This window comes from Psychrobacter sp. UBA3483 (assembly GCF_002377905.1).
Classification (GTDB): Bacteria; Pseudomonadota; Gammaproteobacteria; order Pseudomonadales; family Moraxellaceae; genus Psychrobacter.
Window position 1 is genome coordinate 1 of record NZ_DFQS01000037.1, and the last position, 57,671, is coordinate 57,671.

At 45.0% G+C, this 57,671-nt stretch carries 45 protein-coding genes and 2 tRNA genes (1 of these 47 running past the window's edge); 27 read left to right on the forward strand and 20 right to left on the reverse strand.

Going from position 1 to position 57,671, the window contains the following annotated elements:
• Positions 1-89: 89 nt before the first annotated feature.
• The 7 genes from B2866_RS06060 to leuS all read right to left on the reverse strand — a co-directional run bounded on the left by B2866_RS06060 (position 90) and on the right by leuS (position 9,289).
• A tRNA-Lys gene (locus B2866_RS06060) sits at positions 90-165 on the reverse strand.
• 156 nt (positions 166-321) lie between these two features.
• A tRNA-Lys gene (locus B2866_RS06065) sits at positions 322-397 on the reverse strand.
• A 389-nt stretch (positions 398-786) separates the two neighbouring features.
• On the reverse strand, positions 787-2,781 hold the full coding sequence (locus B2866_RS06070) for a MacB family efflux pump subunit (protein WP_296191599.1): 1,995 nt from the start codon (positions 2,779-2,781) through the stop codon (positions 787-789).
• Between the two features lie 102 nt (positions 2,782-2,883).
• Positions 2,884-4,284 carry an efflux RND transporter periplasmic adaptor subunit gene (locus B2866_RS06075; RefSeq protein ID WP_296191601.1) on the reverse strand — a complete coding sequence of 467 codons (1,401 nt, stop codon included), beginning with the start codon at positions 4,282-4,284 and terminating at the stop codon, positions 2,884-2,886.
• Between the two features lie 248 nt (positions 4,285-4,532).
• Complete coding sequence (locus B2866_RS06080; protein ID WP_296191603.1) at positions 4,533-5,621, reverse strand: DNA polymerase III subunit delta; 1,089 nt, start codon at positions 5,619-5,621, stop codon at positions 4,533-4,535.
• A 151-nt stretch (positions 5,622-5,772) separates the two neighbouring features.
• Entirely contained in the window at positions 5,773-6,492 is a 720-nt protein-coding gene (locus tag B2866_RS06085) for a hypothetical protein (protein ID WP_296191605.1), read from the reverse strand.
• 97 nt (positions 6,493-6,589) lie between these two features.
• Positions 6,590-9,289 carry a leucine--tRNA ligase gene (gene leuS, locus B2866_RS06090; protein ID WP_409520859.1) on the reverse strand — a complete coding sequence of 900 codons (2,700 nt, stop codon included), beginning with the start codon at positions 9,287-9,289 and terminating at the stop codon, positions 6,590-6,592.
• Positions 9,290-9,516: 227 nt separating this feature from the next.
• Between leuS and B2866_RS06095 the strand changes: the two genes are divergently transcribed.
• Together B2866_RS06095 and B2866_RS06100 are read left to right on the forward strand one after the other, a co-directional pair.
• Positions 9,517-9,888, forward strand: a complete 372-nt coding sequence (locus tag B2866_RS06095; protein WP_193030776.1) for an arsenate reductase — start codon at positions 9,517-9,519, stop codon at positions 9,886-9,888.
• A 97-nt stretch (positions 9,889-9,985) separates the two neighbouring features.
• Complete coding sequence (locus B2866_RS06100; RefSeq protein ID WP_068406558.1) at positions 9,986-10,345, forward strand: hypothetical protein; 360 nt, start codon at positions 9,986-9,988, stop codon at positions 10,343-10,345.
• Between the two features lie 91 nt (positions 10,346-10,436).
• Here B2866_RS06100 and argB read toward each other — a convergent pair whose 3' ends face one another.
• From argB to B2866_RS06125, 5 genes are all read right to left on the reverse strand, one after another.
• A complete protein-coding gene (gene argB, locus B2866_RS06105) occupies positions 10,437-11,348 on the reverse strand; it encodes an acetylglutamate kinase (protein WP_296191609.1) in 912 nt (303 codons plus the stop codon).
• A 120-nt stretch (positions 11,349-11,468) separates the two neighbouring features.
• On the reverse strand, positions 11,469-13,217 hold the full coding sequence (locus B2866_RS06110) for a phosphomannomutase (protein ID WP_296191611.1): 1,749 nt from the start codon (positions 13,215-13,217) through the stop codon (positions 11,469-11,471).
• A gap of 131 nt (positions 13,218-13,348) precedes the next feature.
• On the reverse strand, positions 13,349-13,813 hold the full coding sequence (dut, locus tag B2866_RS06115) for a dUTP diphosphatase (RefSeq protein WP_068406547.1): 465 nt from the start codon (positions 13,811-13,813) through the stop codon (positions 13,349-13,351).
• Between the two features lie 149 nt (positions 13,814-13,962).
• Complete coding sequence (gene mgtE / locus B2866_RS06120) at positions 13,963-15,366, reverse strand: magnesium transporter (protein ID WP_296191614.1); 1,404 nt, start codon at positions 15,364-15,366, stop codon at positions 13,963-13,965.
• A gap of 102 nt (positions 15,367-15,468) precedes the next feature.
• Positions 15,469-17,502, reverse strand: coding sequence for a UvrD-helicase domain-containing protein (locus B2866_RS06125; RefSeq protein WP_296191615.1), 2,034 nt, complete (start codon positions 17,500-17,502; stop codon positions 15,469-15,471).
• Positions 17,503-18,484: 982 nt separating this feature from the next.
• On the opposite strand from B2866_RS06125, the gene ndhC reads away from it, so the two are divergent.
• From ndhC to B2866_RS06195, 14 genes are all read left to right on the forward strand, one after another.
• Positions 18,485-19,096: an NADH-quinone oxidoreductase subunit A gene (gene ndhC / locus B2866_RS06130; RefSeq protein WP_296191617.1), complete on the forward strand. Its 612-nt coding sequence runs from the start codon at positions 18,485-18,487 to the stop codon at positions 19,094-19,096.
• 124 nt (positions 19,097-19,220) lie between these two features.
• Positions 19,221-19,889 carry a NuoB/complex I 20 kDa subunit family protein gene (locus B2866_RS06135; protein WP_296191619.1) on the forward strand — a complete coding sequence of 223 codons (669 nt, stop codon included), beginning with the start codon at positions 19,221-19,223 and terminating at the stop codon, positions 19,887-19,889.
• Positions 19,890-19,995: 106 nt separating this feature from the next.
• The gene (nuoC, locus tag B2866_RS06140) at positions 19,996-21,798 is read left to right on the forward strand and encodes an NADH-quinone oxidoreductase subunit C/D (RefSeq protein ID WP_409520858.1); all 1,803 of its coding nucleotides are present in this window, start codon (positions 19,996-19,998) and stop codon (positions 21,796-21,798) included.
• A gap of 130 nt (positions 21,799-21,928) precedes the next feature.
• Positions 21,929-22,438 carry an NADH-quinone oxidoreductase subunit NuoE gene (gene nuoE, locus B2866_RS06145; protein ID WP_068406529.1) on the forward strand — a complete coding sequence of 170 codons (510 nt, stop codon included), beginning with the start codon at positions 21,929-21,931 and terminating at the stop codon, positions 22,436-22,438.
• Entirely contained in the window at positions 22,435-23,859 is a 1,425-nt protein-coding gene (nuoF, locus tag B2866_RS06150) for an NADH-quinone oxidoreductase subunit NuoF (protein ID WP_068406526.1), read from the forward strand. Before nuoE ends, nuoF begins: the two co-directional genes overlap by 4 nt.
• 10 nt (positions 23,860-23,869) lie before the next feature.
• The gene (gene nuoG / locus B2866_RS06155) at positions 23,870-26,959 is read left to right on the forward strand and encodes an NADH-quinone oxidoreductase subunit NuoG (protein WP_296191623.1); all 3,090 of its coding nucleotides are present in this window, start codon (positions 23,870-23,872) and stop codon (positions 26,957-26,959) included.
• 49 nt (positions 26,960-27,008) lie between these two features.
• Positions 27,009-28,004 (forward strand): NADH-quinone oxidoreductase subunit NuoH, encoded by a 996-nt coding sequence (gene nuoH, locus B2866_RS06160; RefSeq protein ID WP_068406568.1) that lies wholly within the window; start codon positions 27,009-27,011, stop codon positions 28,002-28,004.
• A 55-nt stretch (positions 28,005-28,059) separates the two neighbouring features.
• On the forward strand, positions 28,060-28,608 hold the full coding sequence (gene nuoI, locus B2866_RS06165) for an NADH-quinone oxidoreductase subunit NuoI (protein WP_068406521.1): 549 nt from the start codon (positions 28,060-28,062) through the stop codon (positions 28,606-28,608).
• Entirely contained in the window at positions 28,605-29,372 is a 768-nt protein-coding gene (gene nuoJ, locus B2866_RS06170) for an NADH-quinone oxidoreductase subunit J (protein ID WP_296191626.1), read from the forward strand. The genes nuoI and nuoJ overlap by 4 nt, the downstream gene beginning before the upstream one ends.
• 98 nt (positions 29,373-29,470) lie before the next feature.
• Positions 29,471-29,779: an NADH-quinone oxidoreductase subunit NuoK gene (gene nuoK / locus B2866_RS06175; RefSeq protein ID WP_045445153.1), complete on the forward strand. Its 309-nt coding sequence runs from the start codon at positions 29,471-29,473 to the stop codon at positions 29,777-29,779.
• A gap of 4 nt (positions 29,780-29,783) precedes the next feature.
• Positions 29,784-31,658 (forward strand): NADH-quinone oxidoreductase subunit L, encoded by a 1,875-nt coding sequence (nuoL, locus tag B2866_RS06180; RefSeq protein WP_296191627.1) that lies wholly within the window; start codon positions 29,784-29,786, stop codon positions 31,656-31,658.
• A gap of 1 nt (position 31,659) precedes the next feature.
• The gene (gene nuoM, locus B2866_RS06185; protein ID WP_296191628.1) at positions 31,660-33,288 is read left to right on the forward strand and encodes an NADH-quinone oxidoreductase subunit M; all 1,629 of its coding nucleotides are present in this window, start codon (positions 31,660-31,662) and stop codon (positions 33,286-33,288) included.
• A gap of 3 nt (positions 33,289-33,291) precedes the next feature.
• Positions 33,292-34,770 carry an NADH-quinone oxidoreductase subunit N gene (locus tag B2866_RS06190; RefSeq protein WP_296191629.1) on the forward strand — a complete coding sequence of 493 codons (1,479 nt, stop codon included), beginning with the start codon at positions 33,292-33,294 and terminating at the stop codon, positions 34,768-34,770.
• 195 nt (positions 34,771-34,965) lie between these two features.
• Positions 34,966-35,808 (forward strand): ferredoxin--NADP reductase, encoded by an 843-nt coding sequence (locus B2866_RS06195; RefSeq protein WP_296191630.1) that lies wholly within the window; start codon positions 34,966-34,968, stop codon positions 35,806-35,808.
• Positions 35,809-35,943: 135 nt separating this feature from the next.
• On the opposite strand, the gene B2866_RS06200 is transcribed toward B2866_RS06195, so the two are convergent.
• Positions 35,944-36,714, reverse strand: a complete 771-nt coding sequence (locus tag B2866_RS06200) for a hypothetical protein (RefSeq protein ID WP_409520860.1) — start codon at positions 36,712-36,714, stop codon at positions 35,944-35,946.
• Between the two features lie 571 nt (positions 36,715-37,285).
• Between B2866_RS06200 and B2866_RS06205 the strand changes: the two genes are divergently transcribed.
• Positions 37,286-38,173 (forward strand): energy transducer TonB, encoded by an 888-nt coding sequence (locus tag B2866_RS06205; RefSeq protein ID WP_296191632.1) that lies wholly within the window; start codon positions 37,286-37,288, stop codon positions 38,171-38,173.
• A gap of 123 nt (positions 38,174-38,296) precedes the next feature.
• Positions 38,297-39,172 (forward strand): mechanosensitive ion channel family protein, encoded by an 876-nt coding sequence (locus B2866_RS06210; protein ID WP_296191633.1) that lies wholly within the window; start codon positions 38,297-38,299, stop codon positions 39,170-39,172.
• 15 nt (positions 39,173-39,187) lie between these two features.
• On the opposite strand, the gene ybeY is transcribed toward B2866_RS06210, so the two are convergent.
• Both ybeY and B2866_RS06220 read right to left on the reverse strand, forming a co-directional pair.
• A complete protein-coding gene (gene ybeY, locus B2866_RS06215; RefSeq protein WP_296191635.1) occupies positions 39,188-39,844 on the reverse strand; it encodes an rRNA maturation RNase YbeY in 657 nt (218 codons plus the stop codon).
• 125 nt (positions 39,845-39,969) lie between these two features.
• Positions 39,970-41,070 (reverse strand): PhoH family protein, encoded by a 1,101-nt coding sequence (locus tag B2866_RS06220; RefSeq protein ID WP_296191638.1) that lies wholly within the window; start codon positions 41,068-41,070, stop codon positions 39,970-39,972.
• Between B2866_RS06220 and B2866_RS06225 the strand changes: the two genes are divergently transcribed.
• Together B2866_RS06225 and B2866_RS06230 are read left to right on the forward strand one after the other, a co-directional pair.
• Positions 41,041-41,295, forward strand: coding sequence for a hypothetical protein (locus tag B2866_RS06225; RefSeq protein ID WP_296191640.1), 255 nt, complete (start codon positions 41,041-41,043; stop codon positions 41,293-41,295). The two genes, B2866_RS06220 and B2866_RS06225, sit on opposite strands and share 30 nt — an antisense overlap.
• 438 nt (positions 41,296-41,733) lie before the next feature.
• Complete coding sequence (locus B2866_RS06230) at positions 41,734-42,981, forward strand: UbiH/UbiF/VisC/COQ6 family ubiquinone biosynthesis hydroxylase (RefSeq protein ID WP_296191733.1); 1,248 nt, start codon at positions 41,734-41,736, stop codon at positions 42,979-42,981.
• Between the two features lie 135 nt (positions 42,982-43,116).
• Here B2866_RS06230 and B2866_RS06235 read toward each other — a convergent pair whose 3' ends face one another.
• Entirely contained in the window at positions 43,117-44,424 is a 1,308-nt protein-coding gene (locus tag B2866_RS06235) for an RNA-guided endonuclease InsQ/TnpB family protein (RefSeq protein ID WP_296191642.1), read from the reverse strand.
• Positions 44,425-44,601: 177 nt separating this feature from the next.
• Between B2866_RS06235 and B2866_RS06240 the strand changes: the two genes are divergently transcribed.
• The 3 genes from B2866_RS06240 to B2866_RS06250 all read left to right on the forward strand — a co-directional run bounded on the left by B2866_RS06240 (position 44,602) and on the right by B2866_RS06250 (position 47,299).
• Complete coding sequence (locus B2866_RS06240; RefSeq protein ID WP_296191644.1) at positions 44,602-45,894, forward strand: FAD-dependent monooxygenase; 1,293 nt, start codon at positions 44,602-44,604, stop codon at positions 45,892-45,894.
• A gap of 17 nt (positions 45,895-45,911) precedes the next feature.
• A complete protein-coding gene (locus B2866_RS06245; protein ID WP_296191646.1) occupies positions 45,912-46,514 on the forward strand; it encodes an OmpA family protein in 603 nt (200 codons plus the stop codon).
• Positions 46,515-46,582: 68 nt separating this feature from the next.
• Positions 46,583-47,299 (forward strand): OmpA family protein, encoded by a 717-nt coding sequence (locus B2866_RS06250; RefSeq protein WP_296191649.1) that lies wholly within the window; start codon positions 46,583-46,585, stop codon positions 47,297-47,299.
• A 36-nt stretch (positions 47,300-47,335) separates the two neighbouring features.
• Here the strand turns inward: B2866_RS06250 and B2866_RS06255 are convergent, their stop codons facing one another.
• The gene (locus B2866_RS06255) at positions 47,336-48,247 is read right to left on the reverse strand and encodes a lysine exporter LysO family protein (RefSeq protein ID WP_296191650.1); all 912 of its coding nucleotides are present in this window, start codon (positions 48,245-48,247) and stop codon (positions 47,336-47,338) included.
• 223 nt (positions 48,248-48,470) lie between these two features.
• Here B2866_RS06255 and B2866_RS06260 point away from each other — a divergent pair, with 223 nt between their 5' ends.
• The 3 genes from B2866_RS06260 to B2866_RS06270 are packed head-to-tail and all read left to right on the forward strand — an operon-like array spanning position 48,471 to position 53,231.
• Positions 48,471-51,227 carry an alpha/beta fold hydrolase gene (locus B2866_RS06260; RefSeq protein WP_296191652.1) on the forward strand — a complete coding sequence of 919 codons (2,757 nt, stop codon included), beginning with the start codon at positions 48,471-48,473 and terminating at the stop codon, positions 51,225-51,227.
• Positions 51,220-52,422 carry a patatin-like phospholipase family protein gene (locus B2866_RS06265; RefSeq protein WP_296191655.1) on the forward strand — a complete coding sequence of 401 codons (1,203 nt, stop codon included), beginning with the start codon at positions 51,220-51,222 and terminating at the stop codon, positions 52,420-52,422. The genes B2866_RS06260 and B2866_RS06265 overlap by 8 nt, the downstream gene beginning before the upstream one ends.
• Positions 52,419-53,231 carry an SDR family NAD(P)-dependent oxidoreductase gene (locus tag B2866_RS06270; protein WP_296191658.1) on the forward strand — a complete coding sequence of 271 codons (813 nt, stop codon included), beginning with the start codon at positions 52,419-52,421 and terminating at the stop codon, positions 53,229-53,231. Before B2866_RS06265 ends, B2866_RS06270 begins: the two co-directional genes overlap by 4 nt.
• A 7-nt stretch (positions 53,232-53,238) precedes the next feature.
• On the opposite strand, the gene B2866_RS06275 is transcribed toward B2866_RS06270, so the two are convergent.
• The 3 genes from B2866_RS06275 to nadA form a co-directional block, all read right to left on the reverse strand.
• A complete protein-coding gene (locus B2866_RS06275; RefSeq protein ID WP_296191661.1) occupies positions 53,239-54,132 on the reverse strand; it encodes a phosphatidate cytidylyltransferase in 894 nt (297 codons plus the stop codon).
• 78 nt (positions 54,133-54,210) lie between these two features.
• Complete coding sequence (gene nadB, locus B2866_RS06280) at positions 54,211-56,109, reverse strand: L-aspartate oxidase (protein ID WP_296191663.1); 1,899 nt, start codon at positions 56,107-56,109, stop codon at positions 54,211-54,213.
• A 1-nt stretch (position 56,110) separates the two neighbouring features.
• Positions 56,111-57,250 carry a quinolinate synthase NadA gene (gene nadA, locus B2866_RS06285; RefSeq protein WP_296191668.1) on the reverse strand — a complete coding sequence of 380 codons (1,140 nt, stop codon included), beginning with the start codon at positions 57,248-57,250 and terminating at the stop codon, positions 56,111-56,113.
• A gap of 318 nt (positions 57,251-57,568) precedes the next feature.
• On the opposite strand from nadA, the gene B2866_RS06290 reads away from it, so the two are divergent.
• Positions 57,569-57,671: the 5' portion of an NUDIX hydrolase gene (locus tag B2866_RS06290; protein ID WP_296191670.1), read on the forward strand. The gene runs 932 nt beyond the window's last position; the window shows 103 of its 1,035 coding nt (coding positions 1-103); its start codon is at positions 57,569-57,571; the stop codon falls past the right edge of the window.

A 57,671-nucleotide genomic window follows, 5' to 3' on the forward strand; every position in this document is an offset into this window, starting at 1 on the left:
ATGAAAAATGTCCATTACACCAAGCTTCACTAAAATAAAAAGCGCATAAAAAAAAGCCCAATCATTAAATGACTGGGCTTTCCTAAATATGGTGGGCCGACCGCGACTCGAACGCGGGACCAATTGATTAAAAGTCAACTGCTCTACCAACTGAGCTATCGGCCCTGAGAAGCGTTAAAAAATTGCATGACAATTTTAGCTTCGCAAGATAAATTTCCTTAAAGGGAAATTTATTAAAACTAGACATCAAAAACAATGTCTTTAAACTTATTACGCCACTACCGGATAGGGTAGCATACATGATAAGGATACTACTAAATATGGTGGGCCGACCGCGACTCGAACGCGGGACCAATTGATTAAAAGTCAACTGCTCTACCAACTGAGCTATCGGCCCTGAAGAGTATATAAAAAAAGCACTGCTTTTTTAGCTCTGCAAGATAAATTTCCTTAAAGGGAAATTTATTAAAACCAGACATCTAAAAAATGTCTTAAGCTTAATTTCTTTATTTATGGATGAACCAATATCAAAAGAGGCAATAAGCTTGTTTACCCGTTTAGATTATTTGTATCTCTAAACGTGAGAGCACATTATATATATAATTATGACAATTACAACCCCGAATGTTAAAAAAAGTGCAAATCGGTGTAAATTAATCTTATTTTCTTAAATTTAAGCATAAACTGACTTTTTTACACCTCAAAATCTTCTAAAAAAGATGTTTCGAGCGCTACTTTTCACGTCAGTTTTTAACGCTATCCTTCAACGTGAGTAATGAAATGATTCTAATCTCTAGACAGTGCTTCTACGGGATCTAATTTGGCAGCGTTACGAGCAGGCAAGAAGCCAAAAACAACCCCAATCAGCGTTGAGCACACAAAGGCGGCGATGATAGACGTCGGTGAGTAGATGACTTGGAAGCTATCTCCGCCGACGCGATTGATGATTTCACCAATGGCAAACGCCAGCCCAATTCCCAATAGTCCGCCTAAAATACAGACCAAAACGGCTTCAATGAGAAACTGCTGCATGATATCGCTTTGACGCGCTCCAACGGCCATCCGTACGCCAATCTCATTGGTGCGCTCGGTCACCGATACCAGCATGATATTCATGACGCCAATACCGCCAACGATTAACGAGATAATAGCGATGGATGATATGAGCAAGGTCATCGTTGCGGTAGTTGCTTCAATGGTTTGGCGAATCGAGTCGGAGTTACGGATGCGAAAATCGTCGGTACCGTGCCGGCTTATCATAAGCTCTGAGATGGCAGCTTCAGCGGCGGCGGAGGAGATATTGTTATCAATCAGCGCGACAAAACTTTCAATATAGGCACTGCCTATCAGCCGCGACATCATAGTAGTGTAGGGCATATAGAGCGTAGGCGAATCGACACTACGACGAAAGCCGCCATCGTTTGGCTCTAAGATGCCAATGACGCGCCCAGGAACGCTGCCTATGAGTAAGACTTCGCCAATCGGATTGGCATTGTCGGGGAAAAAGGTTTTATTGGCATTATCATCGATAATAATGTCTTGGGTACGGCGCAGGATACTTTGTTCATCGAAACCTTGACCTAGAGCTAACTTTTCACCGCTGACATCGAGATAGTCTTTACCAACGCCGCTAATGCTAGCAGCTTCTTGGATATTACGATAACGCACGTTCATATTGCTATTGAGCTGCGGGCTGACACTGACCACATAAGGTTGGTCAGCGACCGCTTGGGCGTCTTGCGGGGTCAGATTGTCATCGTTGTACTGCCGCCTAGGGTCGCCGTAGGGGTAGCCATCAGTGACGGTGATAGTATTGGTACCTAAAGAGCTGATATTGGACAATATCTGCTCTTGTGAGCCCTTACCGAGACCGACGACTGACACCACCGAAGCAATACCAATAATAATCCCTAACATCGTCAATAAGGTGCGCATTTTATGGGCGCGCATGGCCAGCAAGGACATTTTAAACGCTTCAAATAAGCGGTCGATAAAGCTGCTAAACGCGCTTTTACGGTGCTTATCTATGACAGCCGCTGGTTGTGGTTCTGCGTGCTGATAATCGTCATTTTTATAATCAGCGATGATATAACCGTCTTTGATTTCAATGACACGCTCAGCTTGGGCAGCAAGGCTAGGGTCGTGGGTGACCATGATGACGGTATGACCTTGGGCATTTAAATCTTTGAGGATTTGTACGACATCTTCACCCGATTTACTGTCAAGCGCGCCTGTAGGCTCATCGGCTAAGATGATATCGCCGCCATTCATCAGCGCCCTTGCGATAGAAACACGCTGCTGCTGACCGCCTGACAGCTGGCTTGGACGATTATTGACCTTGTCGCCGAGTCCTAAATCTGCCAGTAGCTTTTCGGCACGCTCGCTGCGCGCTTGCCCATCCATCCCTGCATAGACTGCTGGTACCGAAACGTTGTCGCGGGCGTTGATGTCACCCAATAAATGATAGCGCTGAAAAATAAAACCAAAATGCTCACGGCGTAGTTTTGCTAGCTCATCGGCATCTAGGCGGCTGACCGATTGACCAAATATTTTGTAGTCACCCGCCGTCGCTTGATCTAAGCAGCCCAAGATATTCATCAAGGTTGATTTGCCAGAGCCTGATTGGCCAATGATAGCGACCATTTCACCTTGATTGATGGTCAAATTGATATCATGTAAGACGCGAATGGTCTGCTCGCCAGCTTGAAACTCTCTAATCAGTCCTTTGACTTCCATCAAAGGCGTATCAGTGGCATTAGGAGTCGGGTCTTGGTTACTCATTTGCTATCCTGCTTATCTCAAATCAATATCAAAGCACATCTTCTGCTACGTCAGATTTAACGTGTGGTCTTTTATCTTAGACCATTTGCTTAGCGGTTTTGCCTAGAACATTCTGCCACCTGGACGGCCACCTCTACCACCTTTGCCTTTATCAGCACCTTCTTCGCCTAATATGACTTCATCACCTTTATTTAGACCGCTTAAGATTTCCGCATTGACACGGTTATTGATACCGACTTTAACCGTTTGCTCAACGACTTCGCCATCGGCTTTAAGGACACGTACCATCGCCGTCGTTGCACGAGAGTCATTATCTGGGCGAGAGTTATTATCGGCACTTGCGGCAGTATTAGCAGTAGCTGCGCCTTTTTTAGCATTGCTAGAATTGCGAGATTTACCGGTAGGCTGTAGGGCAGCAGAGGGAATAAGTAGCGCGTCTTTTGCTTGGTTGATGACGATATAGACTTGCGCGGTCATATCGATACGAAAGCGGCGCTCGGTATTGGGTACTTCGATATAACCGACGTAGTAGATGGCGGCATCGGTCGAGCTGGTGTCGCTGATTTTCTCAGGGGCAGGTTCAATCGCTTTGAGGGTAGCATCATACTTTTGGTCGGGATTGCCGATGATATTAAAATAGACGGGCAAGCCTGCTTTGACGTTAATGACGTCGGCTTCAGAGATTTGCGCATTGATACGCACGGTCGATAAATCGGCCAAGGTCACAATGGTTGGCGCAGTCTGATTGGCGTTGACCGTCGTCCCTTGCTCAGTGGTCACCGATACCACTGTTCCTGACATCGGCGCACGGATGGTGGTATAGCTTAAATCTTCCTTAGCCGTGCTAACGTTGGTTTGAGATTTACGTAATGCTGCCTGTTGGCTATTGATATTGGCCTCAGTTGTTGCAATCGCCGCTTTTGCGGTATCGATAGCAGCGCGGGCATTGGCAACAGCAGCTTGCGCAGTAGCAACTTTGGTCGCTTGCGTATCATAATCTTGCTGTGATATGGCATCGATAGCCAGTAAGCCTTGTAAGCGTGAGAAATCTGCTTGTGCTTGCTTTAATTCAGCTTGACGGCTGGCAAGATCCGCCTGTGCGCTTTTTAGACTTGCTTGACGACTTAGCGACTCGGCACGCGCGCTTTGTAGCGCCGCTTCACTTTGCTCAAGGCTCGCTTGCTCATTGCTTAAGTTATTCTTTTGTGTCACCTGATCAATCTGCGCAATTAAATCGCCTTTTTTGACTTCATCGCCGACGTCGACAAACAGCCGCGTCACTTCACCAGATACCTGCGCACCAACATCGACGGTATTTAACGCCTTTACTTTACCCGATGCCATGACGTTATTTTCGATATCGCCAATCTCAGCGGTCGCCGTTAGATAGTTGGGTGTGGTATCTTTTGGTTTAAAGGTTTTGTAGGCTAAAGCCCCTAAAGCTACGATGACAAGGGCAATAATGCCCCATTTAATAGCAGACTTTTTGCTCATTTTGCGCATGACAACAATCCAATCACAGTTAAATCAAGTGTAGCTATAGTAGAGGCTTAACGCCCAAAAGGGAATGGCAATTAGTTTGCGAAACGTTAAGAGGAAGAATTGTAGCGGTAATAATTATTAAATTTTAAACAAAAAAATAACCCTAAATAGAGGGTTAAATAAGAAAAAGTGATGAGTTGTTTAATAATAAATGCTTTAGATTATGACGCGGGACAGGAATACGTTTTTTTGATTGCTTGCCTGATAGTTTAATGTGCTTTAAACAGACGTTGCCCTGACAACTCAAGCGCTGCCTGCAATAATAACTCCCATGCAGGCTGGCGAATAAGCCCTTTAATCGCTTGATCACATTTATAAAGCAGGGCAGGCCAAGTGGCCGTTTGAGCTTTTGAGTGGCGGCGACAGGCTTGCTGGTACAAGCTTTGCTTACTACGCCAAATGCCAAGCGCTTGCGGGTCTTGGCCGTCTATTAGCTGCATAATCTGGCGCATGTCTTTACTAATCGCCCATAAAACCAAAGTGGTTGGTTCATCGGTGGCTTTAAGTTGAAATATAATTTTAGCAACTTGGGTGCTATTGCCAGCAAGCATGGCATCGGATAAGTCAAATACACTGAACTGGGCATCACTGACCAATGCCGCTTGTAAGTCATTAATATCTAATGCCACATTTGTCATAGACGCATTAGAGGGGTTGGCGGTATTAGCATTATAGTTAGTGCTGCTATCAACCTCTGCCATCAATTGCGGCGCAAATAAATACGATAGCCGCCATAAGGTTTGATAGGCACTGAGCAGATGATGTTCGGTATGTGACATCAAGAGTTGCCAAGCTTCTTGCGATAAGGTTAAGCCAAACTGCTGGGCTTGTATCTGCAATAACTGCTGACGCTGTTGTTCGTTATATAAATTACAGTCGATAATATGACCATATTGCGCAAACGGTGCAAACCATTTGCTGGTCTGCGCGCGTTTGTCTTGCTTTGGTGTGAGCCATAACAAGCTATGGCTATGCGCCCCTGCCTGCGCATCGATGGCAAAACGTTCGAGCTCGGCAATAACGGCTTTGTCAGGTTTGTGATTGCCCGTCACGATAAGCGCACTCGCATCATCGAATAAAGACTGACTACCAAGCTCTGACAACACTTCTTGCCAGCTCTTTACCGACATCAGCTCGATACGCTTAATAGCATAGTTTTGCGCGCGCCAATGTGGACGCAGCGCATCGATAAGCCATTGACTGAGTAACGGCTCATCACCGTGCGCCAGCCACAAGCCCGTTACTGCAACGGATGGTTGTAGCAGTTTTGGATAAGCTTGTATAAAGGTATCTTGCATAGAGAGAATGACACAAGGTTATGAATAGATGAGTAAAGCTGGTTATATTTAAACGCTTTAAATAGAAAAGCGTTTAAATCAAAGCGTCTAAATATAGGCAGTCTTAATAAGAATATTTTTAAAAATTAATTTTAAAAATAAAAAATTAACATTAAGATTTTGGTACTATCACGGCAGTAGATACTGAACCTTTACCATTTTGCATAGCTGATTTGGTGCTATTAGGCGCAACTTTAGGTAGAGCAATTGCTACATATTGATCGGTAATTCGGCGTGCTAAGCTATCGTAAAGCCAATCACGAATTTGGTCGCCTTGCTGATCATCGGTACTTACCGATGCTTCGTTATACTGGTAGCTACGTTCAACTTGGATAGGGTTGGTCAGTGTTACCGGTTTGCCATTCTCGATGCTTTGATAGCTAACATCAGCTGACATTACCAAGCGAATCTCTGTTAAGACACCAACTAACTCGTAACGCTTAAAGCGGACATTGTTCACGGTGATTGCCGCGATAGGTTCAGCGCCCGCTTTTTGGTTATTGTTAGCCACATCTGCCAAAGTCATGTTATCAATGACTTCGACCCCTAACGCTTTTAAGCGACTAACAAGCGGCAGTTTTAATGGAAATGAGGTGCGATTGTCTTCGATAATCACCGCGGTTTTGTTGACGTCAAACAACATCGGTGCATCATAGCTGCGTAGCTGAAAGCCGCAACCGCTGAGGCTCAAACCTGCGCCCAATACCGCAAACATTGGCAAGGCGGTCAGTAGCGCTGTTGCCAGCTTTTGCGCGCTTGATTTATAAGTCATGGTGCTTTGTCCGTTTGATTTTGCTTGCTGTACCTGCAAAGCTCGGTGCTGATACGACATAATCGCTATCCTTATTTTGATAAGAAGACCCAAGAAAGAGAGTTTGAAAACGCCATGATTGAATTCACAGCGTTTAAAAACCCACTCCTTAAAAGGTCTAGCCTGCCACCACGATATTAACCAGTTTATTCGGTACGACGATTTCTTTTTTAATCTCGCCAGTAAGGAATTTTGCCACGCCTTCAAGCGCTTTTGCTTGCGCTTTTAGCTGCTCAGGATCGCTATTAGGTGCGACATCCATTTTACCGCGCATTTTACCGTTCACCTGCACCACCATGGTAATCATATCTTGTACTAGAGCGCTTGTATCGACTTCTGGGTAGCTTAGGGTAACGGTATCCATTCCTAACTGCTCAAGCAAATGCTCACCGATGTGCGGCGCGTATACCGATAAGATAATCAATAAATCAATCAGTGCTTCGTGCTGTACTTGCAGGTCTTGCTCGCCGTTTGCTTTAAAGTTAGCAAGCTCATTGGCAAGCTCCATCAAGCTAGAAACTGGCGTATTAAGTGCCAAGCGTTTACCCAAATCACTATCAATCTTGCCAATGGTTTCATGGGTTTTACGGCGTAAGGCTTTGGCTTCTTTGCTTAAGTTATCGGTATTTAATGCTTCATTATTAAGCTGCTCAAGGCTTAAATTGGCAGCAGCAAGCGCTTGCATGTGCTCGGTCGCAATACGCCAAACTTTTTTGACAAAATTATAAGGGCCTTTTAGCGCGTCGTCTGACCATTCAAGGGTTTGGTCGGCAGGGGCGGTAAATAGCGTATATAAACGAACGGTATCCGCGCCATATTTATCAATGGTAAGTTGTGGATCAACACCGTTGTTTTTTGACTTCGACATTTTTTCGATTTTACCAATGGTCACCGGTTGACCGTCAGATTTTAAGATGGCTTTAATCGGCTGACCACGCTCGTTAAAGTCAATATCGATGTCTTCGGTGAAGTAATAAGTGGTACTACCATCGGCGTTGACGCGGTAGAAGGTGCCAGCAAGTACCATACCTTGGGTCATCAAATTGGCAAATGGCTCATTGCCTGATACCAAGTTTTCATCGCGCATGAGCTTATGGAAGAAGCGTGCATAAAGCAGATGCATAACCGCATGCTCGACACCGCCGATATATTGGTCGACCGGCAGCCATTTGTTGGCAGCAGATTTGTTAACCATGTTGGTTGTATCGTGCGGACTGGCAAAGCGCGCATAGTACCAGCTTGACTCTACAAAGGTATCAAAGGTATCGGTTTCGCGCTCAGCAGGATTGCCACATTTAGGGCAAGTGGTATTGACAAATTCTGGGATGTTTTTTAACGGATTACCGCGACCATCAGGGACGACGTCCGTTGGTAGGACGACTGGCAAATCTTGCTCTTCAACTGGTACGGTACCGCAATGCTCACAGTTGACCATTGGGATAGGGCAGCCCCAATAGCGCTGGCGAGAAACCCCCCAATCGCGCAGACGGTATTGGATTTTTTTCTTGGCAAGCTGTTGTGGCTCAAGCTTAGCAAGCATCGCTTCAAACGCCTGCTCAAAATCCATACCATCAAATTCGCCTGAGTTGACCAAGGTATTGCGCTCGGTATAAGCGCGATTGTCATTACCTTCTTCAGCGTTATCAAAATAGCCTGCTGGAATATCAATGACTTGTTTAATAGGCAAATTGTATTTAGTCGCAAACTCGTAATCGCGCTCATCATGGGCAGGAACCGCCATTACCGCACCTGAGCCATAGCTCATCAGTACATAGTTGGCAACCCATACGGGCACTTCTTCGCCAGTGAGCGGATGAGTGACATTAAGGCCGGTATCCATGCCGATTTTTTCCGCTTTGGCCAAATCAGCTTCAGCAACCGAGCCTTTTTTACACAGCGCATTAAACTGGGCAATCGCCTCATCTTGTTCAGCGGCATATTGTGCCAATGGATGCTCGGCTGCGACCGCGACATAAGTCACGCCCATCAAGGTATCAGGACGCGTCGTGAACACATCTAAGGTATTGCTTTCGCCAGCCAGCTCATAAGGGAAATGGACTTCCATACCGGCACTACGGCCAATCCAATTGCGCTGCATGGTGATGACTTCTGATGGCCAGTGACCTTCTAGTTGATCTAAATCATCAAGCAGCTCATCGGCATAATCGGTGATGTTAAAGTAATACATCGGGATATCGCGCTTTTCGACTGCCGCGCCACTACGCCAGCCTTTACCGTCAATGACTTGCTCATTGGCTAACACGGTATTGTCGACTGGATCCCAGTTGACGGTGGCAAGTTTTTTATAAACCAAGCCTTTTTTATATAATTGCAAAAATAACCACTGCTCCCACTGGTAATACTCAGGGCTACAAGTGGCAAATTCGCGTGACCAATCAATAGACAAGCCAAGCAATTTAAGCTGCGCGCGCATGCTATCAATATTGGCAAATGTCCATTTGGCAGGCGGCGTTTGATTGGCAATCGCCGCGTTTTCTGCTGGCAGACCAAAACCATCCCAACCCATTGGCTGCATGACCTCATAGCCTTTTAGGCGATAATAACGGCTTAGCACATCAGAGATGGTATAGTTACGCACGTGACCCATATGCAGCTTACCGCTTGGGTAAGGGAACATCGACAGCATATAGCGACTTGGCTTGTCACTTGGCTCATTACTGACTTCAAAACGCTTGTCAGTTGCCCATTTGGCTTGCTGCGCGGCTTCAATAAGTTGCGGCTGATACTGGGCGTTATCGATAGAAGTATTATTGGTATGGGTAGTATTAGCAGTTTCTGCTGTCACGGCGTTGCTCATAGTTGGCTCGGAATAGGTTATTACAGATAAATTGGGTAAAATTTTACAATGCCATAGCATAGCGTAATTTGGCAAAAATTGCGACGATATGATAGAGCGTTTGCTCACCGTAAAGGCGATAAATCTGCAAAGTGAATACGCTTATGACTGTTTTCGTCGTCATAAACCACATGCTGATGTCAGTTAGGTATAATAACCAAAATAATGATCATTGATTTGGAGTTTTTATGACCATCACTATTTACGGCATCAAATCTTGTAGCACCATGAAAAAGGCTTTTACTAAGCTTGATGAGCTAGGCGTTAGCTATGACTTTCACGATTATAAAAAGCAAGGCATTGATAAAGAAAGTGTTCAACGCTGGATAGAAAGTTTAGGCATTGACAAAGTATTGAATAAACGCGGCACGACTTGGCGCAAGCTGACCGACGAGCAAAAGCAAGCGGCCGATAGCGATGTGGATAACGCCATTGATTTGCTGATAGAAAATACCAGTATGATTAAACGTCCGATCGTTGAAGGTCAGCTGGTAGATAAAAATCAGCCAATACTATTATGCGGTTTTGATGAAGATGAGTTTGTGGCAGCTTTTTTATAAATAAGTGCTCATAAAAACGCTATCAGTTTGGCAAATTATAAATTATTATTAGAATTAAGTTTGCTGGCTCATCATATTCACGGACGAGGATAGGATTATGAAAAAATTAATATTGATAGCAGCGTTAGCGTTAGCGCCTTTATTAACTGTCACCGCGCAAGCTGCTGATACGTCAACCAAGATTACCTTTGCTAAAGACAGTTATTGCGGCAATTTTAGTGGCAACCTCAAAAACGGCAAAGTATTTCGTTTATGGTTGCTGCCCGATCAAAAATTAGTGATTCGTAACGTCGGTGACGACCAAATCAGTGTCGCTTATGTCTCAGGGCCAGATGGTCGCTTAAATGGCGATCGCTACGAAAATGAAAACTCTTATATCACCCAGCGTAAAGGCAATCACCATATGAAAGTTTATGGTAATAGTAGCCATAGTAATGTAGAGTTTTGCGCTTATTAAACGATTCTAAATTAAGCAGCTTTGATAAATAAAAAGCCTGAACTTAAATGTTAAGATCGGGCTTTTTTATATTAAAAATTACCACAGCTCGCTAGCTCATTGACGAATCCAAATCGCGGCTAATCAAAGTACCGACGCCTTCGTTGGTGAAAATCTCTAACAGCGTGGCATGCGGCACACGACCATCGACGATAACGGCACTTTTTACGCCGCTACGTACCGCATCAAGCGCACATTGAATCTTAGGAATCATACCGCCTGAAATCGTACCATCTTCAATAAGGCTATCGACTGTCTTTGGCGTTAATCCAGTGACGACTTCACCGTCGCGTCCCAATACCCCTTTGATATTAGTCAGTAGCATGAGCTTTTCAGCTTGCAAGAACTCTGCAACTTTACCCGCGACCAAATCGGCATTGATATTATAAGTATTGCCCTCAGAATCAACCCCAAGCGGGGCGATAACAGGGATAAAATCAGAGGCAATCAGCATGTTAATCACATCTTTATTAACGCTGACCACATCACCGACAAAGCCTAAATCAACGGGAACCGCTATACCATCTGCGCCGATTTTTTCCATCATTAGCTTTTTAGCTAGGATTAAATTGGCGTCTTTACCCGTCAGACCAATCGCGCGTCCACCGTGCTTGTTTATTAAGCTGACGATAGATTTATTGACGCTACCGCCGAGCACCATCTCAACGATATCCATAGTGCTTTTGTCAGTCACGCGCATGCCGTCGATACGATCAGATTGACGACCAAGCTCTTTTAACAAATTATCCACTTGTGGACCACCGCCATGTACGACCACAGGATGCATGCCAACGGTTTTTAATAAGACGATATCACGGGCAAAGGAGCTTTCAAGCGCAGGGTCGGTCATGGCATTGCCGCCGTATTTGACGACGATGAGCTTATCAACAAAGCGTTGAATATAAGGCAGCGCCGTGGTTAATACTTCTGCGGTAATTTTGGCTTCATCCAAATTAAGCGTCATGACAAGCTCCTAAAAGACAGGGTTAAGCGGTGGATTGATTAAGAGTTTCTGTTTCTCTTTGGGGTTCTCTAATAAGACGTTCTCTAATAAAATAAATGGTAAAAATCAGTTAAATACTACCTACTCAGCAACAATAGCCAAAATTTGTCTGGCTAAATGCTCGTTAAATGGGCGGCATAAAGCGGCGAATCTTGTTTGGATATCGGTAAGGTCGGCGATGCTGTCACCAGCAAAGCGCACGGTCAGATTTTGACTGGTATTTGATTGCCGTAATACGCCAAACCCGCGCGCAAAATCCAAACGTACCCCATCGATACAGCTAAGCTTGGTACCCATTGGTAATAACGCTTGCGCCTGCTCTAAAGTGGTAGATTGGCTTTGCTGCGAGCATGTACAAAGTGACGGCGCACAGGCGACCACAGCTTGCGGGTCTAGTTGCTCAATAATGGCAGTCGATGTCGCCTGAACCAATTGCTGTAAATACTGACAAAATCTTGCCAGTTGCTGCACGATGGAGCAATCAGTTACCGCCGACTCTGGTAATGGTAAATAATGGTCAGCGGTACTAACGATAACCGGTAAACCTTTAATAATATCGGCTAGATTGGTTGTGCGAGTTGGCTCGTTGCCTTGAGGTTTTGCCAACCAATGCAGCAATCGCAATGCCGCATACATGGCGTCATCATAAAGTATAAAGCGGCTATCATTAAAAATAAAATGCCCAGATAACTCACCAGCAAAGATTATTTGACTGTCAGAATCTTGCATTTGTTGGCGCATGAGGCTGCTGCCGGTTTTACTGAGCACAGGCGTGGCGCCAATTTCACTGATGAGCTTGGGTAGATGATGACAGCATTTAATATCAAAAAGCACGTGCGCGTATGGTAGCGAAGTCTTTAAGGTTTGCGGGCGCTCAATAACCGCTATTTTTGCTAATAAATACAGCAGATGGTCAGGCGTGACGACTTTGCCCCGATTATCGACCACCATTAACCGATCGCCATCACCATCAAAGGCGATACCGATATCTGCCTGATGCAGCAGTACGCTTTGCTGTAATTGCTTAAGACGCTGCGGCTCAGTCGGGTCCGGATTGCCAGTAGGAAAATCACCGTTTGGTGTGTCATTCAGCATGATGATATTTTGGCAAAAATGGGCAAATAAAGGCTTGGCGATATTGCTGGTGGCGCCATGCATACAATCAATCACCACCACTAAATCAAGTTTGGAGGAGGGTGGTTGACTATCTTTTGCGTTATGGCTATTTGACTGATTGCCATGCTGATAGATTTGCTTAAAAACTTGTGTAATAGCGTCGATATAAGCGCTGGCAACTTGCTTAGTAGGTAAATGCTGCTGTTTATGATAAATAGGCTTAGCAATGTTGCTTAAAGACTGATTTTGAGTACTATTAATAGTTAGCTGCTCATAGAGCACTTGAATGTCTGCACTGCTAGGAGAGATATGATTGACTAACCATTTAACCCCTAAAATATCTTTAGCAGAATGGCTGGCAGTGACGATAATGCCATGCCCTTGATATTGCTCCGCCCAAAAAATCATCATTGGCGTGGTAACAAGACCTAGTTGAATGACTTGAATGCCTTGCTCGGACAACATATCAGCAAGTGTCTGCGCAATGGTATTGCTATCACAGCGCACATCATAGCCAATGACAACGATGGTTTTTTCGTTAGCAATTTGGTTATTACTTTTATTAATATTTTCGTTATTAATGCCTTGCTGGACTTGATAAAGATGCGCAAAAGCGTGCCCCAATGCATGAATAAAGTCAGCAGTAAAATGCTGGCGCGACCCACGAATATCATAAGCACGAAATAAGGAGTGCTGCGCAGCAAAAGATGGCATCGCTTACTCTCCTTATAGTCGTAATAAATGGGCTAGTGGTGAAACAAAAAATCGCTGATTATTTTTATTGCTGCGATTGATGCTAAATAAAAATCCAATGATGCTTAATGTTTAATGCTTATATTCAATACTTACTGACGACCAGAATGGCCAAAACCGCCTGCACCGCGTGCGCTGGTATCGCTAAATTCTGCCACCACTTCAAACTCAGGACGAGCAACCGGTACAACCACATATTGCGCCATACGCTCGGCAGGATTTAGCACAAAATCTTCATTACTGCGATTCCAAATACTAACCATCAGCTCACCTTGATAATCGGCATCAATCAAGCCAACCAAATTACCCAAGACGATACCGTGCTTATGACCGAGACCTGAGCGTGGTAAAATCATGCCCGCAAAATTGGGGTCTTGAATATACACCGCAAGGCCAGTGCCTATTAAATGCGTGGCACCCGCTTTGATCGTCAACGGTTCATCAATGCAAGCACGTAAGTCGATACCTGCGCTACCATCGGTGGCGCGCGTTGGTAGCGAGAACGCTTTATCTTCAATAATTTTAGGGTTTAAAACTTTAACTTGTACAGCTTGCATAACGCACTCACTTAACGATGTAATGGTTGTATAAACGAAACGGGTCACATTTTTTACGTTTAGGTTTTAAATGCTTAATAGCAACTATTATTATGATAAATAGCTGCTGATTGCTTACTTTTGGTTTTCAGATTTTCATAGGCGATTGACTAAAGAATCAGCACGCTTGCCAAACCCAAAAACGACATAAAGCCGACGATATCGGTCACGGTGGTCAAAATAACCGAGGCAGATAGCGCAGGGTCGATATTCATACGTTTAAGCATCAGCGGAATACTAATGCCTGAAACGTTGGCGGCGGTCATATTAATCGCGATAGCAAGACCAATAACGGCGCTGATTTTAATGTCATGAAACCACAATTGGGCAATAATCGCCATGATTATCGCCCATATGATACCGTTTATCGCCCCAACCCACAGCTCTTTATTTAATAACCATAGGCGATTAGAGCCACCAATTTGACCCATGGCCATACCGCGAATAACCACCGTCAGCGTCTGCGAGCCTGCAATTCCGCCCATACTGGCAACCACAGGCATAAGTATCGCTAACGCCACAACCTTTGCTAATACTGCTTCGAACTGTCCAATTACAGCGGCGGCCAATAGTGCAGTAAATAAATTAATACCGAGCCAAATACTACGGCTCTTGGCACTGGTTAAAATAGGCGCAAACAGCTCTTCATCTTGGCTCACACCGGCAAGGTTTTTCATGGTGCTATCGACATCATCTTGGATAATTTCCATGATGTCTTCGCCATTTAACTGACCGACTAGCTCGCCATGACTATTAATCACTGGCGCAAAGCGGATATCTTCTGAACGAAAAATCGCCGCCGCATCTTGAATATCCAAGCGATCATTAACAGTGATGGCACTATGAATCAAATCAGCGACTAAGGTGCTTTGGTGGTTTTTAATCAAGTCCGCCAGACTTAACAGGCCAAGCAGTTGCTGGCTTTGGTCGACGACCAGCAGCTCTTGGCTTTCATCGTCGAGCAAATCAGCATTTTCTCGCAGCCAGTTTTGTACTTCTGCAAGAGTGATATCATCCCGAATCTGAATAAGGTCAGGATCCATATAACTGCCGACTTCCCAGTCTTCATAGGTATCGAGCTTATTAACCTGCACTCGGATGTCTTCATCCAAGGTTGCCATTACCGAGGTACGCACACTTTCGGTAACGGTATCTAAAATCTCGGAGATATCTTGCGCATCAAGGTCTTGGGTAAACAGCGATATCTCTTTTGAAGATACGTTCTCTAATAGCGGCTGGCGGGTATCAAACTCTAGCTCTGCAAGTACTTCACCTTTGATGTCTTCTGGTACCTGCGCCCAAATCAATAAGCGATTTTGGCTAGGAAAGGATTCAAGTAAGCTGGCAATCTCATATTCTGATTGCTTTTCTAGAAACTCAGTAATCGCCGCATACGCTTTTTCTGCTACCAATTCTTGCAAATATAATAACTTATATTCGCCGCTTGCTTCTGCCGGATTATAGTCAGCCTGTCGTGTCATTGGTCGTTCAGGATTCGGCGTCGAGGTGGGCATAAAATTTCCAAGTTTTTAAAAAAGTATAAATACAAAATTATGCTTACCGCTTATTTCAAGCGCGGTAAGCATAAGTCTAAGCGGCTTTTCTAAGAGCTAGGCTTAACGATTACCCAATAATGCCCGAATATTCGCCAAGTATTCATCAGCGACTTTTTCAGGGTCTTTGCTGGCTTTTTTCTTTTTTGCTTTGGCCGGCCAGTCGATATGATCTTCTGGTAGCTCATCTAAAAAGCGTGACTCAGAGGTGACGCGCATTTGCCCGCCTGCACGGCGCTGGGTGGCGAGCGTCAACGTCAGCTCACGGCGAGCGCGGGTAATACCCACGTACATTAAACGCCGTTCTTCCTCAACGGTTTCACTGAGGATAGAGTTGCGGTGCGGTAGCATTTCTTCCTCAAGTCCCATGATATAGACAAAATCAAACTCCAAGCCTTTTGCCGCATGTAAGGTCATGAGGTTCACTTTATTGGTATTCTCTTCTTCTTGCTGCTGCTCGAGCATGTCAAGGAGTACCAATTTACGAATAATAGTATCAATGGTACGGTCTTCATCTTCTTCAGCGCGATTAATCAATGACTGAATACTGGTATAGAGCATGTCGATATTATCGATACGATTTTTTTCTTGTTGCGGCGTTTTGGCGTCGCTACGTACAAAATCAATATAGCCGGTTTCATCAATCATTTGACGGACGATAGGCACAGGGTCGGGATGCTGATCGAGCTCACGGGTATAATGCTCGATAAAATCGCCAAACTCTTTTAAGGTACCATAGGCTTTTGACGGTAAGACGTGAGCAAGTCCAGCGTGGGTACAAGAGGCTAAAAGTGAAATACTATGCTCTTGCGAAAATAAACCAAGCTTTTCAAGGGTAGCAGGGCCCATACCGCGTTTGGGCGTATTGATAATACGCAAAAATGCACTGTCGTCTTCTGGGTTTAAAATCAGACGCAGATAACCCATGATGTCTTTGATTTCACTGCGGGCAAAAAACGACTGACCGCCCGATAATTTATACGGCACTTGCAGCTGACGCAATTGCGCCTCAAGCATCCGCGCCTGAAAGTTACTGCGATAAAGAACGGCATATTGTTCCCATTCATTACCAAAACGCAGTTTATGGGTGACGATCTCCTTTGCCACGCGCTCAGATTCATCATCGTCATTACGGCAATTAATAATGCGAATTTTTTCGCCTTGGCCTTTATCTGACCACAGTTTCTTTTCGAATAAATGCTCGTTATTGGTAATGACGGCGTTGGCAGAGGTCAAAATACGCGTGGTTGAGCGGTAATTTTGCTCAAGCATAACGATTTTTAATTTCGGGAAGTCTTCTTTGAGTAGTGCCATATTTTCAGGTTTTGCGCCGCGCCACGCATAGATAGATTGGTCGTCATCGCCAACAACGGTAAAACGCCCTTGCGGTCCGACCAGATATTTAATCATTTCATACTGGGCGGTATTGGTATCTTGATATTCATCGACCAATAAATAACGAATACGGTTTTGCCATTTATCACGTAGCTCAACATTTTCACGTAAGATTTTGGTTGGCAGTACAATCAAATCATCAAAATCTACCGCGTTATAAGCCCGCAAATTGCGCTCATATAAAGCATAAAGGGTGGCAAAGATCATATCTTCTGGATCGTCTAAGGTTTCCATGGCTTTGTCCGGCTCAATCAAATCATTTTTCCAGTCAGAAATCATTTTTATCGCTTTGCCGACCAGCTCGCGACTTTCAGCGCCGCTTAAATTGTCACGCATCATTAGCTCCATCAGCAGACGTTTACTGTCGTCGCTGTCCATGATGGAAAAATTGCCTTTAAGCGGCGTATGAATCAGCTCATAGCGCAAAAACTGCAACCCAAACTGGTGAAAGGTCGATACCGTCAGCCCGCGGGTTTTTTCACTCGGTAGCAATTTACTGACCCGCGCTTTCATCTCGCGCGCGGCTTTATTGGTAAAGGTCACCGCCGTGATGCGCTCGGCTGGCATGTTGCATTCTTCGATAAGATAGGCAATTTTACGGGTAATCACCGAGGTTTTACCAGAGCCTGCCCCAGCCAATACCAATAAAGGTCCTGAGACATAAAGCATGGCTTCTTGTTGTTTGGGATTAAGTTGACTCATAAAATGACCTGTAAGACAAAAGCAAAAAAGAAGATAAAACGGATTGTAGCATCGTTGACGAAAGGCGTTGTTAAGCAAAATATGATAAAAGACTGCGATGCTTGGGCTACAACGATGATTTTAATCAAACGCTACTTTTATTAAGATGATAATAAGGCAATAAGATAATAATAAAAATCATAACGTCAATGAGAATAGCATTTTTAATAAAGACGATATTTTCGGTAAAGTAGACCCAATAATAAAGGGTAACAAAATGTGTGTTCAAATAACGCCAAAGCGTCAAAATGAGGTGGGCTATTATAAAGCAAAAACCCTGTCTTTGGGTGAGGAGTTGGCAGTGGGTTTTGAGCCAAAAAAGTGTTTGCTTTGCGCAGCTTACACTATATATAGCAGCGTCCACATAAAAATTCAGATTCACACGTAATATAAGGTAACGTCTATAACATAGTTTATGGTAAAAAAAACATATTTTTTTTGCAGATAAAATGACCATTCAATGCAGTTAAAAACTAGCTTTTGATTGCCGATATGCGTATAGTACGTAAATAATTTATGCCAGTTGTCACGTCATTGTTGACCACGTGTATGAGCTATTAAATCAATTAAGTACGCCAATAAATACGATATTGATTTAATACGTTGATCTTACGTTGTTAAAAGATGCGTTGGGCGACCAGCCTTTTATCCGCGTGCATGCCGGAATATCTATAGTTGGTCATGTCTGACATCGTCGTCAATAAGCTTGATAATTGGTTATTACCAGCACAGTAGCTATAATAGTCATCGGTTTATCACAGTCCTTGAGTTGTTTAAATACATTTACTCAAATCAAATGACTTATAAAAGTGACTCAGTAACAGTGGCTTTATAGCGGTTACTTTGTGTTTTCGTCTGCGTTACGCTTATCGCCATTACCACCATCACTTGTGAGTATTCGCGGTGCGCTTGACACTCGATTGGGTGAGGAGCACGTATTATCATGTCTGCTTTTAATTGGTCAGCAATTGCTTTTATTTTAGCCGCCATTGGGCTAGTTGTCTTTATGCTGGTCGTTCCGCGCTTGCTTGGCGGTCGCTCTCAGGGCACACAAAAAGAAGAGATATTTGAAGCGGGTGTTGTCGGAGCTGGCAATGCCCGCATTCGTTTGTCTGCAAAATTCTATTTGGTGGCGATTTTCTTTGTCATCTTCGATTTAGAAGCGCTGTATTTATATGCTTATGCCGTGTCAGTACGTGAGACGGGCTGGCTTGGTTATGCAACCGCTGCGACTTTTATCATTGATCTATTGATTGGTTTGGTATATGCCTTGAGCTTGGGCGCCTTAAACTGGGCACCAGCGGATAAACGTCGTAAACAAGCGCGTTTACATGCGGCGCCAGCAGGTTTCAATTTGGCAGATATTACCAAGTTCGATGGCGTTGATGAGCTAATGGTTGACCCAACACGCAAGATACCGGCGCAGTCTTCAGGACAAATTAATGTCTCAAACAATATTGAGACTAATCGTCGCCATTTACAAAATATCGATCATATTAATACCACGGGTAATGTGACATCAGTGGATTTTGCCACTGCTGCACAACAAGACTAGCTTTAAGTTCATTGCTTTTAGCGCTCTAATTTACCCCTAAATCGTCATTTATTAATAATAGAAGTTATGGTGCTAGTGATGATAAATACTTGTCACGCAGCGCTTAAAATAAAGGTTGTATGTTATGAAATACACATTAACAAAAGCCAACCCTGATGCAGATACCTATCCTGCACAGACCAGTCAAACGGTCAATGACCCTATCGAAGAAGAAGTTAATAAAAACGTCTTTATGGGTCGTCTTGAAGACCTTGTCCATTCAACAGCAAACTGGGGGCGCAAGCACTCACTGTGGCCATTTAACTTTGGTACCTCTTGCTGTTATGTCGAATATGCCACCACCTTAACCGCCGTACACGATTTGTCACGTTTTGGTGCCGAAGTTATCCGCGCCTCGCCCCGTCAGGCAGACGTCATGATTGTCGCTGGTACTTGCTTTGTAAAAATGGCGCCGGTTATTCAGCGCCTTTATGAGCAAATGCTGGAGCCAAAATGGGTCATCTCGATGGGCGCGTGTGCCAACTCGGGCGGTATGTATGATATCTACTCAGTGGTGCAAGGCGTCGATAAAATCATTCCTGTCGATGTCTATGTGCCTGGTTGCCCGCCGCGTCCAGAAGCCTTGATTCAAGGTTTGATGCTGCTGCAAGAGTCGATTACCAAAGAGCGCCGTCCGCTGGGTATTCATGTCAATGAGCAGGGCATTTATCAGCCGCAAATGACGCCTGAGCGTGACCGTAAACAAGCGGACCGTATCGCGGTGAAAAACTTGCGTAGCCCAGACAGTATTTAGTTTATTAGCTCAGTGGTTCATAATTCTTAGAAGTGCGCGTACGCTTATCACAGCTCGGTTATGATTAACATAGCTCGGTTATGATTAATGAAGGAAGACATCATTCATGGTCACGGTAGTTGAAAACATCGATCCTAATAACATGGATCCTAACAACAGGGATAAGATTAAACCTGTCCCAGCAGTTATCAAAGAGCTGGAAGAAAAATATGCTGGTAAGTTTGTCGTCCAGCACACGGTGGATGAGATTCCAACGGTGTGGGTGGCGCGTACCGACTTATTAGACGTCCTATTATACCTGCGTAAATTGCCAAAACCTTACGTTATGCTCTTTGACTTATCCGCGATAGATGAGCGCTTGCGTCAGCATCGTCAAGGTTTGCCGGACAGTGATTTTACGGTGTTTTACCACTTGATGTCGCTTGAGCGGAATAGTGATGTGCGTATCAAAGTCGCGCTTAGCGAAGACGACCTCAATGTACCGAGCGCGACCAAGATTTGGCCAAATGCCAACTGGTATGAGCGCGAAGTCTGGGACATGTTCGGCATTGTCTTTAGCGGCCACCCGCATTTAACCCGTATTTTATTGCCAAAATATTGGGAAGGGCATCCGCTGCGTAAAGAATATCATGCGCGCGCGACGGAATTTACCCCGTATTTCTTAAATAACGCCAAGCAACAATACGAGCAAGAAAATCTACGTTTTGTCCCTGAAGAGTGGGGCATGAAACGCTCGGGCCGTGATGAAGACTTTATGTTCTTGAACATCGGTCCTAACCATCCATCGGCGCACGGTGCATTCCGTTTGGTCTTGCAACTCGATGGCGAAGAAGTGGTCGATTGTATTCCTGATATTGGCTATCATCATCGCGGCGCTGAAAAAATGGCTGAGCGTCAAACGTGGCACTCCTTTATTCCTTATACCGACCGTATTGACTATCTCGGCGGCGTGATGAATGAGCTACCGTATATCATGTCGGTTGAAAAGCTTGCCGGTATCACCATTCCGCCACGCGCTGAAACCATCCGCGTGATGATGAGTGAGTTTTTCCGTATTACCAATAACTTGCTGTTCGTCGGTACCTTTATTCAAGATGCCGGTGGTATGACGCCAGTTTTCTATATGTTTACCGATCGCCAAAAAGCCTATGACGTCATCGAAGCCGTGACCGGCTACCGTATGCACCCAGCGTGGTTCCGTATCGGTGGTACAGCACACGATTTACCGCGCGGTTGGCAGCGTTTGGTTCGTGAGTTCCTAGATTGGATGCCAAAACGTTTGGATGAATACGTCAAGGCGGCACTACAAAACAGTGTGCTAAAAGGTCGTACCCAAGGCGTTGCCCAATACAATACCAAGCAAGCATTGGCATGGGGCGTTACCGGTGCAGGTTTACGTGCCACAGGTTTGGATTTTGATTTGCGTAAAGCGCGTCCGTATATGGGCTACGAGAATTACGACTTTGAGATTCCAGTCGGCTATAACGGTGATGCTTATGATCGCTGTATGGTAAAAATCGAAGAGATGCGCCAGTCGCTACGTATCATCCGTCAATGTATGGATAATATGCCGCAAGGTCCTTATAAGGCGGATCATCCATTGGCCGTACCACCGCCAAAAGACCGTACCTTAAACGATATCGAGACTTTGATTAATCACTTTATCTCGGTTTCCTGGGGTCCTGTGATGCCAGCGGGTGAATGTACAACCATCGTTGAGGCCACTAAAGGACTAAATAGCTATTACATTACCTCAGATAAAGCGACGATGAGCTATCGTACTCGTATCCGTACGCCGACATTTGCGCACCTGCAGCAGATGCCATCGGTGATTAATGGCTCATTGGTATCCGATGCCATTATGTATTTGGCGTCGATTGATATCGTCATGGCCGATTGTGACCGTTAAGTGCTAGATGTTAAATATTAAAAGTAAGACACGTTTCATTAATATGTTATCGCCAGACTGGCACACCAAAACGCTGTTGCTGCACCAAGCGCTATATAAACAGTGGGCTGAGTGAGGAAAGAAGAAGATTATGAGAATTGTTTCCGATAAAATGCCAAAAGTAGATGTGGCAAGTATCTTAACCGCAGAAGAGATTGCGGCTATCCATGAGTTTATGCATCATTATCCTCATCCACGGGCAGCGTCTTTAGATGCCCTAAAAATCGTGCAAAAGCGTAACGGCTGGGTCGATGATGCGCAAGTTAATGCCATCGCTAATATTCTAAATATCCCTGTGACCGACATGGATGGAGTGGCAACTTTCTTTAACCGTATCTATCGTCAGCCGGTCGGTCGTAATGTCATCCTTATTTGTGACTCAGTGGCTTGTTATTTAACGGGCTACGAAGCGCTGGCGGCTGAATTAAAAGCGCAGCTGGGCATCGACTATGGTCAAACCACTGCTGACAACCGCTTTACGCTATTGCCGATTTGCTGTTTGGGCAACTGTGACAAAGGTCCTTCTGTATTGATTAACGAAGACACTTATGGTCCAGTGCAGCCTACCGAAGTCGCCCAATTGTTGGAGCTATACGCATGAGTTTAACCATTTCAGAGCAGATTGCTCGTCGCGGTCAAGGCAAAGCGCCAAGCCAGTTAAATGACCAGCGCATTCCTGTTTATGGCGACAAAGCAACCGCTACCAGTGAAACCAAACCATTAACATGGCGCCTTGCCCATCACGATGCGGTATTGGATTTAGCCACTTATGAATCGCTACGCGGATTTGAAGCCTTAAAGATGGCTTTAAACCAATCACCAGACGATACTTTGAATACCATTAAAGAAGCAGTGGTCAAAGGTCGTGGCGGTGCAGGTTTCCCAGCTGGTATCAAATGGTCGCTGATGGCACCACCGGATGGTGGTCCACGCTACTTAGTCTGTAATGCCGATGAGATGGAGCCGGGCACGTTTAAAGACCGTCTCTTGATGGAGCGTCTACCGCTACAGCTTATCGAAGGTATGCTGATTTCTGCCTATGCGATTGGGGCAACGGCCGGTTATATCTTTATTCGCGGTGAATATATCTTAGCAGCAGAGCGTCTAACGGCGGCGCTTGAAGAATTGCGTGCCAATAATTTGGTCGGCGACAATATCTTAGGCTCAGATTTTAGCTTTGATTTGCACGTTCATACCGGCGCTGGTCGTTATATTTGCGGTGAAGAAACCGCTTTGATTAACTGTCTTGAAGGTCGCCGTGCCAATCCGCGTACCAAACCGCCATTTCCACAAGTGGCAGGTGCATGGGGACGTCCGACCGTCGTTAATAACGTTGAAACTTTGCATAACGTTTCAGCGATTATTTTGCATGGTAGCAAATGGTATCAAGATTTGCCCAAAGCCAAAGGCGTAGTCGAAACTCCAGGCACCAAGCTATTTGGGTGTTCAGGTCTGGTTAATGATCCTGGTCTATGGGAGCTACCATTTGGTTATACGGCGCGTGAAATTATCGAAGATTTTGCTGGCGGTATGCAAGAAGGTAAAAAGCTTAAAGCATGGCTGCCGGGCGGCGCATCGACTGACTTTTTAACCGCTGAGCATTTAGATACCGTCGTCGATTTTGACACCATTCAAAAAGCTGGTAGCCGCATGGGTACAGGGCTAATCATGGTCGTTGATGAAGAACAAGATATGGTGCCATTACTGCGCAATCTTGAGATTTTCTTCCAACGTGAATCATGCGGTTGGTGTACGCCATGTCGTGATGGTCTACCGTGGGGCGTTAAATTGCTCACCGCCATTAACGACGGTCAAGGTCAAATCGGTGACGTTGAAAAATTAGAAGAGTTGACTCGTGACTTATGGATCGGCAAAACCTTCTGCGCGCATGCGCCGGGTGCGATGGAGCCACTGATGAGTGCTATTAAATATTTCCGTCCTGAGTTTGACCAAAAAATTGCGCAGGCGGTTGGTGAAGATGTCATTGAGGCTGCAGCCAATCAACAGCCAGAAGTGAAATAAGGAGAGCGGCATGGCAGTCATACATATTGATGGAACCACTGTCGAAGTAGATAGCAGCGACAACTTGCTCCAAGCATGCTTGTCACTCGGCATTGATGTGCCGTATTTTTGTTATCACCCAGCCTTAGGTTCAGTCGGCTCTTGCCGTCAGTGCGCGGTCAAGCAATACCAAAATAAAGAAGATATGGAAGCGGGTCGCGGTCGCCTGGTGATGTCCTGTATGGTCGCCCCTAGCGATGATATGTACATCTCGGTCACCGATGATGAAGCCAAAGCCTTTCGTAAGTCGATGGTTGAGCTATTGATGGTCAACCACCCACATGACTGTCCAACTTGCGAAGAAGGTGGACATTGTCATTTGCAAGACATGACCTATATGTCAGGTCATAGCCGTCGTCGCTATCGTTTTACCAAACGTACCCACCATAACCAAGAGCTTGGTCCGTTTATCGCCCATGAAATGAACCGCTGTATCGCTTGCTATCGCTGTGTGCGTTTTTATAAAGACTATGCAGGTGGCGAAGATTTGGGTGTTTATGGCTCAAACGAGCGCGTTTATTTTGGTCGTGATAAAGACGGACAGTTCGAAAGCGAGTTCTCAGGTAACCTAACCGAAGTTTGCCCAACGGGTGTGTTTACTGATAAAACTCACTCTGAGCGTTATAACCGTAAATGGGACATGCAATACGCGCCAAGCATTTGTCATGGCTGCTCAGCGGGCTGTAATATCTCAGCGGGCGAGCGTTATGGTGAATTGCGCCGTATCGAAAACCGTTATAACGGTGAAGTAAACCGCTACTTCTTATGTGACCGTGGTCGCTTTGGTTACGGTTATGTCAACCGCGCAGACCGTCCAACGCAACCACTCGAACGTATCAATGACAAGCATGTCAAAATCAATATCGACTATGCGCTTGATGAAACCATCAAACGTATCAAAGGTAAAAAAGTCATCGGTATTGGCTCACCACGTGCCAGTCTTGAGACCAACTTTGCGCTAAAAAATATGGTCGGCTTTGATAGCTTCTCAACCGGTCTAAACCATCAGCAGCAAGCACTGGTCAATAAATGTATCGAAGTCTTAAGCACCGAGGGTATTTATAACCCAGGTATGGCTGATATTGAAAGCCATGATGCGGTATTGGTGCTGGGTGAGGATATTACTCAAACCTCATCGCGTGTGGCGCTATCGATTCGTCAAGCGGCAAAAAACGAAGCGATTAAAATGGCAGCGGCGACCAAAACCCAATCGTGGCTGGCTGAGCCCGTCAAACGTATTGGTCAAGGCGTCCAAAGCCCAGTATATATTATCGATGTTATCCAAACTAAGTTAGAAGATATCAGTAAAGTCAGCGTCGTTGCGACCCCGGAAGATATCACTAAGCTTGGTTTTAAAGTCGCCGATGCGATTGCTAATCTTGCAGATGATTTAGCGCAAATAGCAGATGCACAAAGCGCACAACAAGATGCTGATGATGCGAATACTGATGGTATGCAAGCGCTAGCCCAGCAAATCGCTTATGACTTAATCCAAGCGGATAAACCCTTGGTGGTTTCGGGTACTAGCTTATCGTCGACTGCGTTGATAGAAGCAGCGGCGCAAATCACTCAGGCACTGACCCAAAAACGTGCGGCGATTAAAGCCACTGAACAGCAGCAGGTCGAAGCGCATAATGCTAAGGTCGAAGCTGCTGAAGCACAAGCAGCAACGACGCAGCAAAGCGAAGACAAAGACTTGTCTGCCAAGCCGAACAAACCAGAAACCGGCGTTGATACCGAGTCGCAAGACGATGTCGAGCGTGAGCCTGCAACCAAGCTTGAGCTAAAAGAGGTCAATAAAAACTATCACGCGCAAGCGGGTATTTATTTAGCGGTTCCTGATGCCAATAGTATTGGTGTTTGTATGCTTGGTGGTCAATCGGTCGAAGAGTTATTGGCGACTGATTTTGATGTGGTTATCGTGGCTGAAAACCAGCTAACCGATGCCATTGATGCGCATAAATTAACCCAGCTATTGGCGGACAAAACGGTTATTGCCCTTGACCATCAATTGCTTGATTGGCATAAAGACGTCGATATCGTTTTGCCAGCCGCAAGCTTTGCGGAAGCAGACGGTACGCTTATCTCTGCTGAAGGTCGTGCGCAGCGCTTCTTCCAAGTTTATGATAACGAATATTATCATCCAATGAGCAGTATCAAAGAAGGCTGGCGCTGGTTGCATGCCGTTCATAGCAGCTTAGAAGGTCGCGATGTCGACTGGACGCTGCTTGATGATGTCATCAATGCTCTAATCGCTACCCATCCTAAGCTTGCTGGTATTAAGGATGCGGCTCCTGACGCCGATTACCGCATGACTGGTCTAAAAATTGCCCGTCAGCCGCGTCGCTACTCAGGTCGTACCTCGATGCGTGCGCCGGTATCTGTGCATGAGCCGATGCAGCCAAAAGATTTGGATACCGGCTTAACCTTTTCAATGGAAGGCTATAGCGGTAAGCAAACGCCAAGCTCGATGATTCCTTTTGCCAGTGCGGCCGGTTGGAACTCACCGCAAGCGTGGAATAAATACCAAGATAAAGTTGGTGGCAGCCTTAGAAATGGTGATCCAGGCGTCCGTTTATTTGATCGCTTAGAGCGCCTAGCCACGCGTCAATACGTTGCGCCAGAAGCACTGTCTGCGACGACCACAGATATGCAGCAAGGACAAGCCAAACTGGTGCCAGTTTATAACCTGTATGCCAGCTCGATGATGGCATCACGTAGCCCCGTGGTTGCTGAGCAATTACCGCTAGCCACTTGGCGCGTCGGTATCGACGATGCCAAAGCATGGGGTCTTGCAGCGGGTGATTACCTAGCGATTGAAATTGATAAACAGCAAATCACTTTACCTATTGAGCTCGTTGGTTACTTAGCAGAAGGCTGTATCGGTTATCCGGTTGGGCAGGTGAGTATCATCCATCCTTCTATGCCAGCGTCAGTACGCAAAGTCGATGCGCCAGTGACGATGATGGGCAGTATGGCAACTGATAATGCTGTCACAGCCAACAACAATAACCGCGCCACGCCAATAAACAGCGCGCCGATCACCACACAGGAGGTGTAATTTGCAAGTTACCCGTATTATCCCTGATGTGCCAAGCTTTTTGGCTGGTATGATGACCTTTGATAGCTGGTCGATACTTTTTATGGTCGTGCAGGCACTGGTTATCTTCTTAGTGGTGGTGATTGTTGCGGCATTGATGATTGTTTATGAGCGCCGCATGCTAGCGCTTTGGCAAGACCGTTATGGTCCGAACCGTGTCGGTCCATTTGGCTCATTGCAACTGGTTGCCGATATGCTCAAAATCTTCTTTAAAGAAGATTGGACGCCAAACTTTACCGATAAGTTTATGTTTACCTTGGCGCCAGCGGTTGCCATGTTTACCGCCTTGGCATCTTTTGCCATTATTCCTATTTCGCCAACCCTTGGAGTTGCTGATTGGGATATCGGCATTTTGTTTTTCTTTGCCATGGCAGGTATTGCAGTTTATGCGGTGATGTTCGGTGGTTGGGCGTCTGCCAATAAATTCTCACTACTTGGCGGCTTACGTTCCGCAGCGCAAACCATCAGTTATGAGGTTTTCTTAGGCTTATCATTGATGGGTGTTGTAGCCTTAACAGGCTCATTTAACCTACGTGAAATCGTTGAATCGCAAATTGACGGCTGGTATATCATTCCGCAGTTTTTTGGCTTTTTAACCTTTGTCGTGGCGGGTGTTGCCGTCACCCATAGACATCCATTTGATCAGCCAGAAGCCGAGCAAGAGCTTGCTGAAGGTTATCATGTCGAATATTCTGGCATGAAGTTCGGTATGTTTTTCATCGGTGAATATGTCAACGTCGTGCTGATTTCTGCGTTGATGACCTGCTTGTTTTTTGGCGGTTGGCTTGCGCCGTTTAATTTAGATATTCCTTTTATTCCACCAGCTTTTTGGTTCATGATTAAAACGCTATTCTTTATGACCATGTTTATTTTGGCTCGAGGCTCACTCATGCGTCCGCGCTATGATCAGGTGATGAACTTTGGCTGGAAAATCTGCCTGCCGGTAACTTTGATTAATCTATTGGTAACCGCCGCAGTGATTTTGATTTTTTCCCCAACGTTATAGTCATTACTAGCCATCACTGATGAACTAGGGTAAAGCTGATAAGGATAATAATCCCATGTTTACTACGATAAAAAAGACCGTCATTGGTATGTTTACCATTGTCCGCAGTATGTGGATGGTCAATAGTCATGCAATCAGGCCGCGTGACACCATTCTTTATCCAGAAGAGCCGGTGCCAGTACCGCCACGCTTTCGTGGCCGTATTGTGCTGACGCGTGACCCTGATGGTGATGAGCGCTGCGTTGCTTGTAACTTATGTGCTGTAGCCTGTCCGGTTGCCTGTATCTCTTTGCAAAAAGCAGAGCGTGAAGATGGGCGCTGGTATCCAGAATTTTTCCGCATTAACTTTTCGCGTTGTATCTTTTGCGGTTTGTGTGAAGAAGCCTGTCCGACGACGGCGATTCAGATGACGCCTGATTTTGAGATGGGCGAATATGTCCGTCAAGACTTGGTTTATGAAAAAGAGCATTTGCTGATTTCTGGACCGGGTAAATATCCCGATTATAACTATTATCGCGTGACGGGTATGGCGGTAGCAGATAAACCAAAAGGCGCGGCGCAAAATGAAGCGGCACCGATTGATCTAAGGAGCTTGCTACCATGATGAATATCTTAAACAGTCCTGAATTGGCAGGGTTTTATGCGTTGGCAGCGGTGGCAATATTTGCCAGCTTGCGCGTGGTGACTCTCGCCAATCCAGTGCATGCTATTTTATCGATGATTGTGTCGTTATTGGCCATCTCAGGTATTTTCTTTGTCTTAGGTGCGCCGTTTGCTGGTGCGCTTGAAATTGTTGTTTATGCCGGTGCCATTATGGTGCTGTTTGTATTCGTTATCATGATGCTAAACCTTGGCATGAGTAATGATGAGCGTGAAGAGCGTTGGCTTGATGCTGGCACTTGGGCGGTACCGACGGGGCTTACGATTATCATCGCAGTTGTGCTGTATGCGATGATAGGTCTTAATCATACCGATACGGCAATGATTGGTGGTACGACGATTTCAGCCAAAGCCGTCGGTACGGTGCTATTTACCAAATACGTTATGTTGGTCGAAGTGGCAGCATTGCTACTATTAGCCGCCTTAGTTGCCGCTTATCATTTGGGTAAAGAGTCTATCGATGATGAGATTATCGGTCACGGCGCTCAAGGCTATGATAAAGGACACAGTAACAAAGCAAGCCAAGCATCCAATCCAAATGTCGCCAGTATCAAACATTACGATGAACATGGTATGCCTATCGATACTGATACGCTAAACAAGGCTGAACCATACGAATATAAAGAGGTTGACCCGCTTGACTATGTCGGTATGAATGTCGGTAAGCAGGCGGATATACAAAAAGTCACGCGCAAGGAGTCAGACTGATGGTACTAGCAGCGAGCGTGGCACAGGAGGTTGCAAATGTGCCGTTTGCCCACGAGGTGGCAGGCTTTGTGCAACCTGTTACTGAGGCGCAAAATGTACTGGGTATGATACCCATGAGCCATGGATTGATTTTGGCCGGTATTTTATTTGCAATCGGTCTGTGCGGTGTCATGGTACGGCGTAATTTCTTATTTATGCTGATGAGCCTTGAAATCATGATGAATGCGACGGCTTTGGCATTTGTGGTCGCCGGTAGCCGCTGGGTCGATCCAGATGGACAGATTATGTTTATCTTTATTTTGACACTAGCAGCAGCAGAGGCAGCCATTGGTTTGGCAATATTATTGCGGTTTTACCATCAGCGTGGGCATCTCGATGTCGATAGCGCCAATGAGATGAAAGGATGATGTCATGAGTTTATTACCATTAACCTTTATATTCCCGCTCGTTGGCTTTTTGATTTTAGCCTTTATGCGCGACAAATTAAGCGAGCAGGTGGCAGCGATTGTTGGTGTCGGTAGCATGCTGCTATCAGCGCTATGCACGCTGATGGTCAGCTACACCTTTTTGACCAGTAATCCTGCCGGTACAGTCATCGAGATTCCGCTATGGACATGGTTCCAAGTTGGCGATTTTGCACCAAGTTTTGGCTTAAGCTTTGATGGCTTGGCATTGACGATGACGGGTGTGATTACCGGTATCGGCTTTTTGATTCACCTGTTTGCCGCCTGGTATATGAAAGGTGAAACAGGCTTTGCGCGCTTTTTTAGCTATATGAACTTATTCGTCGCCAGCATGTTGTTGCTGGTATTGGCCGATAACTTGTTCTTACTTTATCTTGGCTGGGAAGGCGTCGGTATCTGTTCGTACCTTTTGATTGGTTTTTATTATCAAGACCGTGCCAATGGTCGGGCAGCGATGAAAGCCTTTACCGTCACCCGCGTTGGTGATGTGTTTTTGGCTTTTGGTTTGTTTTTATTATTTCGCGAATTTGGCACCCTGCATATTCAAGAGATTATTACCCGCGCGCCAGAAATCTTTGATATCAATAATCCAATAATGATTTTGACCACTATTATGCTCGTTGGTGGCGCAATGGGTAAATCAGCGCAGCTGCCCCTACATACCTGGCTTGCTGATGCGATGGCAGGTCCAACACCTGTATCGGCACTGATTCACGCTGCGACCATGGTTACCGCGGGTGTGTATCTGATCGCACGTCTGCATCCGTTATTTCTCCTTACCCCAGGCGTACTCTTGTACTGGGTTGGGGCAGTCGGTGCGTTGACGCTCGTCGTTGCTGGATTTTGTGCGTTGGCACAAACGGATATTAAACGTATCCTTGCTTATTCGACCATGAGCCAGATTGGCTATATGTTCTTGGCACTCGGCGTTGGCGCATGGCAAGGGGCTATTTTCCACTTGATGACGCATGCTTTCTTTAAAGCCTTGCTATTTTTATCATCAGGTGCGGTCATTCTTGCGGTCCATCATGAACAAAACATCTTTAAGATGGGCGGTTTACGCAAAAAGATTCCTTTAGTGTTTTGGTGTTATATCGTCGGTGGCGGTGCGCTTGCTGCGATACCTTGGGTTACCGTTGGTTTCTACTCTAAAGAAGCAATTCTGTGGGAAAGTTATGCCACTGGTCACCAAGTTTTATTCTATATGGGTGTATTCGGTGCCTTCTTAACCGCGCTTTATACCTTCCGTATGATTTGGATTATCTTCTTTGGTGAAGAAAAAACTCCTGCGCATAAACTGTCTGGGGTGTCATATTGGCTACCTTTGACGGTACTATTGGTATTATCAACCGCCGTTGGTGCGTGGATTACGCCGCCATTACAAGGCGTCTTGCCAGAGAGTGTTGGGCACTTGTTAGAAGTAGCGGGTCAAGCGCATGATAAACATACGGCGGAATATATCGCCATGGGTGCCATGCTTGCAGGCCTAATTATCGCGGCATTCTTATATGTCGCCGATAAAGGTCGCATGCTGACCCGCTTTAAGGAGACCTCTATAGGTGCAGCGTTATATCATTGGTGCTATCACGGTATGGGCTTTGATGCGCTATACGATATAGTTTTTGTAAAACCCTTTTTGTTCATCGGCCGCTTATTTAAAGCCGACCCTATCGATAAAACGTGGCTTATTTTGCCGAAACTGGCATCTGCTGGTAACAAGGTATTGTCTGCGACGCAAACAGGGTCACTTCGAGGTTACGCTGCAAGCTTTGGCTTGGGTGTGGCTGTGCTGTTGGTGCTGGTAATGATGACGGTGGTATAAGATGATAGAGTTACAACAAACGTGGATGCTACCAGCATTAATCGCAATTCCTTTTATCGCAGGGTTGCTATGTTGGTTGGTCGAACGCTTTAATAAACGTCTGCCGCGCTGGATTGCTCTAATCGGTATGACGTTAACCTTTGCCTTGTCACTGGTATTGTGGCAATACGGCGATTATAGCGGCATGAGTAGGCAGGTGATTGCGCCTCAGGCAAACGTGCCATGGGTTGCAGAATTTATGGTGCCATGGATACCAAGCTTTGGTATCAGCTTTCATTTGGCACTAGATGGCTTATCGCTGCTGATGGTTGGTTTAACAGGTCTGCTAGGTATTGCGGCAGTTGCCTGTTCGTGGAATGAGATTCAACGCCGCGTTGGTTTCTTCCATCTTAACCTTTTATGGAGCTTGGGCGGCGTGATTGGCGTGTTCTTAGCCATTGACCTGTTCTTATTCTTCTTCTTTTGGGAGATGATGCTGGTTCCGATTTACTTCTTGATCGCTATTTGGGGTCATGATGTGGTTGGCGGCAAGACCAAAGAATACGCGGCAACCAAATTCTTTATTTATACCCAAGCCTCTGGTCTTATCATGCTGGTCGGTATTTTGATATTGGTCATTATCAGCTATGCGCAAAAAGGCATGGTCAGCTTTAATTATAATGACTTACTCGGCACCTCACTTGGTGGCTGGGAATATCCGATCATGCTGTGCTTCTTTCTTGGTTTTGCCGTTAAGTTACCGATTTTCCCTTTTCACGGCTGGCTACCTGACGCCCATGCGCAGGCGCCAACCGCAGGTTCGGTGGATTTGGCAGGGGTTTTAATTAAGACCGCCGCTTATGGTTTGATTCGTTTTGTCATACCGTTATTCCCAGCAGCGTCACAAGATTTTGCTCCGATTGCGATGACCTTGGGTACCATAGGTATCTTTTACGGGGCATGGCTGGCCTTTATGCAAACTGATATGAAGCGCTTACTGGCTTATACCAGTATCTCGCATATGGGTTTTGTGGTCTTAGCCATTTACGCGGGTACCTTAATTAGCTTGCAAGGTTTGATGATTCAAATGCTGGCGCACGGTTTAAGTTCGGCGGCACTGTTTATTATGGCAGGGCAGTTATACGAGCGCTTGCATACGCGCGATTTGACTTTGATGGGCGGTATGTGGGGTCAGTTCCGTTATTATGCACCGATTCTGATGTTCTTTTGTGCCGCTTTACTTGGTATTCCAGGTACCGGTAACTTCATCGGCGAGTTCTTGATTTTATTTGGCGCCTTTGCTGATTATCCCGTGTTTGTGGTGTTTGCGACCTTTAGCTTGGTATTGGCAGGGTTATACTCGCTTATCTTGATTCACCGTGCCATGTTCGGTAGCAATAATATTAAAGAAGTGGCGTTACGAGAGACCGAAACCCATGGTTTGCCTTCACGTCCATTAAAAGATTTGGGTAAGCGCGAGCTGTCGTTGCTACTGATGCTCGCAGCAGGTTTGGTCTGGCTCGGTCTGTATCCACAGCCGTTCCTTGATACTTCAAGTCACGCCATGCAGTGGATTAATAACGCATATATGTACAGTCAAGTGACACAAGTAGACGCATCGCAGCTGCTTGATGCAATGGAGGCACGTTAAGTCATGAATGAATTTACGACGAATGATTTGATGGGGCTGATGCCTTATGCGCCAATCATTGCGGTAGTATTGACAGTATTGGTAGTGATGATTGCCATCACCATTAAGCGCTCACATATGGTAATCGGTACCATTTCGGTGGTTGGTTTAAACATAGGGCTGTTTGCCTTGCTTGGGCAAATGACTGGCATCATCGATAGCGGTACGCTTGTGCCAACGGCTGAGCAGTTATTTGTGATTGATAACTTTGCCCAGTTTAATATGGTGGTCATCTTAATCTGTGCTTTGGCCTGTTTTACGCTGTCTTATGCCTATCTAGCTGATTTAGATGATCATAAAGAAGAGCTGTATTTGCTTATGCTGCTATCGACTGTTGGTGCGCTTTTGATGGTCAGCGCCCAGCATTTAGCCTCATTCTTTATGAGCCTTGAGATGCTGTCGATTCCGTTATACGGCATGCTGGCTTATACCTATATGCGTAAGCGCTCGCTTGAGTCGGGGCTAAAGTATTTGGTGCTCTCAGCCACGGCATCAGCAACGCTGCTGATGGGTATGGCATTTATTTATGCAGAAGTGGGCTCGCTCGCTTTCAAGCCTATCAGTATGACGTTGGTCGATCTCTTTGAGTCGCCACTATTAATCGTCGGTACAGCGATGATGATGTTTGGTATTGCTTTTAAACTGTCTGCTGCGCCATTTCATATATGGACGCCAGATGTGTACGAAGGCGCACCAGCACCTGTCGCTACTTATTTGGCATCGGTCACCAAAGTGGCGATGATGGCACTTGCTGTTCGCTTCTTGATTGATACGTCGCTATTGGCATTGCCATCAGTACAGATGCTGCTCATGGTTATGGCCACCTTGTCGATACTAGTAGGTAACTTATTAGCGGTACGTCAGACTAGCCTTAAGCGTCTGCTTGGTTACTCGTCGATTGCTCATATGGGCTATGTGCTTATCGTGATTGTCAGCATTGGCTCAGCCGCTGATAGTATCTCAAGCATGTATATGGCGATTTATGCCTTTACCTCTATCGGTGCCTTTGGTGTTGTTACCTTGATGTCGAGCCCGTATCGCTTGGCGGGTGAAGCAGATGAATTGACCCATTATAAAGGGCTGTTCTGGCGTCGTCCGGTATTGACCGCGGTGATGACCATTATGATGTTGTCATTGGCAGGTATTCCATTGACCGCAGGCTTTATCACTAAGCTGTTTGCGATTCTTGCCGCCGTTCAAGGTACCAACTGGTTCTTGGCTGGCATGATTATCTTGGGTAGTGCCATTGGTCTGTTTTATTACTTGCGTGTCATGCTCACGCTATTTAAACGTCCGAAACAATTTATTGAATTTGACGTCTCAAAGCAGTGGGGCTTGCGTACGGGCGGTATCATGGTTATCGCCGTCACCGCCATCATTCTCTTCTTTGGTATATTGCCGAATAGTATGATTGAATGGGCAAGTTTGGCTCGTATTTGGTAAGTGTAAAATATGAGCAGAGGTTTTCGATATTGAGAACCGCTGCTTATCGATAATGACGGTTAGAAAACCAAGATGCGCCAGCTTTATGATAAGCTTGGCGCATCTTTTGTTTTAGAGCCTTTAAAAAGTCAAAAACATAGCCATCTATAACCATAAGCAATCATAAATCATAAAAAACGAGGGTGAATCATTATTATGAGTGACAATATTCAAAAAGTAACAGTGCTCAGTAAAACCACGTGGACGCCCAATCTCTTTAGCTTTACCGTCAGTCGTCCTGATAGTTTTAAATTTACCGCAGGGCAATTTGTGCGTTTGGGCGTTAATCCCAGTCAATTAAACTACTATAAGCAATTGAGTAAAGTAGCTGATGCTGAAGAAGACGAAGACCTGAACGAAACATTGGATGAGGATATCTTCCGCGCGTATTCAATCGTCTCTTCACCCTTTGATGAAATCCTAGAATTCTTCTCTATTGTTATCCCTGATGGCGCCTTTACCTCGCAGCTGCAACACCTAGAAGTCGGCGATGAGCTATTACTCAACACCATGCCGTTTGGCTTTTTAACTTTAGCCCGTTATCAAAAACCACTGCCAAAAGACTTATGGTTGCTGGCGACAGGTACAGGTTTAGCGCCTTTTTTATCGATGCTGCAAGACTTAAAAACCTGGGAAGACTACGAGCATATCGTCTTGGCTTATAGCGCGCGCTCGATAGAAGAGCTCGCTTATATTGAGAAGATTGAAAGCTTACAAGAAGATTTTGGCTCGTTGGTGGATAATCCAGCCAAGCTTATCTTTATTCCTATCGTTACCCGCGAGCCTGTCGAGGGCGCATTAACTGAGCGCTTGCCAAAGCTATTATTAGATGGAACGCTACAAGAGCGCGCTGGCATTGATTTGGACGTCGATAGTACACACGTGATGCTATGCGGCAACCCAGAAATGGTCGAAGATACAAAAGAGACATTAAAGAGCTTAGGCTTGGTGATGAATCGCCGCGGCGAGGGCAATATCGCGGTGGAAAACTATTGGTAGGCGGATGATTGCTACAAGTTGATAGAGTCAGTATTCATTAAAAAAACGCCAATGCTTAAAGATAATCGTCTTTAAGTATTGGCGTTTTTTGTAGGCAGCGTTTGGAAGGCTTTTAATACGTTTATAAAACTAGACTTATGAAGTAGGTTCTAAACTTGGCTCAGTAGCATCAGCAATTGGATTGATAGGCCCTTGCATCAATTCAGGCTCATCCTTATCGCTAATGATATCTTCATTGGCATTGCTGGCCAGCAAATCTCGATAATTGATTTGCGTTTTAAGCACCAATTGTTCTTCTTCAAGCTCGCCATAATTGACTTGCACTTTATATAAGGTGCTCATTATTTTTTTGTTCTTTTTTAGCCAGCGATTGATATCAAGGTAGATAATCTCTTCTTTGGCGCGGGCGATATTGATATAAGACAAAATAAAACCTAACGGATCTTTTTTGAGCACGCTATGATAGAACCAAATAAACAGTTTAAGACCTTGGCGTTTGATAAAGGATTCACAGCGCAAGTTAAGCACATCGGTATAAGTCAGCTGTCCAAAAACAAAGCGCTGGACGTTGCGATCCAGCTGCACATGAACCAAGCTAAAATTACTTGCTACTTCTGCATAAATCCCGCCGACATCAATCGTACAATACAAGCGAAACCAGTCGTCATGTATCTCAACGCGCAGCTCTAAAATGGCTTTGACGTTATCGGTGACAAATTTTTGTAGCGCATCGTTGACATAAATTTGGGCAACCGGCAAGGACAGCTCTTCCTCGAATTTATCCGTGGTTCTGTCATAGATACTTTTGACGGCTTGGCTAAGACGCTCCCAGCCATCGCTAAAGGACTCGTCAAAACGGTCAGCGATACTGTCGAATAACTCTTCAAAACTGTCTGAATTATCCATATTGTCTCTATGATCAAAGTTACTCAAACTTATTATCCTTATAATTATTCATTATTTAATGGCAGGCGCAAAAGTGTTTATAAAACAGTATATATCAAAATGACAGTAGGCAAAATGGACGTCTACGTTTTGTATCATTGGGCAGTCAGGCCGTTTACTGTCAAATGTAGAAACCTTTAAAGGTACAAAGCCTTTGTGAGGCTATTTTCTAAACATACGAATTTTGAGGTTAGTAGTGGATAAATAGACAAACAAGCCTGCATCTAAGTGATTGATTAAGTAGCAACGGTATACGCTTGTGCTAGCGACGTAATTCTATCTCATGGTATGATAGCGCCGGCATTGGTCGACGAGCACTTAATTTACCGAATAGCGCCTATGACGCCTTGTAGCAACCGGCCTTATATAGCCAATTCAATATAAAAGTGGTTCGTTTAAAATAGGACTCTGCTGGAATAAATTTTCCTCGCTTGCTGTGCGCTTCGCATTCCAGAGGCTTCGCAAAATTTATTCCAGTGGCAGTATAATATTTCTAAATGGAATCTACTATATTCATCAGCTGAGACCTACTGTGACTTCGATTAAAGACTCGCAAAGCTATCATTTTTCAGCGCAAGCGCCCAAGCGCGATATCAGTTTGCCGATGGCGGTGGTGATAGCCGTCAGTGTTCATGCGCTGATTATTTTTGGCATTAGTTTTTCGCTGGGGCAAGACCCTGCTGGCATGATGCAGGACGTCGCAAAAGCTTTGACCGAGAATATGCAGCCAAATGAAGATGCGCAGTTTATTGCCAATGCGTCCCAACAAGGCGGCGGCACGGTGCAAGAGCAAATACGCCAAGCAACCGACCAGAGTAGTCCGGTGGCAGCCGAGCAAATGAGCGAGACGCAAGATGTGATTGACCTGCAGCGTCAAGTTCGGCAGCAGCGCTATCAAGAAAGCTATCTACGTACCACTCTCAGCTGGCGTCAAGCGAGCGTCGAGTCTGATAATGACAGCAAGCAAGAACAAGATGATATGAAGGCGCAAGAAGAGCGTCTGCGTAAGCAAATCGCGACTTTGGAGGCGCAGCTGTCACAGCGGCAACAGCTGTATGCGACCAAATCAAAAGTCGTGACCGTCGATAGCAACTCGACAACCCGCGGTGCCGCTGCCGATTATATCAACACCTTTCGTGAGCACGTTGAGCGCGTCGGGAATCTGCAATATCCTGCGCAAGCACGCGCCCAAGGTATCACCGGCGAGGTACGTTTGATGGTGATTATCAGCAATGATGGCAATATTAAAGCCATTCGTTTACTTGAGAGCTCAAACTCGACGATACTAGATGAGGCGGCCAAGCAGTCGGTCAGACAAGCGGCGCCCTTTGGTAAATTTACCGAAGATATGAATGATATTGTTGAGCTGCGTCTGATACGTACCTATCGTTACAGTGATAGAGTAGACGTCACCTATTAACTTTGTTTAAATTTAGTGCCGGTCTTATATAGTTATTATGCATTTTTTAAAAAAGGTTAAATGATAATAAACATTAAAAAGACAAAAATTAATGATAAAACAGTTTGGGAATAAAGAGCCAGTATGGAATTTTTAGGTTTTACCGTCGATCTTGCTACCTTAACAGAAAATGCGATTAGCATTGCGCTTAAAATCGCATTTGCCTTATTGATATTTATGATAGGGCGCTGGTTAGCAAAGAAAATCGTTGCTATCAGCAATCGCATTATGCTACGCAGCCATTTAGAGGCGACAGCGGCCAATTTTTTAAGCCGCGTATTATATGGCATATTATTGGTCATCGTGATTTTGGCAGCGCTTAGCAAAGTCGGTGTGCAGACTACTTCGGTCGTTGCTATCTTGGGCGGCGCGGCGGTGGCGATTGGTTTGTCACTCAAAGATCAGCTATCAAACTTTGCCGCTGGCATTATGATTGTGACCTTTCGCCCGTTTGTGCGCGGCGATTATGTGCAAATCAGCAGCTATACCGGTACGGTCACCGAGATTACCTTGGTCAATACCCATTTAACGACCATCAATAATCACGACATCATCATTCCTAATAGCGATATCACCACCTCAGCGGTGATTAACTATACGGCGTTACCCAACCGCCGCGTTGATATCACCGTTGGTATTGGTTATGACGCTGATATCGAAACCGCCAAAGATATTATGCTAAATTTGGCAAAAAACAATCCGATGGCCTTTACGGATCCAGCGCCGGTGATACGTGTGACCAACTTGGGTGACAATTCAGTCGATTTAACCTTAAATGTCTGGACCACCAATGATGATTGGTGGGCGATGCAGTGCGATTTATTAGAACAATTCAAAAACGCCCTTGATGATAAAAATATCGACATTCCATTCCCGCAGCGCAGTGTGCATGTCAAAGGCTTAGATCAGATGATTAATCAGATGGATCAAGCACAAAAAACCATGTTAAAGAAAAGTTAAACAAGGCTAAAAGTCTTAGAGATAAGGATTTGGTAGGCCTAACTCTGCCAAAATAACAATCTCAAAGCTTTCCATCTCATCTTGCTCATCTTGCCCAAGCTCATGGTCAAAGCCCAATAGGTGCAGTATGCCATGTATCAATAAATGGCTGATATGCTGTGCCACGGTCTTGTTTTGCTCAGCCGCTTCACGTACCACTACAGCATGACAAATCACCAGCTCGCCAAGTGGTAGCGTTGGCATGAGACCAATGATTGCCGCTGGCAAGTCGCTTGGGTAAGATAGAATATTGGTAGCATAGTCTTTGCCGCGCGCCTCTAAATTCAGCTCTTGACCTTCGAGTGCATCGGTAATATAGATATCGAGCGCTTTGGTTTTTTCTTGCCATATCTCACTATCGATATCATCAAAGTAAGGCAGCGTCAGACCATGGTTAATACGCTCATCGATATTATCCAGTGTCGCTATCATGACTTTTAACAGTTTTTCGCGAGGATAAAAGCTATCTAGTATCTCATCATCAATGCTATCGGCGGCGCTTATATCAAGCACGGCTAAGCTGTCATTAGTATTAAGTGCGTCTAAGTTCTTATCGTTCTCATCATGATTAAAATGGCTATTAATATCTTCATCTAAGTGGTTGTCAGCGTCATTATGTTCGGTTGGGCTCATGTCACCCTCCTTTTTATGTCAATGTGAAAATATCTAAGATTAATTAACTAGCAATAAATGATTAACACTAAAAAACCGGATATCAAATCCGGTTTGTGTCATATATATACGTCGCTTAAAATAGATTATAACTTAGCGGCGGCATCAGAAATGGCTTGTTTACGCTCTTGTTCTTTCATGCGCTCAAACTTGCGCTTTTCTTGTAGGGCAAGTTGCTCTTCATCAAAGACATCATAAGCTTCAACAATTTTTTGCACCAATTGATGGCGCACGACGTCTTTTGAGTCAAACTTAGTGATATGAATCTCTTCGATACCGCTTAAGATATCCATCGCTTGCGCCAGACCTGATTTATGCCCACGCGGCAAATCGACCTGCGTGATATCACCAGTAATAACTGCCCGCGAACCAAAACCTAAACGGGTCAAGAACATCTTCATTTGCTCGGGCGTAGTATTTTGCGCTTCATCTAAGATAACAAACGAATTGTTTAGCGTACGACCGCGCATATAAGCAAGCGGGGCGACCTCAATGATTTGCTTTTCGAGCATTTTACCGACTTTATCAAAGCCAAGCATCTCATACAGCGCGTCATATAAAGGACGTAAATACGGGTCAATTTTTTGGGTCAAATCACCGGGTAAAAAGCCCAGTTTTTCACCAGCTTCTACCGCTGGGCGCACCAATAAAATACGCTCAATCTCGTTGCGCTCAAGCATATCGACCGCACAAGCAACTGCAAGATAAGTCTTACCCGTACCAGCAGGCCCAATACCAAACGACACATCAGAGGCTAAAATGTCTCTGACATAACGCTGCTGATTGCCACCGCGTGGGATGATTTTACCTTTACGGGTACGCAGACTAATCGGCGTAAAGTCAGTAGCGGCTTCCAAATTATCAGCATCTTCCTCGGCAGCCGATTGCTTATCGGCTTCTATATCTTCGTCACGGGCGATGCTCGATTGAATGATTAAGTGCAGCTCCTCGGCGCTAATATCTTTGGTATTTTGTGCTTCATCGACCATTTTATAAATGATGCGTTCGCCGCGCTCAACGCCCAAAATATCGCCACTTAAACAAAAGTCGCTTTGGCGTTGGCTGATTTTAATATCGAGGCGTTCTTGGATGTATTTCATGTGGTTATTATATTCGCCAAGCACGGTTTTCAGCTGTGCTGGGGTCAACGATTCAAAATGTATACGGCGGCTTATGGAATCAGTCAAGCGATTATCCTTGTATTTGGTTGCCCGCTGCTATGGTTAGTGCTTCTGTGCATTAGTGCTTTTATGCATGATAGTCGAGCGGGCTTTAGAGATAAAATAGTGAGTCGTGTTTCAATACTTTTTAATGGCGCTTATAACGGTTATGTAAATATTAAAAATAGTGCTAATAAATATGACGGCAAAATGTTGCTAAAAATAGTTATTAATAAAAACAGCTATGAATAAAATGAAGGTAAGAAGTAAATGCGCTGTCTTCATTATGGTAGATAGAATTTAAAATTCAAGCCATTTACAGGCGGGCAGGGCTTTGTTTTTGTATGGTGATTGCAACTGTAGATCATACACCTTACACCGGAAACGGCAACAAAACTGTTTAGCCACTATGGTTAGTGTCAGGGCCACAGAATAAGGGACAAATTGTGGTAATCTAGAGCTTAAATACTAATGTTTAGATAACGGCGCTATGAAACTGGGCTAAAACTATTAAAGAAAGAAAGGCTTGCCAGAAAAAAACATTATTTTTGAGTGTTTTTTTGAGTGGAAAGTCATCGCGTCTAAATACGTGCTAAATGGGTCATAATAGGAATAATAACCATGCAACATACTGAAGCAACTTTATCAACAACCAATCCTGCCGAATCAGATCAGGCTAATAAAACGGCTATGACTGAACAGCAAGTACTTATCGCGGGCGGCGGGCATGTCGGCTTGTCGTTTGCGCTGTTACTCGCCCATCATGGTATCGCCAGTACCTTGCTAGAGAAAAACAGCTATCCAACCATCAGCCCCAATGACGACGCTAAGCGCACGCACTATTTAGACAGTCGCAATACCGCGCTGTCACGGCGCACGGTGCAGATTTATCAAGAGATTGGGCTATGGGCTGAGCTACAAAGCCATGCTTGCCGGATTGACGCGGTAAAAATCAGCGAGCAAGGCAGCTTTGGACGCGCGCAATTAAATAAAGCCGAGGAGCAGGTTGAGTCATTTGGGCAAGTGATGGAAAACGCGTGGCTTGGGCGCAAGTTGTTATTGGCTGCCCAGCAAGAGCCGCTAATTACCTTGATTGATAACGCCAATGTGATAGCCGTTAGCCAACAAAGCGATGGCGTGACGTTAAGCTTTAGCTATTACGGTGAAGAAGAGCATGAGCAGCAATTGCAAGCCAGCGTTTTAGTCGCTTGTGATGGTCGCGACTCTACCGTACGTCAGCTATTAGGTATCAGCACTACCACTTATGATTATAAGCAGACGGCTATCGTTGGGGTGGTAGAGACCGATCAGCCGCATGAACATATTGCCATTGAGCGCTTTAGTCCGGCAGGGCCGCTTGCGGTGTTGCCATTGACTGATCCAGAAGGCGACGGCAATGATGAGTATCAAAAAGGTTATAGACGCTCAGTGGTTTGGGTTTGCCCAACTGGCGAAGAGACACAATATCTAGAAGATGATGCGCATTTCTTGGCGACCTTGCAGCAAGCTTTTGGCGCGCGCGCAGGCACGTTTAAAAAAGCCGGTCGCCGCGGCGCTTATCCACTGACGCGAGTGCTGGCAGACAAACAAGTCGATGGCCGCTGCGTCATCATGGGTAACGCGGCACACACCTTACATCCGGTCGCTGGGCAAGGGTTTAACCTCTGTATGCGCGATGCGCATGTGCTGGCAAAAATGATGAGTAGACAGGTGCTAAAAGGCGAAGATATCGGCAATCCGACTTTGCTCAAACGTTATGAAAAAGCCCGTCAAACCGATCAAAAACGCGTCATTCGCTTTTGTGATGCCGTCGTACATGGCTTTACGCATCCAAATCCAGCGGTGAAGTTGGCACGTAACGTAGCTTTGGTTGCCTTTGATAAACTGCCAAATATTAAGCCATTAATTGCCAATTATGCGATGGGCTTAAAATCTTAGTTCAATATACTGGTAAGTTATTAAGCAAATAAAATCTATAATTTCAGCTGCTTCTAAACCACATAAATATGAGCGGTTGACATACTCCCACCACTTTCGCTAAGCTCAAGTGGGGGATTCTAAAAGCGTTAGCGCTTAGGCGACTTTCTCACGAATGTCACAAGTTTTCTGTTTCAAAGGGCGACCTTTACCGCGTCCTCCCTCCGCAGACAAAACGGCATGTCCTGCCGCTAATATATTACGAGCTGCATTAACATCTGCGTTCGTAACATACCTGCATTCGACGCACTCAAAGTTTGCTTGAGTGCGTCTATTTTCTTTGGCAATATGCTTGCATTCAAAGCAGGTTTGGCTGGTGTAACGTGGGTTTACTTTAATGAGTAACCCGCCTTGCCATTGTTGCTTGTACTCAAGCATATTAACCATCATGCCCCAGCCTTGATCTAAGATTGATTTGTTTAATGCTGACTTGGCTTTGACGTTACGCCCTTTGTTTTCTAGCGTACCGCTTGCAGATTTCGACATATTGGCTACTTTTAAGTCCTCACAAGCAATCATGGCGTGGTTTTTGCTGATCGCGGTGGTGATTTTATGCAAGTAATCATGGCGAATATTGGCGATGTGATGGTGTAATTTTTGAATCTTACGGTTCTGCTTTTTCCAGTTTTGACTGAATAAGACTTTTCTACTTAATTGGCGCTGTAATGCGGCCAGTTTAATTTGATTGGCTTTAAAGCTGTTTTTGGGTTTGATGGTTTGACCGTCTGAGGTAGTAATCAGTTTAGTGATGCCCAAATCAATACCTATGGCACTTGTGGCAGGGTGTCGTGGATTTTCAGTTAGCTGCGTTTCGGTGCCAAACGACACGTACCAGTGACCTGATTTCTTGCTGATGGTGATGTTTTTAATGGTGCCGATGATGTCTTGCGATTTTCTAAACTTCACAAAGCCAATACCGCTAGGTAGTTTGATGCGGTTGCCTTCAATACGGCAATACTTATCAAACTGAACAAGCCTGATTGAGTCGCAGCCATCGGATTTACGTTTAAATCTTGGCATCAGTTGTCGTAGTTGAATCTCTGTGCCATCGCTTAGCTTAAAGAACTTGGGTTTTCGGAGCTTCTTTTTATTTTCTTTGAGCCTAGCATGAACTTTAGGGTCGAAAAATCGTGACCAAGCAGAGGCGAGATCACGTATTTTCTGCTGTAAAGACACGGCATTGGCATGGGTTCTTAAGAAAGAAAAATCAGGATTGTTCTTTAGATCCATGATTTTATTAACCAAGTTGGTGGCATTAATAAATTCATTTTTGGCAAACATCTCAAATGAGATCGCTAGTATTTGATTCCAAACAAAACGCGCAGAGCCGACAAGATTATTTAAAATAACCTGTTGCTCTACGTTAGGCTCAAGCCTAAATTTATACGCCTTGTTGATTTTCATTACCGCAACTAATTTTGTTTGATAGAATATAAATTCTAAATATTATTTAGATTTCATACAGTAGCTAATTTGTATAAAAATATAATAAACACTAGGCGAAATTCACCTCCACCCTAATGTCGGGTGGAGTCCTCTTTCGCTTTTAGATAGCATGAATAACGCGACAAAGGATGTTTTATGAAAAATAACCATACGCTCATTATCGGCGGCGGTATCGTCGGTGCAACCCTTGCGCTAAAACTGGCGCAAGCTGAAATGCCAGTGACCATTATTGATGCGCGCCCTGAACGTAGCGAGGCAGATTGGCAGCAGGTGCTTGGCAAGCGGGATGCGCGCGTTTATGCATTAAGTCTTGCCAGTATCAACTTACTCAAAGACGTGGGCGCTTGGCAAAAGATAGCGGCATCAGAGCGTAAAGCCGATTATTCGCAAATGCAGGTCTGGCAGCTAAATGGTCGCGGCGAGTTACTGTTCGGCGATAGTGATGATGCTAATAATAGTAATGACAGCAGTAACAGCAATCAAAACTCTGAGACAAAAATGCTCGGTAGTATGGTTGAGCCCGCAGTTATTGAATATGCATTGTGGCAGCGTTTAACTGCCGCTGATGTCAGCCAGTATTTAACTGTTATCGATGGGCAAAAGGTTGTCGATATGGACTGGCTTGGTAGCGCACAAGGTTACCGTGTGACGCTAGATGACGGCACTGTGATTGACGTGCGTTTATTGGTTGGTGCTGACGGTCGCGGCTCGTTTGTACGCAGGCAGGCAGCCATTGAGCTCGATGTGCTTGATTATAAGCAAACGGCGATTTGCTGCGCCATTCAAACCGACAAGCCGCATCGCGCAACCGCCCGTCAAACCATGCTACCGACTGGTACATTGGCATTGTTGCCGCTTGCTGATATTACTGATGAAGATAAAGCCAATCCGCAACATTGGCAGTCGATTGTATGGACATTGCCACGCAATCAAGCATTGGCATTGTTAGAAGAGGCGCCGCGCTATATCGCTGATAAATTGGCTGCTGCCAGCAATTATGAGCTGGGTGCTATCCATCAGATTGAATCAATTGCCAGCTTTCCGTTAGCGGCGCAGCAAGCAAAAAGCTACGTCGCCGATAATTTAGTTTTAATCGGTGATGCGGCACATGGTGTACATCCGCTGGCAGGTCAGGGGCTGAATTTGGGCATGCTCGATGTGAAGGCATTAAGTGAACAACTCACCCATGACTATGCGCGTAGCGGAAATAAGCTGTGGGGTACGAACCAAACCTTGCGTAGCTATGAGCGTCTGCGTCGTCCACATAATAGTCTGATGATGCATAGCTTTTCGGCGCTTAATTGGCTGTTTGCCGGCTCGCTTGCTCAGATGCGTCCGATTCAACAACTTCGTAATGAAGGCATGTATCGCGTCAGCAAAATCAAACCATTGATGCGTCTGTTTGCTAAGCAGGCGAGTGGGGTTTAACTGAAAAGGAGTTTGCTATGAAAAAAAGTATATATTCGGCGATTATTGTTTTTGGCAGCGCTTTGGTCTTATCCGCATGTCAAACTACGCCACAATTAGTTGCGGCTAATCAGCAAGCGCCTATCATAGCGCCCGTCGTTCCGGCGATTTTAGACTCAGATGGCGATGGCGTTCCTGACGACATCGACCAGTGTCCTGCTACGCCGTGGAATGTAGTCATCGATGAAAGAGGCTGTCCTTTAGCGCCTATAGGGGTAGGTCTAAGAATGGAATATCGTGCTTTTTTTGACAAAGACAGTAGTAAGCTTTTGCCAAAGTACCAAGATGAACTGGATAAGGTCGGTATGAAAATGCAAGAGTACAAAGGCGCTATTCTATGGGTTGAAGGTCATAATTCAAGAACGGAGGTTGATAGCGCCGATTTAAACAATCCCAATTCGTTAGCGCAAGCTCGAGCTGATAATGTTAAAAACTATTTAATTTCAAAGTTTAACTTCGCTCCTGACCGCATCACTACGATTGAGTATGGGGCAAATAGACCGATTGCGCCATCCGATACTGAAGAAGGCAATATGCTTAATCGGCGAGTTTATGCACTTGCGACTGAACCTGATAAATAAAAAATAACTTTATTAAAACGATTCGAGGCAACTCATAAAGTCTAATTAAATAAGGACTCCAATTCGATATGAAACTAAATTTCTATCTAGTCAGCACCATTTTTTGTAGTTCTTTAGGGTTATCAGCGTGTCAAATCACTACAACTGCGCCGTCTAAAGAGTTACCTCAACATGAAAATATCAGGACGATGCAAGCAGCGATTGATTCAGATGGTGACGGTGTGCTTGATGCTATAGACGAATGCCCTGAAACGCTACCTAACGTAGTAGTTGATACTAAAGGCTGTGAAATAATAATTGAGGGAGGCGAGGCGCTTGAGATGGAGTTTAGTGGATTTTTTCCATCCATGAGTAGTCAATTACCTGCTATTTATGATCCAGAATTCACAAAAATGGCAGAAAAAATCACCGAGTATCCAGAAGCCAGTGTTTTTATTTTTGGTCATGCAGCTACAAATGAAATAGATGAAGATGCTTTAGCAACTTTTGGTTTCGATTCTTTATCACGCAATCGCGCGCTAATTATTAAGAATAATTTAGTTTTGCAACATAATATCGATGCTAAGCGTATCCGTACTTATGAGTGTTCAAATAAATTATTGGTTAAAGATACAGATTATATAAACCCTAGCTTTAGAGCGCTTAATTTGAAAGGTCTTGAGGCAAAACAACGCCGCGCAACTTTAATGGCAAGTAGTGAAGTGCATGACTTAGAGAGTCTTGAATATGTGTCTTATATAAGAAGATACGGTAAGTACGCTAAGCATTGTGAACTGTTTGAATAATAACGACTGATTTTCATCAACCGTTAAAAGTTATCCTTACCCCAACGCCGAAAACAGCACCATTAGCACTGGCGAGACAATATTAATAATAAAGCCAAAACTAATCGCCAGTGGCACGACTTTTAGACCACCAGATTGTTGGATAATAGGCAGCGTAAAGTCTAAACTGGTTGCACCACCAAGACCGACCGCAGCTGATGGATATTTGCGCATAAAGACGGGAATAAATAATAGCGCAAAGAACTCACGTACCAAGTCATTAAATAGCGCCACACTGCCCCAAACCGCGCCATAAGCATCGGTCATGATAATCGCTGATAGCGAATACCAACCAAACCCTGATGCCAGTGCCAAACCTTTCGTCCATGACACGTCGCTGAACATCAGCGCAAAAACAAGCCCGCCAACCAATATCGAGAGGGTAAAGATAATACTCATCTCGACGCCACGTTTATTGAGCAGTACTTCTTTAAGGGTAATCCCTGAGCCTTTTAGACCAATACCAACCAGTAAGATTAGGACCATCAGCATTGCGGTCATGGTGTTTTCAGGCGGCATATAATCAGCCGGCAAGAAATAGCCGATGACCATGCCAATCACCACACAAATTACTTGCGCCAAGCTACCACGAATACTAACGCGATGCTCTTTGGATTTGACGTTGGGTTTCTTTGCCTGCCACGGTCGCAGATGATCAAATAACATCAGGGCAAATAAACCACTGCCAATTGTCAGTATCGATAGGATGGTGACGTACAGGGCGATTTCGCCTATTTGGCTACCCAGCCCTTCTACTTGTGACAGCTCAATACCGATGAGGGCTAAGATGACATAAACCAAGTACGACAAGCCTTTATCAGCAAGCTTGGTCATTTTAGGATTGGAGGGGATGGCAAAGCCAATAAACATTGGCATTAAGACCAAAACAAGGGTAATCAGGCTTTGCATGTCGGCAGACTCGTCAGTTTTAAACAAGGCGTTTTTGGGAGGGCTTTTCTAAGAAGTTGGGGATTGTATCATATTAGTTTGTAAATACGGTTATCAGCACGTCATATTCATCGCAAAATGTGACGGTTGTTTGAGTGGTAAATGACCTCTAAATGGCTGGTTATTCTTTACCTGATAAACTTTTGTTGCTACATTGAAGGCATCAAAGGTTTTGGCACGTATTATGTCGCTATATCAACTCAAATCTCAATTCCAAGATCAATTGCGTCCTATAAGCGATACTCTAGCTGGGCAAGGTGTTACCGCCAACCAAGTGACGGTGTCAGCAGTATTGTTGAGTGTAGGAACGGCCTATGTGATAGCTAAGCCCGCAGCCAAAAATCAAGCGCTATGGCTGTTAATGCCGTCATCGTTGTTTGTACGTATGGCGCTCAATGCTATTGATGGCATGATGGCGCGCGAGCACGGGCAGGCATCCAAACTTGGTGAAGTGCTTAATGAGGTGGGCGATATTGTTGCCGATATAGCATTATTAGCCAGTCTGTTGCCGCATGTTGATAATCAAGCAACGCCCGTTGGGCTGATAAATACCGCAGAAAAACTATCTCACAGTCAGCGCCATATTGTCGGCTTGATTGGTCTTAGTATTGGTACCGAGCTACTGGGTATAGCCAGTCATACAGCGCTAGGTACTCGAGCCAATCATGGGCCTTTGGGCAAAAGTGACCGTGCTTTTTTGCTAGGTGTGCTTGGCACCTTGGTTGGTGTCAAAGTACCGTTATCACTATCACCTATTAGAATAGGGCAGCTGTCCATACTGACAGAAGCAATGCTCTTAAAAACTTGCTTCAATCGCTTGAGTTACATGGCGAGTTTATACGTAATGCGTAAACCGCCAGTGCCGAAATCAACACTGAGTGCCTTAAATACTTGTCATCATTCAAATATTTCCAACCATGTTGAATTTTCTCCTAGCGTCATTGATGGTTTCATCGCTCATAACGCTTTACCTCATTCTTCTACTAATGCTTCTCTTTTGGAATCCAATATTATGTCAGCGACCTCTAATAATGCAGAAAATAAAATAAATCTGCTTAACGATAGTAATCATAAAGACCCATCCCAAAAGACGTCATCAAAGAAACTCTCATCAAAGCAGTTCTCACCCAAAACTATTCATGGTGAAAGCAGTTATAACGCTTATGATGGCACGGCAATATATTATCGTTACTGGCTGACGATGCCTTTAGAGGCTATAAAACAAGCCAGTCAGCAACACACACAACAGCGCCAAGTCATTCTGCTACATCGTGGTCACGAGCATTCAGGACGATTGGAAGAGTTGGGGCAGCAGTTTTCCGTGGCGGGCTATCAGGTATTTGCTTGGGATGCACGCGGTAATGGGCGCTCAGGCGGTATCAAAGACCACGCCGAGAGCGTCACTGAGCTAGAGCGCGATTTAAACGACTTTGTGCAATTGGTCGTTGAACAAACTGGCATTGCCATTGACGATACTTTACTCATCGCCAGTAGTATCGGTGCGGTACTCGCGGCAGCATGGGTACATGATTACGCGCCCAATATCCGCGGGATGATTTTGGGTACACCTGCATTGAAGATTCGTTTGTATTTACCCTTCGCCATACCATCCTTAAAGGTAGCACGCGCACTCGGTTTGATGTCACGCGTGAGCAGCTACGTCAAAGCGCAAGTGCTGACCCATGATAAAGACGCGCAGCAAGCCTATAATGCCGACCCGCTTATCTCCAATAGTATCTCGACTGACTTGCTCATTGATACTCATGCGACGGGTCAACGCTTGCTCGATGATGCTGGTGCAATTACCGTGCCGACGTTTGTATTGTGCGCAGGCAAGGATTATGTGGTCGATAAGCAGGCTGAACGTGAGTTTTATGAGGCGATTAATACGACTAATAAGCGTTGGCAATTATATCCAGACAGCTATCATGCTATCTTTCATGAAACCAATAAAGCAGACGTCTTCGCTGATTGTCTTGAGTTCGCTGAGCAGGTATTCAGTACGGACGTTAAAGCGCCTGATTTGAGCGCCGCTCATCTAAACAGTGCCAGTAAGGATAAGGTTGATCGCTTAGCGATTAAGCCTTTTAATCCAAGTTTTGCACTTACGCGCTTTGCCATGCAAAAATTTGGTCATGTCAGCGATGCCATTGCTACTGGACTTGTGCATGGCTTTGATTCTGGTCATTCGCTCGATCATGTCTATTATAATCAGCCGAGTGGTCAGAATAAATTTGGTCAGGCAGTCGATAAATTTTACTTAAACAATATTGGTTGGCAAGGTATTCGTATCCGCCGTGAGCATATATTAGAGCTAGCACGTCAAGCTTTAGCAGATATTGAAGATAAGAACCAAAATAGCGCTAAGTTATACCAACCAAGATTGCTAGATATTGCTAGTGGGCATGGCTTTTATGCGTTTGATTTATTGACAGAGTTTACAGACTTGCATGCTGAGCTACGTGATTATGAGCAGCATAATATTCAAGCTTTACAGTCGAAAGCGCAGCAGCTAGAAATTGCTGATCGCGTGATTGCCTGTCAAAAAGATGCTTTTAACCCTGCCAGTTATATTAATGAGCAGGAAGAGACTGGCAGTGTCGATGAAACAAAATTTGATATCGCCATTGCCTCTGGTGTTTTTGAATTGTTTTCTGACAATATGCTACCAACGACGGCTTTGGCGGGCATTTACGATAGTTTAAAATCTGGTGGTTATTTACTTTATACCAATCAGCCTTGGCATCCTGAACAAGAATTTATCAGTAAAACCTTAAACAATCATCGTGGCAGCGATTGGGTGATGCGTTGTCGTTCACAAGCAGAGATGGATCAGTTGGTTGAAAATGCTGGCTTTCGAAAAATAGCGATGCGTATCGATCGCTTTGGTATTTTTACCGTGTCACTAGCGATTAAAGTCGCCTCATCCAATCATGAATAATACGCATGCCAAACCCTATGAGCGTGTGCAGCTTTTTTCAGGGGGCGGTTCCCGTTTTGGCTATTATTTAGGTAGCTATGCGGCATTGGTGGCTCATGATTTGACGCCGGATATTATTGTTGGCACTTGCGGTGGTAGTCTATCGGCTTATTTGGTTAATTTAGCGCCCGATCCCAGGGATTTGCAGGAGCTCATGTGCAGTCGTGAGTTGTATCGTGTCATTACTGCCATCAGACATGTCGCGCCAGACGAAGCCAATAAACGTTTAAAAATACGTTATATGGCTCAAGCTTTCAAGCGCTGGCGACTCACAAAACAAAAAGCTAACGGACAAAGACTGCAGCAAGCAGGTAACTATAAGCAGATTTTGGATGAATTGCAGCAGCTAGCGATGTTTCGAGTCGATAATGAGGAACAATGGCTTGACGAGTTGTCTGGTTTTTCTCTCAAGCACAATAATAATTTGTGTAATCCTACCGCGCCAGAGATAGCCATTATCGCCAGCCGCCTGTATCCAACAGCTAATCAAGGGATTACTGCTAGTAATTCTGTTCACAATGATTTTAGGCTACAAGAATTATTATTTGCCCCGCCGCGATTGGCAGCATTAGATCTCATCGCAGAAAAACTGAATTCACCGGCTCATACATTTGCTAATGGACGTATCAATCAGTCTGTCAAAATGCTGACCAAATGGGATTTTGCCCCTGCGATTCGTGCTTCTATGGCAGATATGTATTACTTACCACCGACGCATATTGCAGCCCTTGGTTGGTGTTTGGGCGGAGTGATTAATCTCACACCCATTGAGCTGGCGTGTCAATTGGGTCATAGCGTATTTGCAGAAACCAAGGCAGGTTATGATTCATGGCTTGCCGCACCAGCCATTCAACGTGTTTTTGGTTTTGACCCCAACGAGCGTTTGGCACAGGTGCAGGGTTTTGATTCAACAGAAACGCTGCCACGCGCTGATTCTGTTAAAACCAGTCCTCGAGTGAATCAACCACATTGGTTACCTTTTGCAGATAATGCTCAGCAGTTGGCAAGACAGCATGTACAAAAGCGTTTTAACATCAGACAAATGACCGTTGAGCTCATCCACAGTGACTATGATGGCTTTGTGCGGCAAATGCAGGCGCAATGGCGGTATGGCTGTCAGCGAACCACTGACTATATACAACAGCATAGCCTATGAAGAATGCCACAAAGCCCGCCTCAATAGATAAACCACACATTATCGTCGTTGGTGGTACCAGTGGACTTGGTTTGGCATTGGCGCTGCATCATCAGGCGCTTGACTGGCAAGTGAGCGTGGTTGGTCATAGCACGGCAAAGATAGACCGTCTCAATAGTCAGTACCCCGATATTGTTACTTATTGCTGTGATTTGACTGATAACGCGCAAACACAAAGTTTGTTAGAGAGCTTGTCAGATATCAGTTTTCAAAGAGTAGTTTATAGTGCGGGTAGTTATACTAATGAGCGTGTTCACCATCTGAGTCAAGCAGACAGTAATCAAATGCTCGCGATTAATCTGCAAGCGTTTGAGCAGGTTTTTAGATGGGCAAGTGAGCAATTAAGGCGGCAAAGCTGTGCGTTGGATATCAACGAAAACAGCAGCCTAAGCCTAATTTGTATTGCTTCTATAGCAGGTACTATCGATTATCCTTACGCCAGTCTTTATGCCAAAAGCAAACGTGCGATGATTGCCAATGCTAGCGCCTATCGTGCAGCACTTGCGCCTTATCGTATTCAAGTAAATTGCATCGCCTCGGGCTATATCGATACCCAAGCATTACGTGATTTGAATAATGGTGATGCTAGCCATAAGCCATTTATAATAAAGACACAAACGGCGGTTGAGAAGATTATGCAAGCAGTTGATAAAGATATCGAGCTGGCCATATTTCCACGCTCTATGCGCTATATCACTCGGGCGCTAAACCATTTACCTAAGCCTTTGCTTAACTGGATATTGCGCAATAAATTGGATAAAACCACTTGATAACAGCTTAGCCGAGCAGCCAATAAAACAAGGTAAATAATGGCAGACCAATCAGCAAGCTATCTATTCTATCCAATACGCCGCCATGTCCAGCGAGCATAGTACCCGTGTCTTTTACGCCGTGCTGACGTTTAAAGGCGGATTCTAATAAATCTCCAGCGATACCACTTACTGCTAAACCATAGGCGGCCAACAAGCAAACCCACCAGCTAAAAGAAGTGAGCCAAATGCCTAATAGTGTGGCCAATATCGCTGCTAACACACTGCCAAAGAGAGCACCTTCGATACTTTTATTTGGGCTGATGGTGGGAGCAAGACCGCGCTTAAAGATTTTGTGACCCAGCAATCGTCCGCATAGATATTGGGCAATATCATTAAATTGGCTGGCGAATAATACAAAAAACAAAATGCCATATTGTTCGCGCTGCCACGTTAATTGCTGTAAGGCAATCAAGCTGATAATCAATGCAATAAAGACAGAACTAAACAGCAAGTCTAAAAGATTTAAACGTGTATAGGTTTGCTTAGAATCAGAAGGCGTTTTGATAAAAGGCTGAGTATTTGGTTGCAAGCCACGCGCTTGAAGCTTACTAATAAGCCTAGCTTTGCTAGGTAGGTGCCATAATCGTTTAATCTCGTAGCCGCCACGCACACCAATCAACAAGAAAAAAGCGATGAGCAGCCACTGATAGGGGTATGTGCGAGAGTGTAGGTGTTGACTATTATCAGTTATCTTAGCGATTACATAACAAGCGCAAAGCGCTGCTAACATGAGCCACCATGAGCGTGCTATAAGATAGATTTTCGGTAAGCGCTGACGCAAGCGAGGTAGGGCAAGCATAGCCCAAACCGAACTTACGACTAGCATTAGAACCATCACAAACCGTAAGTCAGAAGCCATGTTTTTAGCACTTTGAGGTCGATAGAGAACGGTAATCCACCGTTTTTTTATGGCTGAAGTGGCAACGTTTAACTGCTGTTAGGCGTTAGCAACTGTATATACCGATCCAGCCTCTGTATCATCGATTATAGGCTGAATTAACCAATCAATACCACCTTCTTTCAACTTTGATAATGGCTCAATCACACTCGTCCGAGGTGTGCTTGTTAAGTTGGGATAATCCTTGCGGTAATGCCCACCGCGGCTCTCATGACGCTGATAAGCAGATTGTATAATCAAGGTCGCTAATTGCAACTGTCTTGCTAATTGAAAGTAGGGCAGCTCATTTAGAATAGTAGCGTTGTCTTTATGATCGATAGCTAGTTGATTAGAGTCGTAGCCGTTAAGTTGTTGTTGCCATTGTTGCCATTGTTGTATTTGTAAAAGTGCTTGTTCTAATTGCTGGGCATCACGGGTAATGCCCATATGAGAGGTCATCAAAGCTTTTAGTTCTACAGTTATTCCAGTGATATCAGCATTTATATTGACGTTGATGTTATGATTGTCATTTTCATTACACCTACTTTCACATTCAATAGACGATGGCAAAGTAATGCGCTGACAATCTCGAAGCGTTGGCGCTGTCCAAATATCATGGATTGATTGGTCTGAATTAGCATAAATTGACGTTATATCTAGCTTTTCAGTTGCTCTTAGATAGCGTGGCAAGTCAGCAGCGATATTGCGCCCAACGACCACACATTCTAATAGAGAGTTACTCGCTAAGCGGTTTGCCCCATGCAGACCTGTATAAGCAACTTCGCCTGCGGCATAAAGCCCTGTTACATCGGTCAAACCATTGGCAGACGTCACTACGCCGCCGCAGCTATAGTGAGCGGTAGGGGCAACAGGAATGGGGTCAGTAGTAATATCAATGCCAAGCTCTAGTAGTGTTTGATCAATTTGCGGAAAATGCTCTTGTAAAAACGTCGCTGGCAAGTGACTGACATCAAGATGTACATAGCCAAGTCCATTCTTATTAATTTGCTCAGCGATTACACGGGCGACGATGTCTCTTGGTGCCAGCTCGGCGCGTGTATCGACCTCTAGCATAAAACGTTTGCCCGTTTGTGGACAATATAGCCGCCCACCTTCACCACGCAGTGCTTCGGATATTAGAAAGCTACTGTCATTTAAGGCTAAGCCGGTTGGATGAAATTGGATAAATTCTAGATTGGCCAAGCGGCAACCTGCTTGCCATGCCATCATCACGCCATCGCCGACACAGACATTCGGCGCACTAGCGCGTTTAAACAGCTGTCCTAAACCGCCACTCGCTAATACGACAGCGTGACTACGAAAGGTGAGTTTACGTTGATTGACATGATCAAAAACACGCGCACCTTGGCATTGCTTATTGTGATTAGCGTTATTTTTTAAAAGGCTCAGTGCTTCATGGTAGGGCAAGATAGTAATATTGGATGCAGCTTGCACTTTTAGAGTCAAGGCTTCCATGATATGCCGACCAGTTGCATCATCGGCATGTGCAACTCGCCGACAGCCATGACCGCCTTCTTTGGTCAGATGTAAGTGAGAGAGTTCGAAGCCCGATTTTATATGACTTGCTGATTCTTGCTGGGGAATCTGAGTAAAAGGTACGCCTTGCTCACACAGCCACTGTACGGCTTGTTGCCCGGCACTGAGGATATTAGTGGTGTTATCAGTCTCACATAATCCTGCGCCAGCGATGAGTGTATCAGCGATATGATCAGCGACACGGTCATTCTTATCTAGACTGGCTGCAACACCGCCTTGGGCATAATGGCTTGAGCAAACATCTATTGCTGCTTTACTTAATACTGTCACACTTAGCGATGTTGGTAAGGCAAGAGCAGTACTTAGTCCTGCAAGGCCAGCACCAATGATAAGGACGTCTGTCTGGACAGTATCCTCAGCATTATTAGTCTTTATCTTATCAGCTGACCATGCCTCGTTCATATTACGCCGCTCCAACATTGGCAAATAATTCGCGGTCTTTGACAATGTCACCACTTGCAGCCACACGCTGCTTTTGCGCTTCAGCAAAATCAAGCATACGTTGGAGTGGTTTTTTGGCAGCTGTCGCCAGCTCAGGCGTCATGAGCACTTCACCGCTACGCTGAGACAGACATTGCTCAATTCCTTTTAGGCCATTCATCGCCATCCACGGGCAAAAAGCACAACTCTTACAACTGGCGCTTTCACCAGCAGTCGGCGCAGCTAAGAAACGTTTATTTGGCGAGCGCTTTTGCATCTCGTGCAAGATACCCAAATCTGTGGCAACGATAAAGGTATCGGCATCCATCTCATACGTTGATTGCAACAGCTTACTGGTTGAACCGACCACATCGGCCAGCGCTACGACACTATCAGGTGACTCAGGATGCACCAATACTTTGGCGTCTGGGTTTTCCTCTTTTAATTGTAGCAACTCGGTCGCTTTAAACTCATTATGCACGAGGCATGATCCTTGCCAGAGCAGCATATCGGCGCCAGTCTCTTGCGCGATGTATTTACCCAAATGGCGGTCAGGGCCCCAAATGATAGGCTCACCTTTGGCATGCAAATGACGGACGATATCGATACCAACCGAAGAAGTTACGACCCAATCAGCGCGCGCTTTTACAGCAGCACTGGTATTGGCATAAACCACCACCGTACGCTCAGGGTGAGCATCACAAAACGCCGAGAACTCATCAGCAGGGCAGCCCAAATCTAGCGAACACTCCGCTTCCAAATCTGGCATCAGTACCGTTTTTTCCATACTTAAAATTTTCGCCGACTCACCCATAAAGCGGACGCCAGCGACGACCAATGTCTGCGCACTATGCGCTTGCCCAAAGCGCGCCATCTCTAGCGAATCCCCCACACAGCCGCCAGTTGCTAATGCCAAATCTTGAATAAAAGGATCGACATAGTAGTGCGCGACCAATACCGCGTTATGCTCTTTTAATAGCTGCTTAATATTCTCTTCAACCACAAGTCGTTCTGCACGTGGCAAATCCGCTGGGATTTTAGCTTTGGCGTATTCGATATTCATCTGAGTCGCAATGCGATTATCAGTGCTCATGATTGGCGCGTCGTATGGATAAGTTTTCATAAGTGCAAACCTTTGCTGCGATAACGGCAAACCAATAGCCGCTAAAAGTGAGTCAGTAAAATATGTGTAAATAACGAGTTTTAATAATTATGCTCATTTTGAGCATAAATACAAGTATTTTTTATAATCTTATTTTAAAGTGATACATAATTCGTCAAGACTTACTTTGCTGGCTATCTCTTTTATTGCCGTCAATAATGTCTATTTACAACGGCAGGCTATGATAGTTTTCGATTCACGCTATACTAAGCATGGTTAGAAACACTTCATTTTAAAACGCTCATTTTACGTTTAAACATAAAGGAAACCTTTAAAGCCATGACGTTGTCTTATTCGCATTCGCATCAACAAGGTAGCGGCACGACAGAAGTGGTCGCCGTGCTGGTAGCGATTACTGAGCACACCGCGCGCGTTTTGACGG

Excerpts from the sequence above, each read along its gene's own strand:
- B2866_RS06070 (WP_296191599.1), bottom strand. The coding sequence starts at position 2,781 with ATGAGTAACCAAGACCCGACTCCTAATGCCACTGATACGCCTTTGATG.
- B2866_RS06075 (WP_296191601.1), bottom strand. The coding sequence starts at position 4,284 with ATGCGCAAAATGAGCAAAAAGTCTGCTATTAAATGGGGCATTATTGCC.
- B2866_RS06080 (WP_296191603.1), bottom strand. The coding sequence starts at position 5,621 with ATGCAAGATACCTTTATACAAGCTTATCCAAAACTGCTACAACCATCC.
- B2866_RS06085 (WP_296191605.1), bottom strand. The coding sequence starts at position 6,492 with ATGTCGTATCAGCACCGAGCTTTGCAGGTACAGCAAGCAAAATCAAAC.
- leuS (WP_409520859.1), bottom strand. The coding sequence starts at position 9,289 with ATGAGCAACGCCGTGACAGCAGAAACTGCTAATACTACCCATACCAAT.
- B2866_RS06095 (WP_193030776.1), top strand. The coding sequence starts at position 9,517 with ATGACCATCACTATTTACGGCATCAAATCTTGTAGCACCATGAAAAAG.
- B2866_RS06100 (WP_068406558.1), top strand. The coding sequence starts at position 9,986 with ATGAAAAAATTAATATTGATAGCAGCGTTAGCGTTAGCGCCTTTATTA.
- argB (WP_296191609.1), bottom strand. The coding sequence starts at position 11,348 with ATGACGCTTAATTTGGATGAAGCCAAAATTACCGCAGAAGTATTAACC.
- B2866_RS06110 (WP_296191611.1), bottom strand. The coding sequence starts at position 13,217 with ATGCCATCTTTTGCTGCGCAGCACTCCTTATTTCGTGCTTATGATATT.
- dut (WP_068406547.1), bottom strand. The coding sequence starts at position 13,813 with ATGCAAGCTGTACAAGTTAAAGTTTTAAACCCTAAAATTATTGAAGAT.
- mgtE (WP_296191614.1), bottom strand. The coding sequence starts at position 15,366 with ATGCCCACCTCGACGCCGAATCCTGAACGACCAATGACACGACAGGCT.
- B2866_RS06125 (WP_296191615.1), bottom strand. The coding sequence starts at position 17,502 with ATGAGTCAACTTAATCCCAAACAACAAGAAGCCATGCTTTATGTCTCA.
- ndhC (WP_296191617.1), top strand. The coding sequence starts at position 18,485 with ATGTCTGCTTTTAATTGGTCAGCAATTGCTTTTATTTTAGCCGCCATT.
- B2866_RS06135 (WP_296191619.1), top strand. The coding sequence starts at position 19,221 with ATGAAATACACATTAACAAAAGCCAACCCTGATGCAGATACCTATCCT.
- nuoC (WP_409520858.1), top strand. The coding sequence starts at position 19,996 with ATGGTCACGGTAGTTGAAAACATCGATCCTAATAACATGGATCCTAAC.
- nuoE (WP_068406529.1), top strand. The coding sequence starts at position 21,929 with ATGAGAATTGTTTCCGATAAAATGCCAAAAGTAGATGTGGCAAGTATC.
- nuoF (WP_068406526.1), top strand. The coding sequence starts at position 22,435 with ATGAGTTTAACCATTTCAGAGCAGATTGCTCGTCGCGGTCAAGGCAAA.
- nuoG (WP_296191623.1), top strand. The coding sequence starts at position 23,870 with ATGGCAGTCATACATATTGATGGAACCACTGTCGAAGTAGATAGCAGC.
- nuoH (WP_068406568.1), top strand. The coding sequence starts at position 27,009 with ATGATGACCTTTGATAGCTGGTCGATACTTTTTATGGTCGTGCAGGCA.
- nuoI (WP_068406521.1), top strand. The coding sequence starts at position 28,060 with ATGTTTACTACGATAAAAAAGACCGTCATTGGTATGTTTACCATTGTC.
- nuoJ (WP_296191626.1), top strand. The coding sequence starts at position 28,605 with ATGATGAATATCTTAAACAGTCCTGAATTGGCAGGGTTTTATGCGTTG.
- nuoL (WP_296191627.1), top strand. The coding sequence starts at position 29,784 with ATGAGTTTATTACCATTAACCTTTATATTCCCGCTCGTTGGCTTTTTG.
- nuoM (WP_296191628.1), top strand. The coding sequence starts at position 31,660 with ATGATAGAGTTACAACAAACGTGGATGCTACCAGCATTAATCGCAATT.
- B2866_RS06190 (WP_296191629.1), top strand. The coding sequence starts at position 33,292 with ATGAATGAATTTACGACGAATGATTTGATGGGGCTGATGCCTTATGCG.
- B2866_RS06195 (WP_296191630.1), top strand. The coding sequence starts at position 34,966 with ATGAGTGACAATATTCAAAAAGTAACAGTGCTCAGTAAAACCACGTGG.
- B2866_RS06200 (WP_409520860.1), bottom strand. The coding sequence starts at position 36,714 with ATGGATAATTCAGACAGTTTTGAAGAGTTATTCGACAGTATCGCTGAC.
- B2866_RS06210 (WP_296191633.1), top strand. The coding sequence starts at position 38,297 with ATGGAATTTTTAGGTTTTACCGTCGATCTTGCTACCTTAACAGAAAAT.
- ybeY (WP_296191635.1), bottom strand. The coding sequence starts at position 39,844 with ATGAGCCCAACCGAACATAATGACGCTGACAACCACTTAGATGAAGAT.
- B2866_RS06225 (WP_296191640.1), top strand. The coding sequence starts at position 41,041 with ATGTATACGGCGGCTTATGGAATCAGTCAAGCGATTATCCTTGTATTT.
- B2866_RS06230 (WP_296191733.1), top strand. The coding sequence starts at position 41,734 with ATGACTGAACAGCAAGTACTTATCGCGGGCGGCGGGCATGTCGGCTTG.
- B2866_RS06235 (WP_296191642.1), bottom strand. The coding sequence starts at position 44,424 with ATGAAAATCAACAAGGCGTATAAATTTAGGCTTGAGCCTAACGTAGAG.
- B2866_RS06240 (WP_296191644.1), top strand. The coding sequence starts at position 44,602 with ATGAAAAATAACCATACGCTCATTATCGGCGGCGGTATCGTCGGTGCA.
- B2866_RS06245 (WP_296191646.1), top strand. The coding sequence starts at position 45,912 with ATGAAAAAAAGTATATATTCGGCGATTATTGTTTTTGGCAGCGCTTTG.
- B2866_RS06250 (WP_296191649.1), top strand. The coding sequence starts at position 46,583 with ATGAAACTAAATTTCTATCTAGTCAGCACCATTTTTTGTAGTTCTTTA.
- B2866_RS06255 (WP_296191650.1), bottom strand. The coding sequence starts at position 48,247 with ATGCAAAGCCTGATTACCCTTGTTTTGGTCTTAATGCCAATGTTTATT.
- B2866_RS06260 (WP_296191652.1), top strand. The coding sequence starts at position 48,471 with ATGTCGCTATATCAACTCAAATCTCAATTCCAAGATCAATTGCGTCCT.
- B2866_RS06265 (WP_296191655.1), top strand. The coding sequence starts at position 51,220 with ATGAATAATACGCATGCCAAACCCTATGAGCGTGTGCAGCTTTTTTCA.
- B2866_RS06270 (WP_296191658.1), top strand. The coding sequence starts at position 52,419 with ATGAAGAATGCCACAAAGCCCGCCTCAATAGATAAACCACACATTATC.
- B2866_RS06275 (WP_296191661.1), bottom strand. The coding sequence starts at position 54,132 with ATGGCTTCTGACTTACGGTTTGTGATGGTTCTAATGCTAGTCGTAAGT.
- nadB (WP_296191663.1), bottom strand. The coding sequence starts at position 56,109 with ATGAACGAGGCATGGTCAGCTGATAAGATAAAGACTAATAATGCTGAG.
- nadA (WP_296191668.1), bottom strand. The coding sequence starts at position 57,250 with ATGAAAACTTATCCATACGACGCGCCAATCATGAGCACTGATAATCGC.